This is a genomic window from Fibrisoma limi BUZ 3 (assembly GCF_000296815.2).
Classification (GTDB): domain Bacteria; phylum Bacteroidota; class Bacteroidia; order Cytophagales; family Spirosomataceae; genus Fibrisoma; species Fibrisoma limi.
Map to the genome: position 1 here is coordinate 57,672 of NZ_CAIT01000008.1, position 47,534 is coordinate 105,205.

Genomic DNA, 47,534 nt, shown 5'->3' on the forward strand with positions numbered 1-47,534 from the left:
AGCAGCCCCATCCGACATACTTACGACATAGTTGACTGCCAGGATTGCCCTGTCGGTAAGTTTATGGTAAGAAGCCACATCCAGTACGTAACGGCCAAAACGGTTAACTTGTCTATCAGTAACGGTTTTCCCTACGCTAAACTTTGACTCCCAGCTATTTATAAGATAGGCAAAATCAGCAACAACGCCTTTAGAAGGGTAGAAAATATTATCGCGGGTATCGAAAAAAAAACCGGCTCCAGCTCCCCACAACCGGCTCCCCAAACCACCGGGTACTTCACCGCTGCCTAACAAGCCACCGGCACTGGTCTGGGTTACGTCGTAATCTTCGTATTGAAAGCGGGCACCTGCATACAGATTTTTCCAGAACCCCTGGTCGGCCACCCGGCGAAAGGCGTTTACCCGAATGCGGGGAAATTTGACACTGTACAACTCGCGCGGTACCTCCCGCTGGCCCAGCCCGAAGAAATAATAGCTGTATGTGTAGTAGCCAACCTCCCCGTTGCTGTAATAGCGGTTCTGGTCGTAAAACACCTGAAACGGTACGTAGAAAAGCGTCTGTTTATTCTGCGTATAGGCAGCCCCAACCGTCACCTGCGACGGCCGAACGGTCGGTAGCGTATCGCGCCTGAACCGGAAGGTCATCGTGGCCGCAACGCCGTAGGCCAGCCGGGTTTCGGGCGTATAATAAATGAGCGGAAACGGAAAAATGCTGAAGCGTTTGGGTGTGGAGTCGGCCGGAGCCGTAAGCAGTAATGAGGAGAAGACAGCGAGCGCAGCAACCATAAAAAAAGGCGTTTCAGCATATACGCCGAAACGCCCCTGTTGGGTTTTGATACTTATCGATTCACATAACCATTCAACGCTGGTGCCTGCGTGCCGGTTTTTCCTGGCAAACCACGGGCAAAAAGCGTCAGCACCCGACCGTTCGCGGTACTGGTGAAGGTATAGACGGCTCCAATGTTCGTGGTTGTTCCGGCAGCCCGTAACACCAGTGATACATTGTTGCTGACATCGACTCCCACAAACGGCGATACGCTCTTATACGCAGCGCCCGACACCAATACCGTGCCTGTCGACAGAGCCAGATCGTACTTAACGTCATTAGGGATCAGATTGACGAACCGCACATAGAACTTGCTAGGGTCGTTTGCATTGCTGAAATCGTCGGTAACCAGCAATACGTCCGGCTTCTGACCGGCACCAGTCAGCAGCAAAGAATAGTATTTGTTATCCTCGAGCTGCGTTGTCTGCTCGTAAAGTACCGTAGCGCTGGTAGCAGTCGTCGTAGCCGGTGCCGAAATTTGCAGAGCCGCCTGGCCAACCGGAACCACCGCATAGCTGGCACCAGTGCCTGGAAACGTATTGTTGAAGCTGATTGGTACGGGCGTTCCCGGGCTGGTTGTAGACGCGTTGGCTGGGGTAAATGCACTCAGTTTGGTTCCGTTGACGAACAGGTCAACCCCCGGGGCTTCCAGTGCCGCATGTACCAGTTTAATCCGCGCTCCACTCGTAACAGGTTCATTAGGCAGGATCAGGGCGTTTTTCTCGCACGACCAGCCTATTAAAGCCGCCACCGATAACGCTATTACCGAAAAAAATCTGTATGTCATAAAACGAATTGTCAAGAAGTTAGCAATCAGGGTTGGGTAAACCACAGCGGTTTGGTATGGAAATCAAGCTCCAGACCGCCAATTTTGGCCAACGCATCGGCGTTCCATACGTACTCAGAGTTGTAACGTGGACGCAGGCGCTGCACGGGTTTGCCGTTGTTATTCTGGTAATACGTCGTTGGCAGGGTTAGGCTGGTAAATACGTTGGCATCGTAGTTATAGCGACGCAGATCGGTCCACTGCTCCAGAAAACCCCATCCCCACTGCGCAATATATTTCTGAAGCATAATCTGACTGAGTGTCAGATTGGCTGCCGACGCCGGCACAATGGCCGGATTGCTCAGATAAGCCGTCCGGTCGGCCGCTGGCACGTTCACGTACGGAGCCGTCAGGTGAGCTTCGATGCCTTTCCGATACGCGGCCAGGGCCGTCGCCTTATCGCCTTTGATGAACGCGGCTTCGGCTTTGATGAACTGCAATTGCGCATAGGTCATCAACGGGAATGGCCCCTTGTCGGTAAAGATGTATCGTCCCGTCGTCCCGGCCGGGGGGTTGATACCTAACTGCGTACCCCACGGACTAACCACCCGACCGTTCAGCGGAACGCTGGCGGCCGTTGACTGCCCCTGACCGAGCGTAATGCCCCGGTACTGTCCGTCGCCACTGGCTGCCAGCATCACCGGCAAACGCGGATCTTTCACACCGTTGAATACCGTACCATCGAGCAGGCGGAGCGTGAATGCCGACTGGCCGTATACCTGTAGGTTCTGGCGTAGCGGGCCGAAGAAACTGCCATCGGCTGTGCTCAGGCCATTGAACGTAAATTGCGCGTCGTCGGCATTGCTTGTCAATGCACTGTCCACATAAGCAATGACCTGATCGGGTTTGTACAGGCTTTTCTTATTCGACAGGTGGTGCGCGTTGATAGCCAGCAGGCCATACGCAAACTTTTTCCACTTCGTCCGGTCGCCCTTATAGATCACATCGCCCCGACTGAGCGACGCCTGCGATACGGCCCCATCGGCCCGGTTCAGGTTCTTGATAGCCTCGTTGGTCAGCTCAACCACTTTGGCGTACACGGCCTCCTGCGTATCGTAATTAAACGTGTTTTTGGTGGGATCGAGATCATACGCTTCTGACAGGATAATTTCGCCGTGCAAGTCGGTCAGCATCTGCCAGCCCCAGGCCTGCATCACCAGTCCCACGCCGAGGTAGTCCCATTTCTGGTTGGTGCGGGCATCGTCCATTAGGTTGAGCAAGTTTCGGCCACCTTTCCAGTATACGCTCCGCCACATTTCCCCACCAGCATCTGATGATGGTACGTAGCCCTGTAGGTCCCACGATACTCCAGAAAGGTAATTATGCCAGTTCTGATTGTATGAACCGATGTAGCGGGCGTCGAATTGAATACCCAGCGTGTACTGATTCTGAATGGGAGCCAGTAGCAGCGCAGCCTCAACCCGGTCCGGGTTGTTTGGGTTATTGTTGATGTCCAGATACTCGTTGCAACTGCTCAGCGTCAGGGCTAGTCCGGTCAGCAACAAGCCGGTTAATTTCTTATAATTCATGATGTTTGTTTTGTGGTTAGTGGTTTGTCGTTACTAGATGCCAGACAGCTTCAACGACAAACCACAATTACAACCTCAGTTAAAAGCCTACGTTAATGCCTACGTTGTACACTCGCGGCAGGGGCAGATTACCAAAATCGATGCCATAGCCGCCCGAACCACCCGTAGCCGTGTTGACACCATTAACACCCGGATCACCACCCGTGTAATTGGTCAGCAACAGCAGATCCGTTCCCGTAAAGAACACCCCTACTGATTTAAACACCCGCGACCGGGTCAGTAGTGAGCCTGGCAGATTATACCGCAGGGTAACTTCCTTTAACCGCAGCCAGTTGACATCACGCTCGATGAAGTTTTCATCCGCCAGCGCCGAGTAGTATGCATTGTTGTAGTACGGTACAACCTGGATGGTGTTGCGGGTCGGGTTATCGGTATTTTCCAGACCGTCTTTCAGCACACCCGTAAAGATGCGGGGCGTCTCGCGGTCTAGGGTTTTCATGCTCAGCCCCTGCCGGTACAGAAACGACTCCGTAGCGTTGTAAACATCACCTCCTTTCCGGATGTCGAGCAGGAAGTTCAGCGAAAAGTTCTTGTACGAAAAGCTGTTGAGGAAGCCCATCACAAAGTCAGGGTTCCGGTCGGCCACTACGTTCCAGGCAGTTTCGGTAAACGGCAGACCCGTGATGGGGCTAATCAGGATGTCACCTTTAGCGTTACGAACGTAGCTGTTGCCGGTCAGCGTCGTGAGCGGTCCGCCCAGACGTGATCCGTTGCGGACGTTACCATATAGCCACGTATCCGAGCTGTAGAATTCTGGCAATCCTGGTGCCAGCTCCACTAACTGGCTGTTGGTTTTAGTGAAATTGACAGTCGAGTTCCACGTAAAGTTTGCCGTACGAATGGGTTCGCCGGTCAGCGAGATTTCTACCCCATTGTTCCAGAGTTTACCACCGTTGATGGTTTTCAGGATAAACCCGGTCCCGTAGCTGATGCGCAGGTCGCGGATGATCTGCGACGTACTGGTTGTCTTGTAATAAGCCGCATCGATACCCAGCCGGCCGTTGAAGAATTTCAACTCGGTCCCAATTTCAAACGAGTTAACTTTCTCAGGTTTCAGGAATGGGTTCGGGGCTGTGAAGCCATAGGCAAAGCCACCGCCCGTTGTGGTCTGGCTTTCGTAAGCCTGCGAGGTCGAATACTCCGGCGCTTCCTTACCCACCTGTGCCAGCGATACCCGGAACTTACCGTACGACAATGCGTTGCGGAATGCCCCCTGAGGCACCAGGTCGGTGAAGACAAAGCCCAGTGATGCCGACGGGTAGAAGAACGAGCGGTTGGCCGGCGGGAAAGTCGATGACCAGTCGTTGCGTCCCGTTACGGTCAGGAACAGCAGGTTGTCGTACCCGAAGGTTGCATCGCCAAAAACCCCGATGAGCCGCCGTTGCCGCAGCGTTGTAAGCGATTTCTGCGTGAGCGGGTCCGTATTGTTGATCGATGTGAAGTTTGGATCAAGGAATTTTTCGCCCCGGGTTGCCAGCACCTCGTACCGATAATCATAGATGGCCTGCCCAACGCGCACCGACGTACTGAATTTACCAAAGTCGCGCTTGGCCGTGGCGAAATACTGAGCCGTCAAGGTCCGGTTGTTGTCCGATGCCTGGTCGAGCGCCCCACCGATAACGCCCCCCGCCCGGTTCGATTCGGGGTGGTACTTAATCAGGTACTGGGTCGAGAACACATCCAGCCCAACACGGGCCGTCAAGGTCAGCCAGTCGGTCGCGGCATAATTGGCCCCGATGTTCGTCACGGCGCGGTTGCCCCGGTCGCGCAGCAGATTCTTATTTACATCGAAGTATGGGTTCTCAATTTCTGAATTGGCTGTCGTTACGCGTCGGCGCGACCCGTCGGGGTTCAGGTAATTGCTCATATCATCATTCGCCGGCCAGACCAGCATACCCAGCAGGAAGCTGTTTGTCCCCTTGGATACCTTCCGGTTGTCGGTGTTGATGTACTGAATTGTTGATTCCAGCGACAGTTTATCGGTGATTTTCGCCGTTCCGCCCAGACTGATGTTCAGACGCTTGTAGTTGGTTGTCGGAATTACCCCCTGGGAGTTGGTGTAGCCGGCCGACAACCGGTACGTGTAGCGGTCGGTCCCCCCGTCGAACGATACGTTATGCCGCTGCCCGAAGCCAGTTTGCAGAAAGTTCTCAGCGTTGTTGTAGAATTGCACACCTTCAGGGTAACGCGGTCCGAAGGCATTATAACTAGTTGTCTGCGAAACCCCGTTGTTGCCCTGACCGTACACGCGCTGCGTTTCGGGCAACGATCCCGGCTCCTGCCAGGTGAAGCTGTTCTGGTAACTGATGCGACCCTGTCCGGCGCGCCCCTTCTTAGTTGTGATAACGATGGCTCCATTGGCCGCTTCCACGCCGTAGAGCGCAGCCGCTTCGGGGCCTTTCAGAATCGTAATGGTTTCAATGTCATTTGGGTTAATGTCCTGCGCCCGGTTGCTGAAATCGACGGTCCGGTTCTCGGTCGATTGCCCCGATGTACGCGATGATACAAAGCTGTTGCTGGCAATCGTATTGTTGCTGATCGGCATCCCGTCAATCACGTAGAGGGGCTGGTTGTTGCCGCTCAGCGAGTTAATCCCACGTATAATAACCGATGACGATGACCCCGGCATCCCACTCGATGCACCTACCTGTACCCCAGCTACACGGCCCTGAATGGCATTCAGGAAGTTGTCGCGCTGCGAATTAGCCAGATCCTGGCCGGCTACTTCCGTAACTGCGTAACCAAGCTGCCGTTTTTCGCGCTTGATCCCGAGCGCCGTCACAACGACCTCGTTCAGGGCGTTGGTTTCCTGTTTCAACAACACGTTTACGACGTCGCTGTTGCCAATTACGACGTCCTTGCTAGTGTTGCCAATGAAGCTAAACCGGAGCGTCTGACCGCTTTGGGCCTGGATGCGGAAGTTACCATTTGCATCAGTGGTTGTCCCCCGCGAGGTGCCGCGCACCACGACACTGGCTCCCGGAATGGGCGCACCATCATCGGCCGACGTAACCTTACCCGAAATAGTACGATCCTGGGCCAAAGCAGCAACGCCGGCCATCGTACTGATGAGCAGGAATAGGAATAATCGTACAAAAGACTGCATGAGCAGAGATTATTAGATGAATGAAATTGAAAATGACCCCAAAACTGCTGTAAAAATCACATATAACCAATAGTCTATGCCTATAATCTACCGGGTATTAGAGCTTTTGCACTTTAACAAGAAAATATTTCCATAAAACTTGTATAAAATTCTGTTATAATTGTACTTACTAAAATTAATTAGAGGTATATTAAAAATATTAGAAAATAATATTTGTTTTTTCATCACTACGCTTAATTTTGATGAATCAAATTTGAGTACAACAAAACGCAAGCTTCTCGCACTGTCTGTTTACTGGCCGCACTCGTAGGACAGATGGTACGGTACGTTAATCGATGATCACCGGCTTCGGGCGGGTGTTCGGTTAGGTACATACGTGATACGACTGCCCGATTCCAGATCGGCGCAATCGGCCCTTGTTAGCCAAACTTTTTTGTGTTACGTCTGCCAGTCCGCGGGGCTGGTCAGGGTAGTTGTGTTGCGCCCGGTTGGTTCGGGGCGGTACGGGCCGTGCGGCCAGTGCCCGATACCAACCTGCGCCACCGGGAGCACCCAGCTACTTAATTCTTAATCATAAACTATGCAAAAAGGACTACGTATCTGGCTTCTGTTTTGGTGTAGTGTGCTGTTGATTGGGGCTTCGGCTACCGTTCAGGCCCAAAATCGGGTAATAACCGGCATCGTCAGTTCGGCGGAAGAAGGCCCTTTACCGGGTGTTAACGTCGTACTGAAAGGTACTACGGTTGGTACGACCACCGATGCCTCAGGAAAATATTCTCTTTCAGTACCCGGCGATGCAGCCGTGGTTACGTTCAGTTCCATTGGTTTTCTGACGGAAGAAATTACGGTCGGCAATCGGTCGTCGTTCAACCTGACGCTGAAAGCCGACACCCGGCAGCTTCAGGAAGTAGTCATTACGGCACTGGGGGTTGCCAAAGAGAAAAAAGCCCTTGGCTATGGCGTCCAGGAACTGAAAGGGTCGGCCCTCACCGAGGCTCGGTCCAGCAACGTCGCCAACGCCCTGTCGGGTAAAATTGCCGGTCTGCGCATCAGCAGCAACGGCGGCCCGGGCAGTGGTTCGTCCATCCAGATTCGCGGAGCGTCGTCCGTATCGGGCAATAACCAGCCGCTGATCGTGGTTGATGGCGTACCGATTCAACAAACCTCCGAGAAACAATGGGGCGGTGGCCTATCGGAAGTTAACCCTGATAACATCAAAGAAATCAGCGTCCTGAAAGGACCCAACGCTGCGGCTCTGTACGGGTCCCGGGCGGCCAACGGGGTTATTCTGATCACGACGAAAAACGGTTCCGGTACGAAAGGAATTGGCGTAGAGGTCAATTCCAACGTAACGTTTGATGAGCCATGGATCAAGCCTCAGTTTCAGAATACCTACGGCGGGGGCAACGGCTATCGTACGTGGTACACCGACGGCTGGAGCGGTGCCATTACTGATCCGCTCGAAATTACGCAGTACCGGGCTGCCTATCCGAACGGCCCGCTGAGCGGCACGGAGGGTACCGACGAAAGCTGGGGCGCACCGATGGACGGCCGGCTCGTGCGGCACTGGTGGTCGGGCAAGGAGGTGGCTCCGCTGACGCCCATGCCCAACAACTGGAACGACTATTGGCAAACCGGCCGGACGTTCACCAATACGGTGGCGCTGTCGGGTGGCAACGACAAGGGCAGTTTCCGGCTGTCGGTTGGGCGGCTGTCGCAGGATGGTATCATGTATTTCAACGATTTCAAACGCTCCAACTTTAAGATCAATACGGCGTATAATTTCACGTCGAAGCTGAACGTCGCCGTATCGGGCGAGTACATCAAATCAGGTGGTAACCGGGGCTATCAGGAAGGCCAGCAGTTTATCTGGGCGCACCGCCAGACCGACTGGACCAAGATCCGTAACTGGCGCGATTATACGGCCGTGCATATTCAGCGGGCGCTGCCCGGCCGCCCCGCCGACACCGATCCACCCAACTGGCAGCACACGTACTTCACGAACCCGTATTACCTGACGGAACTGCTGCCCTACACCAACGACAAAGACCGGCTGGTGGGCAACATCGCCCTGAACTACCAGATCATGCCGTATCTGAGCCTGATGCTCCGCAGCGGTACTGACCTCTGGACGGATACGCGGATCAACATTGTGAACTTCGAGCGGGTTCGGAACGGCAACCGTACACCCGGCCGTTACTCGGAAGAGGTACTCCGCCAGCAGGAAACCAACCACGATTTCATTCTGACATTCAACAAGTCGCTGGCCAGCGACATCACCACCAATGTACAGGTAGGCGGGGTGCAGCGGACGAACTACTACAAACGTAATTACACCTACGTAGGCGAACTGGTGGTCGATGGCGTGTACAACCTTTCCAACTCGAACGTAAGCCAGAACGCCGTCGAAAGCGCCATTCAGAAGTCACAGATGAACAGCCTGTTCGGGTCGTTTGAGGTAGGCTGGCGAAATGCGCTGTTCCTGAACGCGACGGCCCGTAACGACTGGTCGTCGACCCTGCCGGCCGATGCCCGCAGCTACTTCTACCCGTCGGTATCGGCCAGCGCCGTCATCACCGATCTGCTGGGGATTCAGAGCAACATCCTATCGTTCGGAAAAGTACGGGCCAGTTGGGCGCAGGTGGGTAACACCACCGATCCGTATCAGCTCGCGCAGACATTCCGCTCGGGTGGCTCCTGGAATGGCTCGGTACCTGAGTTCTACGAAAACACCAAAATCTCGAACTCTACCCTCAAGCCTGAAATCACGACCGGTACGGAACTGGGTCTGGACCTGCGGTTCCTCAAAGGTCGGATTGGCTTGGACGTAACGTACTACGACCAGACATCGCGCAACCAGATTCTGGCGGTCGATATTTCCAAAGCCAGCGGCTATAACCAGCGGGTACTGAACGCCGGCGCTTTGACGAACAAAGGGATTGAAGTCGTGCTGACCGGCACACCCGTAAAACTGCCAAACGGATTTAGCTGGGAAACCACCGTCAACTTCGCCCGAAACCGCAATAAAGTAGTTGAACTAGCCGAGGGCCTGACTACTTATGTGCTGAACTCACGTCAGGGTATCAACTCAGAAGCCCGGGTTGGCCAGCCGTATGGTACGCTGTTCGGCATCGGCTTCGAACACGCTCCCGACGGGCAGATTATCTACAAGGACGGTTTGCCAGTCGTTTCAACGAACCCGCGCGTACTGGGCAACATTCAGCCCAAATGGACGGGTGGCTGGCTAAACTCATTCAGCTACAAGGGTATCGTGCTGTCAGTACTGATCGATACGAAGATGGGCGGTCAGTTCTACGACGAAGGGACGGCTAACGCCCGCTGGACAGGTCAATACGCCGAAACGGCCATCGGTCGTGAAGAAGGTATCATCGGCAAAGGTGTCGTCAACGTCGGATCTGCTGAAAATCCGCAGTACGTGCCGAATACGGTGATCGTTCCGGCCACGACGCTCTACGGCTACAACAACCCCCGTCGGTATCACGAAGCGGCCATTTTCGACGGCTCGTACGTCAAGCTACGTGAGGCATCGCTGGGTTACCAGATTCCAGCCAGCCTGCTCAGCCGCGTGAAAATTCGGTCGGCGAAACTATCGCTGGTCGGCCGGAACCTGCTGATGCTGTTCAGCAATCACCCGCACCTCGATCCGGAAGTTGACCGGTTCGGCGGCAATGCCCAGGGTTTTGCGTATGGCGAATTGCCCAGCTCACGTAGCCTGGGTCTGAACCTAAGTTTGTCATTTTAATCCTTGCGCCCTCTGCGAAGCCCTTACGGTCTTTGCGTTAAAGATTTTTTTAAACGCAAGGGTCGCAAAGTTTACGCAATGAACGCAACGTCAACTACGACTATGAAGAGATTACTCATTATATTTTTTACCCTGTTCATTGTCACCTCGTGTACGAAAGAGTTCGACGAGATGAATGTGGACCCCAACAACCCCACGGCACTGAGTCCGCAGTATCTTCTGCCGTATGCCATCGAGTACTCGATAGACCGCTCATGGGGGGGCCGGACGCGCTTCGAGCGGCTTAACCTCGACGGTGCCATGCTCTGGATGCAGTACCTGACCCGCAACATCTACTCAAACGAAGGTGATAACTACGGGCTATCGGTGGCGTTTTACAACAACAACTGGAAATCCCTCTTCAACGACGGTCTGGTCAACTTCCAGCGTATCGTTACCCTCTCGCAACCCGGTGGTAAGTTCCAGAATGCCAACTACGAGGGTATCGCACTGGTGATGCGGTCGTGGGTGTTCTCGCTGCTGACCGACCTCTATGGCCCCATTCCCTACTCGGAAGCGCTCAAAGGAACGGCCGATACCCCGGTCTACAGCCCGTCCTACGACTCGATGGACAAGGTATATGCCGGCCTGCTGGCCGATCTGAAAACGGCCAATGAAAAGCTGGATACCAAAGGTCCGGCCGTATCGGGCGATATTCTTTACAACGGCGACATCCTGAAGTGGAAGAAATTTGCCAACTCCCTCCGGCTCCGGCTGGCCAATCGGCAGGCCGCCAAGAAGTCGGCCGAGTCGAGAGCGATCATGGCCGAGATTCTGGCCGACCCCACCAAGTACCCGATTTTTACGAGCAACGCCGACAATGCGTCGCTGAAATGTACGGAGGTGCTGTCGAGCAACAATGAACTGTATCTGGTCATGATCAACGACAGCCGGACCGACTGGAACGTGAGTAAAACGCTGGTCGATAAGCTGACCGAACTGAGTGACCCGCGCCTGGCCGTGTACGCCCAGCCCAACAAGGACGGCAAGTACCTCGGCCACGCCAACGGGCTCCCCGACGCCGTAGCAACTACCTATCTCGGTGTCAGCTCCAACATCGGTACGTACTTTATTCAGAAAACTTCGCCGGAGGTAGTCATGACCTACGCCGAACTGAACCTGATCCTGGCCGAAGCCGCCCTCGACGGTGATATCAGCGGCTCGGCGCAGACGTATTTCGAAAAGGGCATGACGGCCTCGTTTGATCAATACGGTCTGAAAATGACAGACGCCTATCTGAAGACGGTCGGCGCTGTCACGAAGGAGAAACTTATGGAGCAGAAGTGGATTGCGCTGTTCGGGCAGGGACTGGAATCCTGGACGGAATACCGCCGGACGGGCCTTCCTGTGCTACCGGCCAAAGACCCCCGCGCTGTTTTCGAAAACGATGGTGTGTTGCCTACGCGCCTGCCCTACCCTACGTCGGAGGCATCGCTCAACGAAGCAAACTACCAAAAAGGCATTGAACTGGTCGGTGGAAAGAACGACACGAAATCGAAACTGTGGTGGGCAGAGAAGTAAAATCGATTGATTTTTAAAAGCGAACACACAATGAAACGATATAACGCACTATTTTTAGGTACGCTACTGACAATCATTGGTTTGACCGCCTGCGAAAAGGCCGAAGATCCGTTTGTTGACCGCGTAGCAGCTCCCGTGCTGGTCGTGATTGACAACGCATCGGGCGACGGGGGTGGCCTGACGGCCGAGCCGGTGGTCAATCAGAAAATCGGCGGTCCCGTCACGATGGCGGTCAAGATCTTTGAACTGGATAAAAGCGGTATTCTGGATTACAAAGTCGGTATCGATTCGATTCCGGTTGTTGGTCTGGCTCTGAAACTGACCAGGCGCGATGGCACAGCCGTGGGTGATCTGAAAACAGATGCCAGCGGACGGGCCGTTCTGACCAAAACCTGGGCTGAGCTGGGTGTTGCAGCTCCCAAAAAAGGGAACAGTGTTCAGCTAACCTGGTCTGGCGAACACAAAGGTCAGGCTTTCAGCCGGTTGTCGCGCATTCAGGCTGTAGAATAATAGTCGGTTTACGGTATTCGGTAGTGGCCATCGGCTGCGGTCAGGACTGTCCCAATCAGCTACCAGAACTAAAAAACGTAAACCGAATACCGTAAACCATAAATCTTAAACTGTAAAACCGAAAATCAATTACCCATGCAACTCAACCGTCGTGACTGGCTGCGGGCCGGTCTGCTTTCCGGCTTAGGCCTCGCTACTGCTCAGACCGGCTACTGTGAGCCGTGGCTCGATGAAGCCGCGGCTCCGGCATTTGTTCCTCCTAAAACAGGCGCGCTGAAGGCCCGGCTGTCGGCCAACGAAAACCCCTACGGTCCATCGCCCAAAGCCCTGAAGGTCATTAACGAAGCCGCGCAGGAGGGTTATCTGTATCCGTTCCAGTACGCTTCGCAGCTCCGCAAGATGATTGCCGAGCAGGAAGGCGTATCGGAAGAGCAGATCCTGCTGGCACCTGGCTCTGGCTCCCTGCTGATTGCGGCTGCCATGCACTATACCTACGCAAAGCCGGGGGGCAGCATCATTTCGGCCGACCCGACCTACGAGCAACTGATGCGGGCGGCTGTGCAACACGGCGCTAAATGGGAAAAAGTGCCCCTCACGGCCGGTGGGTACGATCATAACCTGGCCGAGATGGAAAAGCGTATTTCGGACAATACCAGCCTGGTGTATGTCAACAACCCCAACAACCCGACCGGCGTTACCATCGACCCGGTTGCCCTACGGGCCTTCGTCGACCGGGTATCGGCTAAAAAACCGGTGTTTGTCGATGAAGCGTACATTCACTACACCAGCGACCCGGCGAAGTTTTCGGTCATTGAGAATATCAAGAAAGGGCAGAACGTACTGGTAGCCCGTACCTTCTCGAAAATTTACGGTATGGCGGGTCTGCGGCTGGGCTATCTGGTTGGTCAGCCGGATACGCTCATGGCCATCAGCAAGTGGGGTGGCGGCCCGGGAGGCCTGACCATGACGACCATTCGGGCGGGTCTGGCCTGCTATAAAGACGAAGAATTTATCAAATACTCGTTGTCGAAAGGACTGGAAGCCCGCGAGTACCTGTACGAAACGCTGAAGAACAACGGCTACACGTATCTGCCGTCGGGTACCAACTTCGTGCTGTTCCCCATCCGCATGAAAGGCGATGATTTCATCGGCAAGATGATGGAGCAGGGCGTGAGCGTTCGTCAGTGGAAATTTGACGGCCAATACTGGTGCCGCGTCAGCCTCGGTACGATGCCACAGATGCAGGCCTTCGCCGACGCACTGAAAGTAGTGTCGTAAAAGGGAGAAGAGGAGGAAGGGGAGAAAAGGGAGGAGAGGGAAACTGCTGGTACCTTTCATCCCTTTTCTCCCCTTCCTCCCTCTCCTCCCCTTCCTCCTTTCCTCCCTTCTTGGTGATTGCTTACCTTTGCCGGTATGTCAACTGTCGCCATCGCCCCGCTCGCTGAGAGCCTGTCTTCATTTCTGCAAACGCTGGATCATTCGGCCATTGCCGTTCTTGTCGATAATCATACGCTCCGCCATTGTTATCCAACGCTGGAGCCCCTGCTGCCCAAACACACCCTGATCCGGATTAAAGCCGGCGAAGAACAGAAACACCTCGGTACCTGCGAAACCATCTGGGATGCGCTTACCCGCGCTAATTTTGACCGGCATGGGCTGGTGCTTAACCTCGGCGGGGGCGTTATCGGCGATATGGGCGGCTTCTGCGCAGCTACCTACAAACGGGGCATTTCATTCGCACAACTTCCTACTACGTTGCTCGCGCAGGTCGACGCGAGTGTCGGCGGCAAGCTGGGTATTGACTTCAAAGGGTACAAGAATCACATCGGCGTATTTCAACAGCCAGCGGCCGTCCTGATCGACCCGGCTTTTCTGCAAACCCTCCCCGAGCGTGAACTTCGGTCGGGCTTTGCCGAAGTTATCAAACACTGCCTTATTGCCGATGCGGCCATGTGGGACGAAGTTCGCCGGCGCGACCTGGACGAGCAGGACTGGCCCGCACTGGTGGCGCATTCGGTGGCCGTCAAGCAGCGGATTGTGGAGCAGGACCCGACCGAAAAAGGGCTTCGCAAGGTTCTCAACTTCGGTCATACGATCGGGCACGCGGTTGAAACGTACTTCCTGACCAAGCCGGGTCGGGCGCGGCTCCTGCACGGAGAAGCCATTGCCATAGGTATGGTCGCCGAAGCCTACATTGCCACTCAGAAGAAAATGATTGACGAAGTGTTATTGTCACAAATCGAAGAGTACGTATTTGCCGTATATGGCAAGGTGCGGTTGTCGGAAGCAGACATAGAACCTATCGTTACACTGACGGCTCAGGATAAGAAAAACCGGGGGCGTCAGGTGCGGATGGCCCTGCTGGATGGACCCGGAAAATGCGCCTTCGACATTGCGGTTACACCGGCAGAAATGCGTCGGTCCATTGCCTTTTATCGGGGGGTAACCGAAAATTAAAATTTTCTAATAGTTTATTGTTTGCCAAACATTTACGTTTATCTTTGAGTTCGACCCAAAGCACAGAATTCATAACCCCATTCCCATCTTAACTCAGTTAAACTCATATAAAAAACGTTTACGTAAGCGAGTATGAAAAAATGCATCGGTATCCTGTTTACACTGGCCGTTGTCAGTCTGGCGGGCTGTATGCCCGGGAAGTTGTTTGTGGAGCATGATTACAGCTACGAGGGCCACTTCAAAAACTACGAATCCTTCAATTTTTTAGAGTGTGAGTTTGTTGACTCCACCCTGCTTTGCTCAGACATTCAGGATGCGATCCGGCACCAGATGGAAGCCCGCGGCTACCGGGTTGCCAACCGCAATCCAAACCTGCTGATTTCGTACAATATCTTCCGCAGTGACCTGCGTTTCCGGGGCTACCAGCAGCCGGTGATCAAAGACTGGGTTGTGCGGGAGGATGACGATGCTACCTACAAACGTATTGATTACAACCTGGACGAAGGCACCCTGATGATCTCGCTCATCGATGCCGAAACGTATCAAGTCATCTGGAAAGGATATGCCTCCAAGATGATGCGCAATCCAAACTTTAAAAACAATTACTTCAAGGGTATTGTCCGGTCGATTTTCGATCAATATCCGCTGATGGCAACGAACCGGTAGCGCAGGCGGACACTCGCTTTATGTAATGCAAAGTCTTTATGGGCGGATTTCATCCGCCCTTTTTTTGTCCTCGAATCTGATCAGCGTCGTTCACGGTACGGTGACAATTCGTTCTGGGCAATCCGATGCTGTAGAAGCGGGTTTTACCCTGCCTTACCGGGTTAATTCTTTAAAAATACTTTCCAGCGAGTTTTCCTGCTGGCGCAGCCCCACCAGCGTCAATCCGTGGTCGGCAGCCAATCGGAAAATAGCGGCCCGCAGATCGGTTCCGGCCTGGGCCGTAATGCGGTACTGCCCCTGCCCTATCGATTCTACGCGTTGCACGCCGGCCAGCGACGACAGGACCGTTGCCTCACGTAGATCATTTTCAAATTCGGCTACCACCGTAACGCCTTCGCTGGTTTGCCCGCGCAACTGACTCAGCGATCCATCGACTACAATCTGCCCCCGGTTAATGATCACCACCCGGTCGCAGACGGCTTCTACCTCCTGCATGATGTGCGTCGAAAACAGCACCGTTTTATCACGGCCGGCTTCGCGAATTACCTGCCGGATTTCGGCTAACTGATTTGGGTCCAGGCCGGTGGTCGGCTCATCCAGAATCAGCACTGGCGGGTTGTGCAGCAGGGCCTGCGCCAACCCAACACGCTGACGATATCCTTTCGATAACTGAACGATTCGCTTGTGCTGCTCACGTCCCAGCCCCACCAGATCGATCATCTGGGTAATACGGCTGGTTAGCTCCGTACCCGTCATACCATGCAGCGACCCCGCAAATCGGAGATATTCCTTGACGTACAGGTCAAGGTACAGGGGATTATGCTCAGGCAGGTAGCCAACACTCCGGCGGACGTCCATCGGCTGCATCCGAACATCGAAGCCATTCACCTCAACGGTACCCTCGGTTGGCGGAAGGTAGCCCGTAGCAATCTTCATGGTCGTAGACTTACCCGCGCCGTTAGGCCCGAGAAATCCGACGATCTCGCCCGGCTGCACGGTTAGTGAGATATTATTGACGGCTTTCTGCCGGCCGTATTCTTTGGTCAGGTTCTGAACCCGGATCGACATGAGTAGGTGTTTTGCCTTATTAACGCGCAAAAAACCGGAAAGTATTTCTATTTTTAGCCTTTATACGTTGAAATTTGGACGCTGGCAACCGATTATCAGTCATTTGGCACCTAATTGTAGCGAAGGTCAATCTTCCGATCGAGTTCCAGCGTCAGTTCTGACCATCTATCGTACATGTCCATTTTTCGTAAAAAGTCGGTAACGCAGGCTGTCGGTGATTCGACGGAAGGAGAAGCTTCGCACCTGGTGAAAGTGCTGGGCGTACGCGACCTGACATCGCTGGGAATTGCTGCTATTATCGGAGCCGGTATTTTCAGTACCATCGGTCGGGCCAGCTTCAACGGCGGGCCGGCGGTCTCGCTGCTGTTTGTGTTTACGGCCATTGCCTGCGTGTTTACGGCCCTCAGCTACGCTCAGTTTGCCTCCACAGTACCCGTCAGCGGCAGTGCGTATACCTACGCCTACGTCTCGTTCGGGGAAATTTTTGCCTGGATTATCGGCTGGGCGCTCATTCTGGAATACGCGGTGTCGAACATGGTCGTCGCCATTTCGTGGTCAGAGTATTTTACATCCATGCTCAATGGATTCGGCATTCAATTTCCGGGCTATCTATCCAGCGACTACGGGTCGGCCCATCGCGCCTACGAACAGGTACAGGCCGCCCTGCGCACGGGCGAAGCCGTTCCGGCCAATGTGCAAGCCCTCGCCCGGGCCTACGAGGCTGCTCCAATGCTCGGTAGCCTGCGCTTGATCCTGGACCTCCCCGCGGGCATCATTACCATTCTGATTACGTATCTGGTCTACATCGGCATCAAAGAATCCCGCAATGCCAGCAACCTGCTGGTCATTCTGAAACTGGCCGTCATCGGGCTGGTCATTCTGGTCGGTGCATTTTATGTAAAGCCAGCCAACTGGTCGCCCTTTGCCCCGAATGGCGTGGGTGGCGTACTGAGTGGGGTTGCGTCGGTATTTTTTGCCTTCATCGGCTTCGACTCCATTTCTACCACGGCCGAGGAGTGCCGCAATCCACAGCGCGATCTTCCCAAAGCCATGATGTATTGCCTGATTATCTGTACCGTTCTCTACGTATTGATCACGCTGGTGCTAACCGGCATGGTGAATTACAAGGAGCTGGGCGTCGATGATCCCCTAGCGTATGTGTTTCAGAAAGTGAATCTGGATTTTGTGGCTGGCGTTATTTCGGTTAGCGCCGTAGTGGCCATCACAAGTGCCCTGCTGGTGTATCAGCTCGGACAGCCACGTATCTGGATGACCATGAGTCGCGATGGGCTGCTGTGGCCGAAGTTTGCGCAGATTCACCCGCGCTACCGGACGCCCTCCTTCGCCACGATCATTACGGGTGCGCTGGTTGCCATTCCATCGCTGTTCCTGGATATGCAGTTTTTCATCGACCTGACCAGTGTCGGTACGTTCTTTGCCTTCATTCTGGTTTGTGGGGGTATCCTGTACCTGGACGCGAAAGGCATTTCCAAAGAGTCGAAGTTTCGGGTTCCCTACGTCAACGGGAAGTTCATCATTGGTCTGGGATTCATTGCCACCCTCGGGTTTACGGTGTACACCGGCAACTTTTCAACCCATTTTGCGGAGAAGCCACTACTCATAATTTTCTGGCTGACCTGGGCCATTTTGTCGGTGCTTGCCTTTCAGCGCAATTTCTCGCTGCTGCCGGTCCTGGGCATTCTGACGAACCTGTACCTGATGACCGAACTTGGTGTTACCAACTGGGCCATTTTTGTGGTCTGGCTCGTGATCGGACTCGTCATTTATTTTTCGTACGGCTTCCGCAAAAGTAAGCTGGCGGGCAGGGAGTTAACTTCGGTTTAGATGTATGTGTTGTTGAGTAACCAGGTGACAAGCTAGGGAAGCCGTAGAAATAGCTTTCATATGGGCGAATGGTAAAGGAAATTCCCTATATCACGCTCACCCTGATTTGCCGTTTTCAAAGGCCACGGAGCTACCTACCCTAGCCTATAATGTATTGCCCTGGATTTCCCGTTTATCCGGGGCAATACACTATGAAGATTGAGTCAGCCTATGTACAACCAAGTTCCTAAAGGGGCAGTGCAGGTGCTCCTTCCCGCTGGTTGTTGCGCCGACTCGATACCATCAGTTGTGGGTCGCCTTTGATGCTCGGGGCCAATCGGATTGACTGCCAGGCGACGGTTACGGCCCAAACACAGTAGAGCACAACTAAGAGTCGGTTCGCCCACCCAACTAAGCCAATTGTGCCGGCAGGCAACACAGTTACGCTGGTAGACGATGCGTTTAGATCACCACCCGCCTGCGAGTAAGTTACCAGTAAAAGGACAAACGTACCAGCCGCGATGACCACACTCACCCAGGTCAAATTGGCTGTCCACAGCAGCATTTTCTTCGCCGGGTACCAGGCTGGCCTACGACTAAGCTGTATACAAATCAGCATAGCGGCAACCGGTAGGCAAGGAATTCCCAACCCGTCGGCCACGGTATGAAGCGGATGGGTAATGTCAAAGACGGCTGCCATTGCTTCGCCCATACCCGCCAGGATCAGGAACAGCAACCCAATTTTCCCCCAAGTGGTGGTTAACTGCGAGCGGATTGCAACGCCTAATGACCAAGAATTTACGGCCCAGGCACCAAACATTAGGGATAATACCCAACCGTGTCGTCCGTTGGCATACTCGCTGACCATACGCCAGGAGGGATCAAATTCGGGGTTTACCACGTGTAAGCCAGCCAGTAGCAAAAGAACGATGACGGCAGCGGTAATAGAAAGCCAGGCAGCTGATACCGATATGCTTGTTGGAGCTCCAGTATGTGTTTCGGAATTCATGTTAGTTGACGTTTAGATTCCGTTTAGTACTTCGTCGAGTTGATCAAAAATAGCCGTCAAGCCGCTGGCCATGCCACTTTCAATGATGGCATCCCGATCGGCCACGCTCATACATACGTCATGAATGGTCAATTTTGTTTGGTTGTCCGATATACGCTCAAAGTGCATCGCTTCCAGCACCACATGACCAGCCTGGGGCAAGCCTTCCATTTCCTGGGTTTGAATGATACGTTCAGGGCTTGTCACCTCGTGAATAACTCCGCTAAAGGCAGCTAAGGCATTCCCATTCGCATCACATTGCGTATAGCGGTATTTGCCGCCTGAACGAAAATCAGCAACATCAAATTTCACCGTCGTACCGGCCGGGGCAAAAAATTGCTCTAAAAGATCGGGGGTGCTAAAGGCCCTGAAGACCACTTCTGGTGGCGCATTGAACACCCTACTGATGAACAACTCTTGTTTGCCTGCCTGGGCAACAATCTGAGTTTTGCGGTTACTGCTCATGCTGGTTTGATTTTAGTTGATCTAATACACTATCTAATTGGTTAAAACGGTCTTCCCATAATTGGCGGAAGGGTTCTAACCAGTCGGCGACTTCCTTCATCGTTTCGGGGTTAAAATGATAATAGATTTCCCGGCCTGATTGTACCTGATTGACTAATTGACACTCGGTCAGAACTTTAATGTGTTTAGAAACCGCCTGTCGGCTGGAATTAAAGTGTTCGGACAGCGCATTAGGCGTCATGGCTTGCAAAGCGATCAAACTTAGAATGGCTCTTCGAGTCGGATCGGCAATGGCTTGAAAAACGTCACGTCTCATGGTTATCTTTGTTATTTGCTACCAATTGGTTGCAAATCTATATGCAACTATTCGGTTGCACAAATTATTTCTACATTTATTTTGGAAACCATGTATTAACCTTATTTACATTGTTCAAATGATGATCATATACAGATGTTACAATTTAAGAAGCTACCAAAACCAGTTCTTACTAGTTTTTGACTTGCACAAAACGGGCACTTACCGCTTTTGTGGGCCAACGTTCCAAATCTTCCCCAGACGGAGTATCAATTCCGTCTCAAATACTGTCAATCCTGGCTTAACTGATACATCCTGAGCCCTAAAACGGCGTTTTTCATACACCCTCCTCCCGGCTAGCTTCCCGATGGGTACGCTACGCCCATTGAGCGGTCAGCATTGCATGTACGGATGAATAGAATTGAGAAGGAAGCCGTCTCTTACTGGGTAGGTCTGTTGGTGTGATCATCGACTAGCACCAAAACAGCCTACAAAAAAGACTACGTGGTTAATCACACCATCGACTGAGAGCGGATTGGTGAAGGGCTGGGGCGATTGGCTGAGGAGTTAGGTTGAGTAGCTAGCTTCGGGGCAGGGTCCTGGCAGGGTAAACCACTCGTTGCTTCTTATAAGTTGAATAAGGCTATCCTAGCTTAAGGAGTGTCCATCTCACTAAATGCCTGTTTCAGAACACCTGAGTTTGTAAGACTAATTTTTCTTTCAAAGACGAATTCGCAGTTATATAATCAAGGTTATGCTGATAAGTCCTGCATCGTCAGAGCATACTAGTCGTTGACGGCTTACCGCAGAGCAAGCCAGCGTTCAAAGTAAGTTACTACCCTCAAGAAAGATAAGATCATCTAAGCTGAAAGAAGCGATTAGGCCACTAAGCTATTGGCTGGCCTGAGTCGGGTGGCTCCCGGTGCAATAATTGACAGCAATTATAACTACCGGCCGAAAAACATGACGTGCTGCTGCGGTAATCGGTCGTCGTTTTTGATTAGCTTCAGCCCGGCCGCTTTCATCTCCTTGGTTGCCTGCGCGACACTCAGCTTGTGCAGTTCCTTAATTGGCACGCTGGGGTCTTCGGCGCGGTACTCGACCAGCACCACCCGACCACCCGGCTTCAACGCCTTCACAATATTATCCATCATCTCGCGGGGATACGAAAACTCGTGGTAGGCATCGATCAGGATAGCCAGATCAACGCTGTTGGCGGGCAATTTTGGATTCGACTCAGTGCCCAGCACGGCCTCAACGTTTGATGCATTTCGCTTCCGCTTCCCCGCGTTGAGGTACTCAATCATCTCCGGCTGAATATCTACGGCCAGCACCTTACCCCGGGGCACTTCAGGAGCCATCAGGAACGTGAAATAGCCCGTCCCGGCCCCAATGTCGGCTACTACGTCGGTTGGTTTTAGATCCAGCGCGTCCAGCAGCAGGTCAGTACGTTCCTCCTGTTCACGTTCGGGTCGTTCAAGCCAGGCCGCCCCGAGGTGACCCATCACCTGTGCGATTTCCCGTCCCAGATAAACTTTGCCGATCCCATCGCGGGTAGCGCTGCGATATTGATAATTGCCCGAGCTGTCGACTTTGGCCTGACCGGTGGTTTGCTGGGACGTACTCTGCCCGCAGGAAAAGAACGTAGCCAGCAAAAAAATCAAAAGGCGGTACATGCTTGTTGTGGTTGATCCCATGAATAACCACAAATGCCGACGCATTGATTTAAAATACCGGCAGCTTACGAAATCAAACAAATTGTCTTTATAGTTTATAGAGTAAATAAACCAAACTCAACGAATATGGTAAGCTTAATAGGACCGGTACTGCTGTACACCGCCGTCATATACCTTATGGCCCGGTATCTGCCCCAAACTCAAGTAAAAGACGGAGGCATTGTCTTTGTGATCGCGGTGGTGATTGCGCTGCTGAACGTAGGCCTTAGCTTTGGCATGCGTTATACCATTGAGGATCTGATGACGTTTTTTACGATTACGTTCTTCGTACGGATGATCCTGACCGTTGTTGCGCTGATTCTACTGGCGCGTCTGTTCAATGGGTTTTCGCTGCGGGGATTCTGGTCGGCCGTGCTGATTGGCTTTGCCGTAACCATTACGGGTACCATCTACGACAGCCTGCGCCAGCACGATTACCCGACCGGTGACGAAAACCGGCCGTATTTCCAGGAAGGCGACGGACGAAGTAATTCGAGCCAATCGAGCCAATAGCCAAATAAGATGGTCGGCGTTTGAAGCTGGTACGGGTTAAACGGCTAACTTCGAACGTCGAACCATCAAACACCCAAGAATTTATGAACCTGATTTTACATTTGTTACTGGATGCTGCCGTAATTTTTGGGCTGGCGTACATCATGCCCCAGGTTGACGTTAAAAACTTCGGAACGGCCCTGTTGATTGCGGTGCTCCTGGGCCTGCTCAATTTCTTCGTCGGCTGGATTATCCGCTTTCCGCTGAATCTCATTACGTTTTTCCTGCTAACAGGTATTGTCCGCATCCTGGTTACAGCCCTCTTACTGAAACTCATTGACCGTATTCTCGACAGCTTCACTATTCATGGGTTCTGGCCGGCACTGGTCATTGCCCTCGCCGTGGCCGTAGCGGGTATGCTGATCGACCGGTCGGCCCCGTCGGAGCAGATGGTTGAGTCGGGATACGTGGTAAGTATCCTGCAATCACTACGTCTCGGCTAAGCGGCCTTACGGGTCTGCATTAAAATTTTAGCAATTAATCAGTAAAACATCCAACGGAGGGTACTATCTTTATCCATTACAGGTTATCGATGATACCCTTCCGATAGATGAAGCACCTTCTTTTTTCCCCAGCACGGCAGTTAGGCAGCCCCAAAGGAAGGGCTTACCAACTGTTGTGCTGGGGTTTCTTTGTATTTGTCAGCGTTGCTTTATCGGGTTGCTCGGAAACACCGCAGGAACCGGCCTATCGGATTGGATTTTCGCAGCGCACTACGGCGGATACCTGGCGTAAAACCATGCTGGAAGGCATGAACCGCGAGCTGTCGTTCTATCCCGGAGTTGATTTTATTGTTAAGGATGCTGGTGGACAAAGCGCCAAACAGGTTGAGCAAATCCAGGAGCTGATCGGCCAGCAGATTGATCTGCTGATCGTTTCGCCCAACTCGGCCCGCCCCATCACGCCCATCGTGGAGAAAGCCTACCAGCAGGGTATTCCCGTCATCGTACTCGACCGCCGGACCGCTTCGGATCAATACACCGCTTACGTAGGAGCCGACAACGTAGAAGTAGGCCGTACAGCCGGTATCTACGCCGGTGCTTTACTCGACGGCAAGGGAGACGTCATTGAAATTGGGGAATCGCCGGGCTCCTCGGCCGATATTGACCGGCACCGGGGCTTTGTAGAAGCTATCGGCCGACAACCCGGCATTCGGCTGGTGGGCAAGCTGGCAGGCGATTGGGATAAGCGCTCTTTCGCACCGGAGCTTACCCGCCTGCTAACAACCCGCCCAAGCATTCAACTCATTTTTGCCCAGAACGACCGCACCGCTCTGAAAGCGTACCGGGTTTGTCAGCAGTTGGGCTTAGATAAGCAGATCAGGATTATCGGGGTCGACGGGCTGCCCGGCAAAAACGAAGGCATTGACCTGGTAGACCGGGGCATTCTCAGCGCCACCGTTCTCTACCCGACCGGCGGCAAAGAAGCGATACGGACGGCCATGGCCATCCTGCAGAAACAGCCGTTTAAACGCGAGAATCGCCTGCCAATTACGCTGATCGATTCGACAAACGTTCAGATCATGAAGCTTCAGAACGATAAGGTGACTGAGCAGCAGATTGATATTGAACGGCAGCGCCAGCGGATCGACGACCTGAACCGGACCTACGCGTCGCAGCGAAACCGCCTGTACATTACCCTGGTCAGTCTGCTGATTGTAATCATTCTGGGGGCGTATGCGTGGTACCTGGCGCGGGCCAAACAAGCGGCCTATCAGCGACTGGCTCAGCAAAACGAAGAAATTCGCCAGCAGAAAGACCAGATTGAGGCCGTATCGAAACAGGCCCGGCAGGCAACGGAAGAGAAACTCCGGTTTTACTCCTACATCTCCCACGAGTTTAACACGCCCCTCAGCCTGATTCTGACCCCGACAGATGAGCTGCTGACCCGCAGGCACCTGGACACACGGGAGGTAAAAAACAGCTTGTCGCTGATTCAGAAGAACGCGCACCGGTTGCTGCGCCTGGTCGATCAGATGCTGGACCTCCGGAAAGCCGATGCCGGGAAGCTGCTGCTTCGGGCGCAGGAGGGCAACGTAGTGACATTTATTGAAGACATTGTGCAGGATTTCCGGGCGAAAGCCGACAAGCAACGCATCGACCTCCGGTTTGTGTCGACCCAGTCAATGATTCCCCTGTGGTTCGACCGCGAAAAGCTGGACAAAGTGCTGTTCAACCTGCTGTCCAACGCCTTTAAGTACACCCCAAGGGGCGGGTTCATCCACGTGCATCTAGCTATTGTCGACGAAGCGGTCCGGATTCAGGTACAGGACAACGGTGAAGGTATGACCCCGGAAGAGCAGAAGCGCATCTTCGACCTGTTCTACACCGGCTCGACCCAGTTTACGCTGGGTAACGGATTAGGCCTGGCCTTATCGCGGGAGTTTATGACCCTGCACCATGGCGAACTCCTGGTCCAGTCGGAAAAAGGGAAAGGCACAGTTTTTACCCTGCAACTACCCCTGGGAAACGCCCACCTGGACCCCAGCGAAATCGGCCCGATTCCCGATCCGCATCGAACCGATTCGACCGCCCTGCCGGTTGACGACGAGTGGCTGCTGGCTGCACCGGATGAGCAAGCGACTCAGTCGTCAAAAGTGGGTACAATACTCATCATCGAAGACCACGACGAACTGCGGCAGTACCTGGCATCCCGGCTCGGCGACCGGTATGACGTAGTGGCGGAACCATCGGCTGAGGGGGGCTGGGAACGCATCCTGGAAACCATACCGGATCTGATCATCAGCGACATCATGCTGCCCGGCGCTTTGGATGGCCTTGAGCTCACCCAGCGCGTGAAGAGCGATTTCCGGACGTCAACCATACCGGTTATCCTGCTGACGGCCAAAGGCCAGATGGAGGAACGTATCGAGGGCACCCGCGCTGGGGCCGATGCGTACATTGCCAAGCCGTTTCAAATGGCGTACCTGCTGGAAACGATCAACACAACGCTGGCCAATCGGGAAAAGTGGCAGAAGCGCTACACCGGCGATTACCTGGCGAAAACCGAAAACCGGCAGGAAAAGAAATTTTTGAACGAACTGACGACCCTGATCGAAAACCACCTGACCGATCCGTCGTTTGGTGTGGAGCAGCTAAGCCGTGAGATGGGCCTATCGCGGGTGCAGCTTTATCGCAAAGCGCAGGCGCTGCTGGGCAAAAACGTCAACGAATACTTCGTAGAAATCCGGCTCAAGAAAGCCAAAGCACTACTGGCCGAAACCGGTAAACCCATCGCCGAAATTGCCTACGAAACCGGCTTCAGCTCCCCGGCCTATTTCACTACGTTCTTCAAGCAGCACACGCAACGAACCCCGTCGGAGTTTCGGAAATCGCCGTCCGTGAGTGTGTAAATTTATGGTTTCTCATTCCTCTTCGATCAGTCTCCATCCTTGATACATGGCGGCATTTCCCCGCCGAAGATAAACCCAATCCTACCGGAGATAAACCGTCGGTTTTATAACGGACTAGTGATGACTACGTTTGATTCGTCCTACGGTTAATCAAATGCACGTCGAATTGTATGAAAGCTCGTTTACTGAAAACCATAATACCAACTATATTCAACCCGAAACTGTGTAGACATCTTTATTCGCATACGTATTGGCCTGTCCAAACACACGCATTTCGTTTTATGAAACCACCGTTTATCATACTGCTTATTTGTTTTCTGTACACTCATCTGGCCATAGGGCAGGCGACCCAGACCCTGCGCGGACGGGTGGTTGATAAAGAGTCCAAATTTCCGCTCGTTGGGGCCACTGTGCTGGTGACTACGGTTGATAAAGGTACCGTCGCCGATACGTCGGGGGCCTTCCGGCTGGCCGGTGTTCTGGTGGGACGACACACGGTGAAGGTCTCGCTGGTCGGCTACAAAGACGCCCTGCTGAACGACATCATTGTTGATGCCGGCCGGGAGCGAATTCTGGATATTGAACTGGAAGAAGAAATTCGGCAGCTTTCGTCCGTGACTGTTCAGGCGCAGCGCACCGGCGAGGCCCGCAACGAAATGGCGGTCGTATCGGCCCGGCAGTTTTCGGTCGACGAAACCAACCGCTACGCCGGCAGCCGGGGCGAACCGGCCCGCATGGCGTCCAACTTCGCCGGAGTGCAGGGGGCCGACGACTCCCGCAACGACATCGTGATCCGGGGTAACTCCCCGCAGGGCGTGCTGTGGCGGGTCGATGGCATCAGCATTCCTAACCCCAATCATTTTGCCATTGCCGGTACGTCGGGGGGGCCGGTCAGTATCATCAACAACCGATACCTGGCCAACTCCGACTTCTTCACAGGCGCATTTCCGGCCGAATTTGGCAACACCATTGCTGGTGCGTTTGATCTGAAGCTTCGCAACGGCAACAACGAACGCCACGAGAAAATGCTGCAATTCGGCTTTCTGGGTACGGAAGTGATGGTAGAGGGACCCCTATCAAAAAAATCGGGCGCGTCCTACCTGGCTACGTATCGGTACGCCAACCTATGGCTGTTCAACAAACTGGGCATTGACATTGGCACGCAGGCCGTACCCACCTACCAGGACGGCTTTTTTCGCCTGAATTTCCCGTTGAAGAAGCGGAACGGCGAATCGGGCGGCTCGCTAGCCATCTGGGCGCTCGGCGGCACGAGTACGATCGATATCCTGATCAGCCAGCAGGAGGTCAAAGATCGTAACATTTTCGGCCAGAACGACCGCGACCAATACTACACCTCCCGAATGGGCGTGGCTGGCCTGACATATACCCGGCCCCTAAACCGGCAGACGTTCTGGAAGGCGACGCTGGCCGTGTCGGGCAATGCGCAGGACGCCAATCACGATTATCTGTTTCTGCGCAAAGACGGCAACGGCAACCCACTGGTACAAAACAGCCGCTACGTTATCGATTCGCTGCGCCCGATTCTGGATTACCGTTTTTCGGAAGTTCGCTACTCACTGTCGACTTACATCAACCACAAGCTCAGCGCCCGGGCCACCATCAAGGCGGGGCTGAACACGGATCTGTATCATTTCAAAGCATTCGACAGCGTCCGGACATTCGTCGATGTTAACTCTACCCGCTTTACTCCCTGGCGTACGCGCTGGAACACCAACGAAGCTTTTGCGCTCCTGCAACCGTACGTGAGCTACCGCAACCGCCTGACCGACAACCTGACCCTGACGGCCGGTCTGAACGCGCTCTGGTTTACCCTCAACAACAAGAGCCTGTCGCCCATCGAACCGCGGCTGGGTCTGAGCTGGGACCTGCCGGGTCGCCAGAAGCTGAGTCTCGCTACGGGGCTTCACAGCCAGATTCAGCCGGTATACGCTTACTTCTACGCCGAAGACCTCAACAGCTCAACCGGCGCGGGGCAACTGGCCAACCGGAACATGGGCTTGACCAAAAGCTGGCATTACGTCGCCAGCTACCAGCGACTGCTGGGCCGCAACATCCGCGTGCTGCTGGAAACGTACTACCAGCGTTTGTTTAATATTCCCGTCGAGCGGGAGCGGTCGTCGTTTTCGCTGGTTAATTCAGGGGCTTCTTTCTCCCGGGTCTTCCCGGGTCCGGTGGTCAACACCGGTACGGGTCGCAACTACGGTGTGGAATTGACCGTCGAGAAGTTCTTCAGCAACCACTACTATTTCCTGCTGACTGGCTCGCTGTTCGATGCGAAATACAAAGGCTCGGACGGCGTCCTGCGTAATACCGATTTCAACGGTCGCTACGCGTTCAACGCCCTGTTCGCCCGCGAGTTTTCGTTCCGGCGGTCATCGCTCACGCTCGGCTTCAAGTACACCGCCACGGGCGGGCGCTGGTACGGCCCCGTCGATGAGCGGGCGTCGCGCCTGAATCAGGAAGTTATTTTTCAGAATGACGGACGCAACACCATTCAGTTTACACCGTATCGACGGTTCGATCTGAAGGCCGACTACAAAATCAACCGGGGCGCTGTCGGTCGCCGGGGCCTGACGCACACCGTTTCGGTCGATCTGGTTAACGTACTGGGCGTCCAGAACATCCTGTCGCTCAGCTACGCCCCACAACCCGACGGTAGCATTATCAAGCAGGAATACCAGTTAGGCTTCCTGCCGATCTTCCTGTACCGGATTGACTTCTGACGGGCGTGAGTTATGAATAGCAGACAAGCCCTTGTTGTCCCGTTTATTATAGCCCGCCATTTGTCATCCCTCCTGCGTCGTGATGACAGAAAAAGCATTGGATGTTACGGAGCTATCCATAACTCACATCAATTAGTGTTCGACAGCCAGGGTGGTGTCGGGTTCAGAACCCGACATTACCCACCAATACCGACCTATCGTTTCTACAACCTCCTCAGCACTCAGGTCCGCTGTTACAAAATCATAAATTCATGTAGCAAAATCATAACTCCTAATCTCTACCTTACCTTTAAATTATTAATAATCAGTGGTTTGTTTTAAAATACAAATTCATAAGTATCTGAACAGTATTCGTAAGCCCACCGGGAACGCTTAGCTTAGCTTTGACTCATCAATCGACATTTCACTGTCTGTCATGAGTCAACAACAACGCATTTTTTTCTGGTCGGTAACGGCCGCTCTGGGTGGCTTCCTCTTCGGGTTCGACACGGCCGTAATCTCCGGCGTCGAGCAGGCGCTGCAACCCCTCTGGAACCTGAGCGTGTGGGAACACGGCCTGACGGTCTCGATGGCCCTGATCGGCACCGTACTGGGTGCCATGCTCGGTGGCATCCCGGCCGATCGTCTGGGTCGCCGGAAAACGCTTTTCTGGATTGCGGTCCTGTATCTGGTGTCCTCGCTGGGTTCTGCGCTGGCTACGGACTGGAGCCTGTTTCTGCTGTTCCGGTTCATGGGTGGGCTGGGCGTAGGCGCGTCGTCGGTAGCGGCCCCGATGTACATTACCGAGATTTCGCCGGCCAGATCACGCGGGCGGCTCGTGGCCCTGTTCCAGTTTAACGTCGTACTGGGTATCCTGATCGCCTACCTGTCCAACTACGTGCTCCAGGACCTCGGCGATAATGCGTGGCGTTGGATGCTGGGCGTGCAGGCCGTTCCCTCCCTGCTGTTCCTGATCGCGGTGCTGAACATTCCGGAAAGTCCGCGCTGGCTATTGCTGAAACGCGGCAAAGTGGACGAAGCCCGCGAGGTACTTCGGATGATCGATAGTGAAAATTACCAGCAAACGCTGGATGCGCTCCGCTTCAGCGCCGAGCAGCAAACGCTCGCCCACAAACCCGCCCGGCTGTTCTCATCCCGTTACAAAACCCCGATCATGCTGGCCGTGCTGTTCGCCGTCTTCAACCAGGTATCGGGCATCAACGCCATCATTTACTACGCTCCCCGGATCTTTGAAATGACAGGCCTTGGCAAAAGCTCCGCCTTGTTGTCTTCAGCCGGGATTGGCGTAGTGAATCTCCTGTTCACGCTACTGGCCGTAAACCTGATCGACCGCTTTGGCCGCCGGACGCTGATGCTCATCGGTTCGGTGGGACTGATTGTCACGCTCGGCCTTGTAGCACGGGCCTTCTACGTGCAGGATTTCGGCGGCATGTCGGTGCCGATTCTCCTCTTCGTCTACATCGCCTTCTTTGCCTTCTCGCAGGGTGGAGTCATCTGGGTATTTATTTCCGAAATCTTCCCCAACGAAGTGCGAGCCGACGGGCAGGCCCTGGGCAGCTTCACCCACTGGCTGATGGCCGCCATCATTACGTTTACGTTCCCCTACTTCGCGGAGCAGCTCGGCGGTGCCTACACCTTCTCCTTCTTCTGCTTCATGATGGTGCTCCAGCTCGTGTTTGTCCTCCGGCTGATGCCCGAAACGAAAGGCACCAGCCTGGAACAGGTCGAAAAAACCTTCGTCGTGCATTAAGACGGTTTCCGGTATCCGTGCTTCGATTGACGCGATATGTGCTGGACGAAGCAACCGGAAACCAAGTACCCTACACCGAAAACAGCTAACTGTAATCCGATATGACACCAACCCTTGTCTGTTTTGGCGAAACCCTCTGGGACGTACTGCCCAGTGGCAAACAACCGGGCGGAGCCCCTATGAACGTAGCGGTGCACCTCCGCAATTTTGGTCTGGACTCACGCATGATCAGCCGGGTTGGCGACGACGATCTGGGCAAAGAACTTCTGGAATTCATTGCCGGGAAAGGGATTCCAACCGATACGATCCAGCGCGGCCATACGCACCTGACCGGCGTAGTGAAAGCCAACGTAAGCGACTGCAACGAGGTAACGTACAAGATCGTCCAGCCCGTCGCCTGGGACTACATTCAATACGATGAGTCGCTGGCTCAACTACTAAAGCAGGCCGACGTATTCATTTACGGCAGTCTGGCCGCCCGCAGCCAGCCGTCGCGCGATACGCTCTACCAACTGCTGGAAACAGCCCCTCTGAAGGTATTTGACGTCAACATTCGGCCTCCACACTACAGCCGCGAGGTTATCGAGTACCTGCTGGCTAAGGCCAACATCGTCAAGATGAACCATCATGAGCTGGCCGAAATCGCGGCCTGGTACGGTACGCAGACGGGCGAAGCGGCCGCCATGCAGCACCTCATGGACCGGTACTCGCTACAGTCACTCTGCGTTACCCGGGGTGAAAAGGGGGCCGTTCTCCTTCATCAGGACGGCTTCGTACAGCAGGCCGGTTTCCCGGTAACGGTGGCCGACACCATCGGCAGCGGTGATGCCTTTCTGGCCGCCTTTCTCTACAAAACCTTACAAGGTGAATCGGCACAGAAAACCCTGGAATTTGCCTGCGCCACCGGCGCGTACGTAGCCACGCAGCGGGGTGCCACGCCCGCTTTCTCTGAGCAAACGATCATCGGCGCAACGCAGTTGGCCACCCCCTGATCCTTTTCGCAATGCACTAACGTAAACCATTTCCTTCCATGAAAACGTATCTATTTACAGTCATCATCCTGCTCATGACGGTGCAACTGGCCTTGGCCCAGCGTACCATTACGGGTAGCGTTGTCGACGCCAGAACCCAGGAGCCATTGATTGGTGCCAGCATCATCATTCCCGGTACAACCACCGGTACGGTAGCTGACCCCAACGGAAAATTCGCCATCTCCCTGCCAGCCAGCGCCACCAGCATCACGGTATCATTCATCGGCTACACTACCCAGGAAGTTCCGGTGCAGGGCCGCGACAACATAACCGTTGCCTTATCCGAAGGGGGGCAACTGGCCGAGGTCGTCGTTCTGGGTTATACTACGTCCCGGCGGCAGGATCTGACGGGTGCCGTGGCCATCATTGAACCGGCCGTCACCAAGAACACCAGTTCGGGTAATCCACTCCAGGCCCTACAGGGACGTACCCCCGGTCTGTACATTGAAAAGACCGGAACTCCTTCCGGTGAAGCCAGCCGCATTCTGATCCGGGGCGCTAACACATTGGGCAACAACGACCCGCTGTTTATCATCGACGGCGTACCCACCAAACGTCCGCAGGTATTTCAAAGCCTCAACCCGTCGGCTATCCAATCCGTACAAGTGCTGAAAGATGCCTCTTCGGCCTCAATTTATGGTTCCCGGGCGTCAAACGGCGTCATCATTGTCACAACGAAAAATGGGGCGAACGCTGACGGCAAACTGAACGTCCAGTTCAACTCCAGTATTACGGCCCAATCCGAAAAGCCCGAGCGCTTCCGGATGCTGAACGCCGTCGACCGGGGCCGGGCGCTCTGGCAGGCATCCGTCAACGATGGCGTTGATCCGGCGTCGGCCTACGGCGAAATCTACACGTTCAACTGGAACAGGGATTTCCGGAATCCGCAACTGACCAGCGTAGCGGTAAATCCGTTTGTCGGGGGTGATCAGAACGTACCGGTCGGCGATACCGACTGGCAGAAGGAGCTTTACAAAACCGCTTACGTCACGAACAATGACCTCACTATTTCAGGGGGCACGCAGAACTCATCCATCCTGGTCAACCTCAGTTATTTCAACAATACGGGATTGGTAAAGTACACCGGCTACGATCGCCTGACGGGGCGTCTGAACGGCCTTACCAGCAAATTTGACGGACGCTTTAAGCTGGGCGTTAATCTTCAGATGACTACCTCGCGGGAAACACCGGTAACGACCGATTTAGGTGGAGCGCCAACGCCCGGCCTGGCCGTTACGCTCGCGCCGACGATTCCGGTTTATACGAAAACGGGCGACTTCGCCGGTCCGATTGGCTCGGGCTACTCCGACCGGAACAACCCGGTGTTCATGCAGTACATTAACCGCTGGGACAAGATCAACCGGACGTTCGTGTTCGGCAATGTATACACCGAGATTGAGCCAATTCGGGGGCTGATCTTCCGGTCGTCGCTGGGTATGGACAACGCCCGGTTTGCCAACAAAAACATCGAACAGTCGTTCAAAAACGGCTTCATCGCCCGCTCGCTCAACAGCCTGACTCTGAATACTAACCGGTTTCTGAGCCTGACCTGGACGAACACCCTACGCTATAGCTTTGGCGTTGGCGACCACCGGTTCAACGTACTGGGCGGTATTGAAGCCATCCGGGACAACCTGGACGACGTGATTTCGTACCGCGAGAATTTTGCGGTGCAGACCGAAGATTTCTTTGTCCTCAGTGCCGCGTCGGGCAACGCCAGCAGCACCGGTACGTCGACCGGCAGCCGGTTGCTTTCGCAGTTTGCCCGCGTCGACTACAACTTCTCGGATCGGTACCTGGCTGCCCTGACGCTACGTCGGGATGGTTCCTCTCGCTTCGGTGCCCAGAACCGCTATGGTTTCTTTCCAGCCGCGTCCGTGGGCTGGCGGATTGACAAAGAAGCGTTCATGCAGAACGTAAAAATCATCAGCAGTCTGAAGCTGCGGGCGGGTGCGGGTCGCATCGGGAACCAGGACATCGGGGACCTGGCTCGCTTTGGCCTGTTCGAGCCGCGCTACGGCACGCTGGCGTCCCAGGTACCGAACGGCCACAACAGCTTCTTCGACCAGTTCTGGAACGTCGGAACGGCCTACGACCTGAACGGCGTCAATTCCGGTACGTTGCCGTCCGGTTTCGTGCAAACCCAGGGCGAAAACACGGCCTTAAAGTGGGAAACGACTGACGAACTAAACGTAGGACTTGACTTCTCGTTCCTGAATGGAAGCCTGGCCGGATCGTTCGACTACTTTACGCGCCAGACCCGCGACATCCTCATCAAACCGCCCGTCGCTGCGGCTGTCGGCGAGGGCCAGCTCAAATTCGTCAATGGAGCGACCAAAACGAACAAAGGCTTCGAGCTGTCGTTGGGTTACTACGGCAAACCCATCGGCGACTTTACCTACAACGTATCGGCTAACTTCGCCCGCTTCCGCGACCGGATCACGGTGCTGCCTGAAGAAGTACGCTCAGCCTTTGCCGGTAACGCCGTAACAACCATCATTGGCCGGTCGCAGTTTGATCTGTTTGGGTACCGCACCGACGGTATTTTCCAGAGCCAGGAAGAGGTAAATAACCATGCCGCCCAGGTAGGTGCAGCACCGGGCCGCATCCGTTACCGTGACCTCAACGGCGACAATAAGATCGACGCGCTGGACCAGGAGTTCTTCGGCACTACGCTCCCCGCGCTGGAATACGGCACGCAGGTTCAGCTTGGCTACCGAAATTTTGATTTTTCGATTTTCGGGTCGGGCGTAGCCGGTCGGACGGGCTTCGATCCGTACACGTTCTACAACAACTTCATCCGGGGCCGCGACAACGTAGGACCGGGCGTATTCGACGCCTGGACACCGCAGAATACCTCCTCGTCTATTCCGGCCCTGACCCTCTCGGACGGCAATAACGAAACCCGTACGTCCGACTATTTCAACGTCAACACGTCGTACTACAAAATCCGCAACGTACAGCTTGGCTACACATTCCCGAAGGAGATCATCGGCAAAGTAAGACTGACCAGCCTGCGGCTCTACGGCATGGCCGAAAACCTGATCTGGTTTAAGAGCAGAAGTTTCCTCGGCCCTGACCCCGAGCGCGTTGACGTCAACACGGTTCCCGTTCCGCGCACGTTCACATTTGGTTTAAACGTCTCCTTTTAATCCTTCGACCTCACGATCATGAAAACTAAACTGTTGCTTTCGAGCCTGCTCGTGGTGGGAGGCAGTCTTTTCTCTTCCTGCACCGATTTTCTGGAATACCAGCCGCAGGGTACGCTTTCGTCTGATAACATCAAGAGCGCCGATAACGCCGACGCACTCGTTACGGCCGCCTATGCCTCGCTGGGCAACGGCGAGATGATTGGCCCCGTCGCCAGCCTTTGGGTATACGGCAGCGTCCGCGCCGACGACGCCCATAAGGGCGGTGGTGGCGTAGCTGACCTCGAGGATATCAACTTCTACGAGCAGCACAACCTGACGCAGCCGCAGCAGGGTGGCGGCTTTTTCCACCCCTACACCTGGGAAAACTACTACAAAGCCATCTCCCGGGCCAACGTAGCCATCCGGTCAATCAACGCCTTGAGTGAAAGTGCATTTCCGCTGAAGAAAGCCCGGCTGGGGGAGCTGCGTTTTCTACGGGGTCACGCGCATTTTATGCTCAAGATGCTGTTCAAGTACGTGCCTTACGTGGACGAAACACTGACGAACGACCAGATTCTGACGACCTCGAACCGGCAGTACACCAACGATGAACTCTGGAACAAGATTGGTGAGGATTTTCAATTTGCCGTCGACAACCTGCCGGTCGCCCAGCCCGAGCGGGCCCGGGCCAACAAGTACTCGGCTGCCGCTTACCTCGCTAAACTGCGGTTGTTCCAGGCTTACGAACAGGACGAAAACCACAAGGTTGTCAACATCAATAAAGCCCGCTTGCAGGAAGTGGTAAAGCTTACGGACATGGTCATCAGTTCGGGAAAGTACAGCCTGCAGCCGGATTACGCCGAGAACTTCCTGCCGGAGTTTGACAATGGCGTTGAATCAGTGTTTGCGGTACAATACTCGATCAACGACGGCACCACACTGGGGCGGCTTAACTTCGAAACGGGTCTGAACTACCCGCACGGAGCGCCCCAGTACGGTTGCTGCGGTTTTCACCAGCCGACGCAGAATCTGGCGAATGCGTTTGGCACGGACGCCAACGGGCTGCCCAAATTCGATACGTACAACAACGGGACCATTGATTTTAAAACCGCTACGGTCGATCCACGGGTCGATCATACCATCGGCATCGACGGGCACCCGTATAAGTACAACGCGGCCCTGCCGTTCAGCAACAGCTGGGTACGCGATCCGGGGGTGTATGGTTTCTTTCAGAGCATGAAAGAGCAGCAACTGGCCACCAGTTCGTCCTACAAGAAGCAGGGGCCGTTCATCGGATCGTCGAAGAACATCGACATCATCCGGTATGCCGACGTCCTGCTCTGGCAGGCCGAAGCCTACATCGAGCTGGGTCAGCAGGCGCAGGCTTTGCCGCTGATCAACCAGGTTCGGGAGCGGGCGGCCAAAAGCACCGGCCGTCTGAAAAAAGCCGACGGCACCGATCCATCGAAATACCTGATCCGGCCCTATGACGCAACCGGCTGGACGCAGTCGTACGCACGTCGGGCGTTGCAGTGGGAGCGTCGGCTCGAATTTGCGACGGAAGGCCCGCGCTTCTTCGACCTGGTCCGCTGGGGCATCGCCGAATCCACGCTGAATGCGTACCTGACCGTCGAGAAAACCCGGCGTTCGTTCCTGACCGGTGCTAAGTTCACCGCAGGCCGCGACGAATATTTACCAATTCCACAACGGGAGATCAACTTCACTAAAGGCTTATATAAGCAGAATCCGGGTTACTAAAACCAGACCCAGTTTAAACCGCACGACCCGCTGGTTTGAACTGGGTACTGTTACCAGATACTCAGTATGAAAAAAACACTCATAACCTTGTCGCTGCTGGCGTCGCTGCCTTATTACTCGACTGGCCAGGCAACGCAGTCCGGCCAAAAAGTAGAAGCACATCGACCGCAATACCATTTTTCACCGAAAGCCCACTGGATGAACGACCCAAACGGCATGGTCTATCATAAAGGGACGTATCATCTGTTTTTTCAGTACTATCCGGATGGTACTACCTGGGGGCCCATGCACTGGGGTCATGCCACCAGTAAGGACATGCTCCATTGGCAGGAGCAGCCCATTGCCCTTTATCCGGACAGTCTGGGGTGGATTTTTTCGGGGAGCGCTGTCGTCGACGTAAACAATACCAGCGGGTTCGGGAAAAACGGACAGACTCCCCTGGTCGCCATTTTTACGCACCACAACTCCCCGCTGGAAAAATCGAAGAAATCAGACAAATATCAGTATCAAAGCATTGCCTACAGCCTCGACGAGGGCAAAACCTGGACCAAATACGCGGGGAATCCGGTATTGCCGAATCCGGGTATTGTCGACTTCCGCGATCCGAAGGTACGCTGGTACGAGCCGCAGAAAAAGTGGATCATGACCCTGGCGACCAAGGACCGCGTTACGTTCTACTCATCGACGAACCTGAAAAACTGGACAAAGGAAAGCGAATTTGGTAAAGAGGTGGGTGCTCACGGGGGCGTATGGGAATGCCCCGACCTGTTTCCGTTGAACTATAATGGCAAGAAAGCCTGGGTCCTGCTGGTCAGCATCAACCCCGGTGGTCCGAATGGCGGTTCGGCTACGCAGTACTTTGTCGGTGATTTTGACGGTAAGACCTTCAGGCCGTATTCGACGCAGACCAAATGGATGGATTACGGCACCGACAATTACGCCGGGGTTACGTTTTCCAATACGGGCGATCGGGTCGTACTGATGGGCTGGATGAGCAACTGGCAATACGCGAACGTGGTGCCTACCGCTACGTGGCGCAGCGCAAACACGGTGCCGCGCGAGCTGGGTTTACAGGAGGTCAACAACGAGCTGTACCTGACGTCAAATCCTGTGAAAGAACTCAACGCCCTGAGCGAAAAGACCAAGACCTTGACCAACGTGGCCGTTAACGGCCAATACGACCTGACGGCCAAGACGGGCGGCAAAGCGGATTTGTTCAAACTAACGCTGTCGGCTCCGGCTACCAGCAATTTCTCCATTGTGCTCGCGAATGAGCAGGGCAACGAACTCCTGATTGGGTACGATAAAGCGGCTAATTCGTACTACATCGACCGGACAAAGTCGGGGAAGACAGATTTTGAGAAGGGTTTTGCCAAACGACATTCCGCCCCCCGTTTGTCGACGGCCAGCCCGATTTCGCTTACGCTGCTGGCCGACGTAGCCTCCGTTGAACTGTTCGCGGATAATGGCCTGACGGTGCTGACCGACATCTTCTTTCCGGAAACGAACATGAGCAAGGTATTTATCAAATCGGCGTCGGGCATTACCCTCCCTACCCTTACGTACACACCGATAACGCCATCTGTCGAATCAGGTTTATAAGGTCAACCAACACTACCAGTTAACTTCTAACAAAAACGCCCCGCTCGATCATCGAGCGGGGCGTTCGGGTATATCACTCAGCTCAGGTTAGTCGCTACGGCGACCACCTGATAGAATGCTGAGGTAATAGAGCAGCGTAGCCAGCGAACCCAGAGCCGCAACCACGTAGGTCATGGCAGCCCACCACAGGGCATCTTTGGCGTACCCATATTCGCGCTCATTAACGATACCCCGGTTCTGTACCCAGGCCAGAGCCCGCTTGCTGGCGTCGAACTCAACCGGTAGCGTGATGAAGCTAAACAGCGTCGTAACGGCAAACAGCCCCACCCCGATCGTCAGCGGTATGGGTGTCGTCTGAAGCAGGAAAATCCCGATCAGGATAATCCACTGCATGTACTGCGACGCAATGCTCACGAACGGCACAATGGCCGACCGGAACTTCAGGGGCGCATAGGCCACCTTATGCTGTACGGCGTGACCACATTCGTGAGCCGCCACCGCAGCGGCCGCTACGCTTCGTCCGTAATATACGTCGGCACTCAGGTTCACCGTTTTTTCCTGCGGGTTATAGTGGTCGGTGAGCATTCCTTCGACCGAAACGACGCGCACATCGTAGATACCGTTTTCGTTCAGCATCTTCTGCGCAATTTCGGCTCCACTCAATCCATTGCTTAGCCCGACTTGTGAATACTCATTAAACTTACTCCGTAACCGCCAGCTCACAAACGCACTGAGGCCGAAGATCACGATCATTAATATCCAGGGTGAAATCATTGTTCGTTGTTAGGTTACTTGTTAGGGTGTCCTTTTGCGGCATCCAACTTAATGGCCTACCGATAATAAAACAAGAAATCTAACCAAAGTGTCCCGAAAATCTTGCCGTTTATCCTGAAAATAGGACGCTGAACAACCTGCGTCAGGCAACAGCCATAACCAGCAAAGCCGCTAACCGGGTGGGATCAGCGGCTTCGATACAGTCACTCCAGGCGTTGCACTCAGAAAAACCGCGTGTTGGTAACGTAGTCAAACAACTGCTGGCTCTGAAACAGCTTATTCTGCAGGTTGATCCGGTTGAGCTGTGCCTGCTGATACGTCCGGATTTTGTCCAGATAATCCAGTAATCCGATCACCCGATTGTTGTAACTACGGGTAGCCTCAATCGAAATAGTCTGTACGCGAGACTGGTAATCGGCGGATAGACCAGCCTGCTGTTCGTAGGCCGTATTGAGCTTATCGTACGCATTGAGCACGTCGCTTTCGATGACCGTCTGCTGGTTCTCTACCGCTTTCTTCGACGCGTCCACCTGGATCTCAGCAATTTTGATATTCCCCTGGTTTCGGTTCCGAACCGGAAGGTCAATGCTCGTGTAGAGGCCTGTGAAGTTATTGAACGCATTACCATACTTGTCGAAGATAAAACCGGCCGTCATATCCGGCGTCCGGCGGGCGCGTTCGAGCGTCAGGCTGCGCTGGGCATTGTTGACCTGCTCCTGGGCCAGCCCTGCGTCGGGGCGGTTGCTCTGGGCCGAGTCGAGTGCAGCCGCGATGGGCGGCAGTGGCCTGGCGACAATCGGCAGTTCCGTCGGCAGAATGAAACGGGGCTGATCCGGCCGAAGCAGAACCCGCAATGTAGCCTCTTCGTCGGCAATCTGGCTGCGGTAGTCGGCGATGCTGGCCTGCAGATCGCGAAGTGCTACCTCAAGCCTGGTTACTTCGTAGGGAGCTACTCCACCCGTAGTAACCAGCGATCGGTACGAAGTGACCAGGCCTTGCTGACGCGTTTCTTCGGCCCGCAGGATGCTCAGCGCCTGGAGGTTGAAGTACAGATTGGCATACGTACTATACAACTGGTAATGCAGGTTTCGCAGTACGTCGCGGAACGCCAGCGTTTGCAGATTCCGGTTGCTCTCGGCCAGTTGGACCAGTTTGCTTCGTTTGCCCGCCAGTTGAATCAACTGCTGAACCTGGACGGTCATTCCCCCCTTGTTGAACTGGCTGGCCGCCAGATCAGCCGCGGAGTTATGGCCATACTGAAAAAACTTGCCGGTTTGCGGATTAAAAAAATTCGTTTGAAAAAATACGTTCGGATTCGGCTTCAACCCGGCCTGCTGAACGGCCGCTGTGCTGATGTCGATCTGGTACCGCTGGGCCAGTAACTGGAAATTACGGTCCAGAAACTGCTGTTCGGCCTGCGGTAAACTTAACCGCAGTGTATCAGTGCTCTGGGCGTGTACTGTGGTCGCCAGGCCAAGTACCCACCCTACCCCTATGAGAAAAGAACGATTCAGTAACGTCATGGCGCTCTATGAATTAACGATACAAATGACGACGACAACCCTGCCGACGGCGTTAAATCGAGCTTATTTTTTAGCCTGATTCAAATTAAAATGTGATGAAAAATGGAGCCTTCACGTCCCCCGACCGGTATCATTTTATCTGTAAAAATTTTTCACTTTCCGAGGGATAAAAACCGCGACTTCTTTCTTCAGAAGGTAGACAACGTTTACAGCCCGCATGGAACAGCCCTACCACCAATTCACGGTCCGGGACTTTGTACTGGACGATGCTTTCCGACGCTGGATTCTTCAGCCCGACGAGGAGAACATGACGTTCTGGCACACGTTTATGCTCCGACATCCGGAGCAGCAGACGGCTATTGACGAAGCCGCGTCGATCGTACTTCATCTCCGGGCCAGCCACGATGACCTGACCGACAGTAGTCTGCTGCGCATACGGCAGGTGCTCGAACAGGCGTTCGACGACCAGCAATCGCTCCAGACTACGGTACGCCCGCTGCCGATCTGGCGACGACCGCGCTTCATGTGGCAGATTGCCGCGTCGCTGACCGGTCTGTTGCTGCTGGCCGGAGGAGCGTTCTGGTACGTTCGTCAGCCCCGCCAGGAACGCGTTCATACGGCTTACGGCGAAAATCGCACCGTTACCCTGCCAGACGGCAGTACAGTCCTGCTGAATGGTAATACAACTCTGACATTTGCTACCAACTGGCAGGAAGACAAGCCTCGTGAAGTCTGGATCGACGGCGAAGGATATTTCAACATCACGAAAAAATACAGTTCGCAACCCACCGGAAAGACTCGCGTAGCATTTGTTACGCACACGCCAAACCTGGACATTACGGTGCTTGGCACGCAGTTTAACGTTAGCAGCCGACGCGGCCACACCGACGTTACGCTCGTGGAGGGGCGCGTTCAGCTCGCCAAACCGGGCCAGCCAGCCAACAAGGGAATTGAACTGAAGCCCGGCCAGGTAGCGTCGGCCCGACCCAGCCTCGAAACGGTAGCCGTTCGCAGCGAACAACCGCGGTTACGTACCTCCTGGATACAACATCAGTTTGTGTTCGATAACACGGCCCTGAGCGACATCGCCCAGCAACTGAAAGATACGTACGGACTGGAACTGGTATTTGAAAACAGTGATTTATCAGCCCGCCGATTTACCGGCAATCTGTCCAACGAAGACATCGAAACCCTGGTAGCGACCCTCGCAGCCACGTTCAATCTGACAACCGACCGATCGGGTAACCAGATTGTGCTCCGACAGGCCAAATAACCCCAACCAGAGCATGAGGTGGCCCTTTCCTAACAATTATAACAAGCAGTACCGACAACACTTAACTCAACATCCATGACTTCACAGACCTCAGCTTATGAAACCTTAGTTTCTATTAACTACAGTGGTAATTAATCCCGTTATGAAAAACCAATCTACAACCATTCCGCTGCTTCTCGGCCTCAGCCTATGCACCTGGCCGACTTTAGCGGACGCCCAGTTCCTTACCCGGGCCGAACCGTCCATTTCACAGCAAACCACGTCAGCAGGCCGGGCAACGCGTACCCGATCGCTCAAGAAAGCACTATCGGACCTCGAACGGCGGTTCGGTGTCAGTTTTGCGTACGATGATCAGTTGATTGCCAGCCGCCAGACCGGTGTACTGGCGGAAGGGACTTCGCTGGAGGAAGCGTTGCTCCAGTTGCTGTCTCCACAGGGGCTTCGCTTTACGAAAATCAAGGATAAGCTGTTCGTAATTCAGCCGACCGAAACGCCGGCATCGAATGCGTCGCGCGACACAAAAAACGACATGGCCGGGACCATACCCTCGGCCGGCGTCCTCACTGAATCGGCTTTGGCTGCTGTTGCCCCGCAGGTGAAGCGCATCAGCGGCCAGGTGACGGATGAAACAGGACAGGGCTTGCCCGGTGCCAACGTCATCGAAAAAGGAACGACCAACGGCACCAACACCGACGCTAACGGCAACTTCGTTCTGAACGTCAGCGACCAGGCCACTACGCTCACCATTTCGAGCGTGGGCTACGTTTCGCAGGACGTAGCCATCGGCAACCAGACCACCATCAATGTGCAGTTGGTGCCGGATAACCGGACGCTGGAAGAGGTCGTGGTGATTGGGTATCAGGCTGTGCGGAAGCGCGACGTAACGGGGGCCAATGACGTTATCAACCCAACCGAAGCGAACCGCGTTACGGCTCAGTCGCTGCCCGAATCGATTCAAGGGCTATCGCCGGGGGTTACCGTACGTAACACGGGGGTGCCGGGTCAGCAGGCATCAATTCAGATCCGGGGGGTGGCCAGCTTTCTGAATACGGAACCCCTCTACGTTATCGACGGCATGATTGCCGATGCCAACCCGACAATCAACTCCGACGACATCGAGTCGATTCAGATTCTGAAAGATGCCTCAGCGGCTGCCATCTACGGCTCCCGGGCGGCAAACGGCGTGGTCATTATCACCACCAAGCAGGGGAAAGAAGGCCCTGCCCGGGTTTCGTTCTCCGGGAAATACGGAATCCAGCAAGCCTACAAACGCTGGGATGTCATGAATGCGTCGGAGTTTGCGGCCCTGCAGCGTACCCAGTATCAGAACTCGGGGCAAACCCCACCCGCCAGCGTTGCGGAAGCAACGTTTAACCCGAACATCAACACCAACTGGCAGGATCAGGTGCTACGGACCGGCAGTTTACAGGATTATAACCTGACGCTGTCGGGCGGTACCAAGACGGGCCGGTACTTACTGTCCGGCAGTTATTTCAACAATACGGGCTACGTCATCGGCAGCAACTTCAATCGGGCCAGTTTGCGGATCAACACCCGTAGCGAGTTTGGCCGGTTCACCTTCGGCGAGAATGTCGTACTGACGAACTCCAACGTACAGAATCAACCAGTAGGGACTAACCCGATCTACGACATGGCGTACAACCTGCCCGTCATTCCGGTTCAGGACCCCAGCTACGTCAGTCCGACGAACCCGGAAGGTTACGGCATCGGTTCGATCAACAGCATTTCGTACGCTTATAACCCCGTGGCCGCCCGAAACCTGTCCAGCAACCGGAGCAACTTCGCCCGGCTGGTCGGCAACGCCTTCCTGGAGTTCAAGTTTGCCGACTGGCTAACGTACCGCTTCAACGCCGGTCTGGACGCCAGCTTCGACTACACGCAGAATCTCCGACGGGTGGGGGTTTATCAGTACAATGCAGCCCCCGTTCCCAGCTCAATCAATGAAGACCGTTCACGGTTCACGAGCCTGCTGTTCGAACACACACTGAACTTTAACCGGACGTTCGGTCTGCACAACATAAACGGTGTAGTCGGGATCAGCCAGCAGAACACCCGGCGCGACGTAACATCGGGCGGGCGCACGAACCTGGCGTTTGCCGGTGGTCAGTACCTGCCCACCATCGGGGCTGCTTCGGGCATCGCTACGTCGGCCGGCGGTACGCCCGAATATTACCGCATTCTGGGGTATCTCGGCCGGATCAACTATACCTACAACGACCGCTACCTGCTGACCCTGACCGGGCGCGTCGATCAGGATTCGCGCTTCGGCCCGAATAACCGGACGGGCTTCTTCCCATCCATAGCGGGGGCCTGGCGTATCAGTGAGGAAAAGTTTTTCGACGTAGACTGGATCTCCGACCTGAAGCTGAGTGCTTCGTATGGTAAGCTGGGGATTGTGGTGCCGACGCTGGGCTCCTTCCCGTATACGGCCTTCATCAACAACAATCCCCGAGCCATTTTCGGCGACGGACAGAGCCCGAACGTCGGTGCGTACCAGGCGCAGTTGGCCAACCCCAACCTGCGCTGGGAAGAGCGGATTCAGCAGAACTACGGTTTGACGGCCAGTTTCCTGAACAACCGCATCACGGCCGAATTCAACGTGTATAACTCTCTGTCGTCCGATGCCATCCTGAACCTGACCGTACCGGGCTATCTGGGCAACCTGCGGGGTAACCCCTACGTTAATACGGCATCCATCCGCAACCGGGGGGTTGAGTTCTCGGCGACGTACCGCAACAACGAGAACCCCTTCAAGTGGGACGTATCGGCCAACTTTACAACTATTCGTAACCGGGTCGAAAACGTCGGCAACCAGGGGCAGGACATCAACTACATCGTCAGCGGCAACACGCGTTCGCAGGTGGGCAATCCCGTGGGGCAGTGGTTTGTGCTGAAAACGAACGGCCTCTTCCAGACCCAGGAGGAGATCAACAATTACCGGGGATCCGACGGTTCGCTGATCCAGCCGAATGCCAAACCGGGGGATATCCGCTACGAGGATGCCAACAACGACGGCCGCATCGACGTCAATGACCGGCAGTTCGTTACGTCGCCCTGGCCGTCGCTGCAAACCGGTGCGCAATTCAACGGATCGTACAAGAACTTCAACCTGAATGTGCAGTTGATCGGCATTTTCGGCTACACCGTGTACAACGACGTTCGGCGGATTCTGGACAGCTACCAGAACACCAACTTCCGCCGGGACATCAGCCCGTGGACGCCTAACAACACCGACACCAGCGATCCGCGACTGGGCCTGGAAGCGAACGATCAGGGAATCATCTCGAACAATCTGTCCTACAGCGACCGCTGGCTCGAAAACGCGTCCTACGTCCGCGTTCGGAACATCGAGCTTGGGTATAACCTGCCCAAAAACCTGGTCAACCGGCTCAAGGTACGGGGGGCACGGGTGTACGTCAGTGGGCAGAACCTGTTCACCATCACGCAGTACTCAGGACTTGACCCGGACGTAACGGGGGCCAACATCCAGGAACGGGGTGTCGACAATGGGCACTGGCCAACTCCGCGCGTCATATCACTCGGTATCAACTGCGATTTCTGATGACCCTCTTTAGACTCAGCTAACCATGAAAAATAGATTCATATACCTGGCACTAGCCGCGACGATAACGCTGGCCGGCTGCGACCGGAACTTAGACATTGTAAACCCGAATCAGGTAACGACCCAGGTGTTCTGGCGGACGGCCGATGATGCCCTGGTGGGGGTAAACGCGATTTACAGCACAACCCACCGGGGGGGCATCTCGCGGTGGATGCCGTTCTACTACATCATCCGCTCCGATATAGGCTGGAGCCAGAGCCCCGACCCCGGTATCCTGAACAACATGGACCGGTTTCTGATCAGCGATTACAACTACGGCAATGCGTATAGCGTCTGGAACGACAATTTTATCGGTATCAACCGGGCTAACCAGGTGATCGCCAATGTTCCCAACATCCAGATGGACGAGACCCTGAAGCAGCGCTACATCGGCGAAGCCAAGTTCCTGCGGGCCATGTATTACTTCCATCTGGTGACCCTGTTTGGTAACGTACCGTTGATTCTGACGCCCTCTACGGTGGGCGACCGGCCCAGTTCGGCAACCATTCCGCAGGTCTGGGCGCAGATTGAGCAGGATTTAACCGAGGCTATTCCGGCGCTCCCCACTACCTATGGCGGGGCTGACTTAGGTCGGGCTACCAAAGGGGCGGCTTACGCCCTGCTGGCCCGCACTTATTTTCAGCAGCGCAAGTATACCGAGTCGATTACGCCCCTTCAGTGGCTCGTGGAAGGCGACGGCCGAACGATTTACGATCTGGTACCCAATTACCGCGACAATTTTCTGATCACGACGGAAAACAACCGCGAGTCGGTGTTTGAATGGCAGTTCGCTGAGAACCCGGCAGAATATACGGACGATGATACCGAAACGCCGAACCACAACTACGGTACGTCCATCGCCCAGTTTTTCGGTCCGCAGTCCATTGGCTGGTCAGACGGGGAATGCCGGCGCTGGGTCGTTCGTGAGTTCTACGAGCCAACCACCACCGGTGCTCGTGACCCGCGGGTAGAGGCCTCGTTTCTGTTCGATTCGACCGACGTACGCGGCCCGGCCTTTACGCAGATTTACGGCCGGACCTTCCTGGAGCGCTACGGCGCCAACAACCAGCGGGTGTGGTTCCGGAAATTTCAGAACGATCACTGGAAAAACGAAGAAGGCTACCGGTCGCCGAACAACTGGCGCTACATTCGCTACGCCGATGTGCTGCTGATGTACGCCGAAGCCCTGAACGCTACGGGCCGGACAACCCAGGCTTATCCTTTCGTTGACCGGGTGCGGCAGCGGGCCGGGCTGGCTCCGCTCTCGACGGTACGGCCAGGCTTAAACCAGGAACAGTTCCTGAATCAGCTCAAGCACGAACGCGTCACCGAACTGTCGGGCGAAGGCTGGCGGTGGAATGACCTGGGCCGCTGGGGCGATCTGGGCCCTCAGTTGGCCGTCCGTGACCCGGGATTTGCGAACTTCCAGCGGGGTCAGGACGAACTCCTGCCTATTCCGCAAACCGACCGCGACCTCAATCCAAATCTCATTCAGAACCCGAACTATTAAGTCGACATAAGTAGAACAGTGCTGGTTATCCTGGTGATAATCGGCACTGTTTTCGTTTTGTCCATAAACCTACACTGATGACCAATCGACGCTTTCAATTACCAACGGCGAGTGGCCTGTTCCTGCTGATCAGTCTGCTGGTATTTACCCATTGCCGGAAGACCCCGGGTACGTCTACCTCAACGCCCTCCCCCAATCCTACCGTCGATACAACGGGTAAATTCCGGAATCCGCTGCTGACATCCGGCCCCGACCCCTGGACAATTTACCGCGATGGCTACTACTACGTCACGCACACCACCGGCAATAACCTGGTGCTATACAAGACTCAATCGATGAGCCGATTAGGTTCAGCTCCGCGGACGGTTGTCTGGACACCGCCAGCAGCGGGGCCCAACTCGCGAAACATATGGGCACCGGAGCTGCATTACGTCAACAACCGCTGGTATATCTACTACGCAGCCGACGACGGCCGGAACGAAAACCACCGCATGTGGGTCCTGGAAAACGAGTCGGCGGACCCAACGCAGGGTACCTGGGTGTCGAAAGGCGAACTGGAACTGCCCGAAGACAAGTGGGCGATTGACGGAACCTTATTGCAGCACAACGGCCAGCTTTATTTTGCCTGGTCGGGCTGGCCGAACTTTTCGGATGGGCAGCAGGACCTGTATGTCTGCAAGCTCACCAACCCCTGGACGGCTCAAGGTCCCCGGGTACGTATCTCCGCGCCAGAATTCAACTGGGAAAAGGAAGGCAGCCCGGATGTGAACGAAGGACCCGAGTTTCTGCTGCGCAATGATAAAATCTTCCTGGTGTATTCGGCGAGTCATTGCAGCACCGATGCCTACGCGCTGGGTATGCTCACGGCCAACGCCACCGCCGACCTGCTCAACCCGGCCTCCTGGACAAAAACACCACAACCCGTATTTGGCCCCTACGCCCGCGATGGTGCCTACGGCGTTGGTCACAACAGCTTTTTTACCAGCCCCGACGGCACTGAAAACTGGTTGCTGTACCACGCCAACCCTACCATCAATACGGGGTGTAGTAACCTTCGCTCACCGCGCATTCAGCAATTTACGTGGAAAGCCGACGGTACCCCTGACTTCGGCACACCGGTGCCATTGAGTGAATGGCTTAAACGACCCAGCGGAGAATAACAAAAAAGCGACGACGACGTACGCGTCCGCGTTT

The 47,534-nt window shown here is 54.7% G+C and carries 31 protein-coding genes (1 of these 31 only partly in view); 20 read left to right on the forward strand and 11 right to left on the reverse strand.

Going from position 1 to position 47,534, the window contains the following annotated elements:
- From BN8_RS19355 to BN8_RS19370, 4 genes are all read right to left on the reverse strand, one after another.
- Nucleotides 1-786, reverse strand: partial view of a BamA/TamA family outer membrane protein gene (locus BN8_RS19355; RefSeq protein ID WP_009283622.1) — the 5' portion only. 318 nt of this gene lie to the left of the window's left edge; 786 of the gene's 1,104 nt are visible here — the first part of the coding sequence; the start codon lies at nucleotides 784-786; its stop codon lies off the left edge, out of view.
- Between the two features lie 53 nt (nucleotides 787-839).
- A complete protein-coding gene (locus BN8_RS19360; RefSeq protein ID WP_009283623.1) occupies nucleotides 840-1,613 on the reverse strand; it encodes a DUF4397 domain-containing protein in 774 nt (257 codons plus the stop codon).
- A 26-nt stretch (nucleotides 1,614-1,639) separates the two neighbouring features.
- Nucleotides 1,640-3,181 (reverse strand): SusD/RagB family nutrient-binding outer membrane lipoprotein, encoded by a 1,542-nt coding sequence (locus BN8_RS19365; protein WP_009283624.1) that lies wholly within the window; start codon nucleotides 3,179-3,181, stop codon nucleotides 1,640-1,642.
- Between the two features lie 79 nt (nucleotides 3,182-3,260).
- Nucleotides 3,261-6,347: a SusC/RagA family TonB-linked outer membrane protein gene (locus BN8_RS19370; protein WP_009283625.1), complete on the reverse strand. Its 3,087-nt coding sequence runs from the start codon at nucleotides 6,345-6,347 to the stop codon at nucleotides 3,261-3,263.
- A 580-nt stretch (nucleotides 6,348-6,927) separates the two neighbouring features.
- On the opposite strand from BN8_RS19370, the gene BN8_RS19375 reads away from it, so the two are divergent.
- The 6 genes from BN8_RS19375 to BN8_RS19400 all read left to right on the forward strand — a co-directional run bounded on the left by BN8_RS19375 (nucleotide 6,928) and on the right by BN8_RS19400 (nucleotide 15,303).
- Nucleotides 6,928-10,110 (forward strand): SusC/RagA family TonB-linked outer membrane protein, encoded by a 3,183-nt coding sequence (locus BN8_RS19375; protein ID WP_009283626.1) that lies wholly within the window; start codon nucleotides 6,928-6,930, stop codon nucleotides 10,108-10,110.
- 102 nt (nucleotides 10,111-10,212) lie between these two features.
- Complete coding sequence (locus BN8_RS19380; RefSeq protein WP_040006363.1) at nucleotides 10,213-11,670, forward strand: SusD/RagB family nutrient-binding outer membrane lipoprotein; 1,458 nt, start codon at nucleotides 10,213-10,215, stop codon at nucleotides 11,668-11,670.
- A gap of 30 nt (nucleotides 11,671-11,700) precedes the next feature.
- Nucleotides 11,701-12,180 (forward strand): hypothetical protein, encoded by a 480-nt coding sequence (locus tag BN8_RS19385; protein ID WP_009283628.1) that lies wholly within the window; start codon nucleotides 11,701-11,703, stop codon nucleotides 12,178-12,180.
- A gap of 135 nt (nucleotides 12,181-12,315) precedes the next feature.
- Entirely contained in the window at nucleotides 12,316-13,458 is a 1,143-nt protein-coding gene (locus BN8_RS19390; protein WP_009283629.1) for a pyridoxal phosphate-dependent aminotransferase, read from the forward strand.
- Nucleotides 13,459-13,593: 135 nt separating this feature from the next.
- Nucleotides 13,594-14,637 carry a 3-dehydroquinate synthase gene (gene aroB / locus BN8_RS19395; RefSeq protein ID WP_009283630.1) on the forward strand — a complete coding sequence of 348 codons (1,044 nt, stop codon included), beginning with the start codon at nucleotides 13,594-13,596 and terminating at the stop codon, nucleotides 14,635-14,637.
- A 132-nt stretch (nucleotides 14,638-14,769) separates the two neighbouring features.
- Nucleotides 14,770-15,303, forward strand: coding sequence for a DUF4136 domain-containing protein (locus tag BN8_RS19400; RefSeq protein WP_009283631.1), 534 nt, complete (start codon nucleotides 14,770-14,772; stop codon nucleotides 15,301-15,303).
- A 153-nt stretch (nucleotides 15,304-15,456) separates the two neighbouring features.
- On the opposite strand, the gene gldA is transcribed toward BN8_RS19400, so the two are convergent.
- The gene (gldA, locus tag BN8_RS19405) at nucleotides 15,457-16,371 is read right to left on the reverse strand and encodes a gliding motility-associated ABC transporter ATP-binding subunit GldA (RefSeq protein ID WP_009283632.1); all 915 of its coding nucleotides are present in this window, start codon (nucleotides 16,369-16,371) and stop codon (nucleotides 15,457-15,459) included.
- Nucleotides 16,372-16,545: 174 nt separating this feature from the next.
- Between gldA and BN8_RS19410 the strand changes: the two genes are divergently transcribed.
- Entirely contained in the window at nucleotides 16,546-18,216 is a 1,671-nt protein-coding gene (locus tag BN8_RS19410; protein WP_009283633.1) for an amino acid permease, read from the forward strand.
- A 226-nt stretch (nucleotides 18,217-18,442) separates the two neighbouring features.
- Here the strand turns inward: BN8_RS19410 and BN8_RS19415 are convergent, their stop codons facing one another.
- From BN8_RS19415 to BN8_RS19430, 4 genes are all read right to left on the reverse strand, one after another.
- Nucleotides 18,443-19,204 carry a DUF998 domain-containing protein gene (locus BN8_RS19415; protein WP_040006353.1) on the reverse strand — a complete coding sequence of 254 codons (762 nt, stop codon included), beginning with the start codon at nucleotides 19,202-19,204 and terminating at the stop codon, nucleotides 18,443-18,445.
- A 12-nt stretch (nucleotides 19,205-19,216) separates the two neighbouring features.
- Entirely contained in the window at nucleotides 19,217-19,708 is a 492-nt protein-coding gene (locus BN8_RS19420) for an SRPBCC family protein (protein WP_009283635.1), read from the reverse strand.
- A complete protein-coding gene (locus BN8_RS19425) occupies nucleotides 19,698-20,024 on the reverse strand; it encodes an ArsR/SmtB family transcription factor (RefSeq protein WP_009283636.1) in 327 nt (108 codons plus the stop codon). The genes BN8_RS19420 and BN8_RS19425 overlap by 11 nt, the downstream gene beginning before the upstream one ends.
- Before the next feature lie 926 nt (nucleotides 20,025-20,950).
- Complete coding sequence (locus tag BN8_RS19430; RefSeq protein WP_040006354.1) at nucleotides 20,951-21,679, reverse strand: class I SAM-dependent methyltransferase; 729 nt, start codon at nucleotides 21,677-21,679, stop codon at nucleotides 20,951-20,953.
- 126 nt (nucleotides 21,680-21,805) lie between these two features.
- On the opposite strand from BN8_RS19430, the gene BN8_RS19435 reads away from it, so the two are divergent.
- The 9 genes from BN8_RS19435 (at nucleotide 21,806) to BN8_RS19475 (ending at nucleotide 37,638) form a co-directional block, all read left to right on the forward strand.
- Entirely contained in the window at nucleotides 21,806-22,231 is a 426-nt protein-coding gene (locus BN8_RS19435) for a phage holin family protein (protein WP_009283638.1), read from the forward strand.
- A gap of 83 nt (nucleotides 22,232-22,314) precedes the next feature.
- On the forward strand, nucleotides 22,315-22,713 hold the full coding sequence (locus BN8_RS19440; RefSeq protein WP_009283639.1) for a phage holin family protein: 399 nt from the start codon (nucleotides 22,315-22,317) through the stop codon (nucleotides 22,711-22,713).
- Nucleotides 22,714-22,820: 107 nt separating this feature from the next.
- Nucleotides 22,821-25,622 (forward strand): hybrid sensor histidine kinase/response regulator transcription factor, encoded by a 2,802-nt coding sequence (locus BN8_RS19445; RefSeq protein ID WP_009283640.1) that lies wholly within the window; start codon nucleotides 22,821-22,823, stop codon nucleotides 25,620-25,622.
- Between the two features lie 281 nt (nucleotides 25,623-25,903).
- The gene (locus BN8_RS19450; protein WP_040006355.1) at nucleotides 25,904-28,366 is read left to right on the forward strand and encodes a TonB-dependent receptor; all 2,463 of its coding nucleotides are present in this window, start codon (nucleotides 25,904-25,906) and stop codon (nucleotides 28,364-28,366) included.
- A 415-nt stretch (nucleotides 28,367-28,781) separates the two neighbouring features.
- Entirely contained in the window at nucleotides 28,782-30,116 is a 1,335-nt protein-coding gene (locus BN8_RS19455; protein ID WP_009283643.1) for a sugar porter family MFS transporter, read from the forward strand.
- Nucleotides 30,117-30,217: 101 nt separating this feature from the next.
- Complete coding sequence (locus BN8_RS19460) at nucleotides 30,218-31,108, forward strand: carbohydrate kinase family protein (protein ID WP_009283644.1); 891 nt, start codon at nucleotides 30,218-30,220, stop codon at nucleotides 31,106-31,108.
- A gap of 38 nt (nucleotides 31,109-31,146) precedes the next feature.
- Entirely contained in the window at nucleotides 31,147-34,299 is a 3,153-nt protein-coding gene (locus BN8_RS19465) for a SusC/RagA family TonB-linked outer membrane protein (protein WP_009283645.1), read from the forward strand.
- An 18-nt stretch (nucleotides 34,300-34,317) separates the two neighbouring features.
- Nucleotides 34,318-36,036, forward strand: a complete 1,719-nt coding sequence (locus tag BN8_RS19470; RefSeq protein ID WP_009283646.1) for a RagB/SusD family nutrient uptake outer membrane protein — start codon at nucleotides 34,318-34,320, stop codon at nucleotides 36,034-36,036.
- 66 nt (nucleotides 36,037-36,102) lie between these two features.
- Nucleotides 36,103-37,638 (forward strand): glycoside hydrolase family 32 protein, encoded by a 1,536-nt coding sequence (locus tag BN8_RS19475; protein ID WP_009283647.1) that lies wholly within the window; start codon nucleotides 36,103-36,105, stop codon nucleotides 37,636-37,638.
- A gap of 87 nt (nucleotides 37,639-37,725) precedes the next feature.
- On the opposite strand, the gene BN8_RS19480 is transcribed toward BN8_RS19475, so the two are convergent.
- Together BN8_RS19480 and BN8_RS19485 are read right to left on the reverse strand one after the other, a co-directional pair.
- Complete coding sequence (locus BN8_RS19480; protein ID WP_040006356.1) at nucleotides 37,726-38,391, reverse strand: zinc metallopeptidase; 666 nt, start codon at nucleotides 38,389-38,391, stop codon at nucleotides 37,726-37,728.
- Nucleotides 38,392-38,633: 242 nt separating this feature from the next.
- The gene (locus BN8_RS19485) at nucleotides 38,634-39,935 is read right to left on the reverse strand and encodes a TolC family protein (protein WP_009283649.1); all 1,302 of its coding nucleotides are present in this window, start codon (nucleotides 39,933-39,935) and stop codon (nucleotides 38,634-38,636) included.
- A gap of 217 nt (nucleotides 39,936-40,152) precedes the next feature.
- Here BN8_RS19485 and BN8_RS19490 point away from each other — a divergent pair, with 217 nt between their 5' ends.
- The 4 genes from BN8_RS19490 (at nucleotide 40,153) to BN8_RS19505 (ending at nucleotide 47,500) form a co-directional block, all read left to right on the forward strand.
- Entirely contained in the window at nucleotides 40,153-41,208 is a 1,056-nt protein-coding gene (locus BN8_RS19490; protein WP_009283650.1) for a FecR family protein, read from the forward strand.
- A 142-nt stretch (nucleotides 41,209-41,350) separates the two neighbouring features.
- Complete coding sequence (locus tag BN8_RS19495; protein WP_009283651.1) at nucleotides 41,351-44,791, forward strand: SusC/RagA family TonB-linked outer membrane protein; 3,441 nt, start codon at nucleotides 41,351-41,353, stop codon at nucleotides 44,789-44,791.
- Nucleotides 44,792-44,816: 25 nt separating this feature from the next.
- Nucleotides 44,817-46,340 carry a RagB/SusD family nutrient uptake outer membrane protein gene (locus tag BN8_RS19500; protein ID WP_009283652.1) on the forward strand — a complete coding sequence of 508 codons (1,524 nt, stop codon included), beginning with the start codon at nucleotides 44,817-44,819 and terminating at the stop codon, nucleotides 46,338-46,340.
- A 77-nt stretch (nucleotides 46,341-46,417) separates the two neighbouring features.
- Nucleotides 46,418-47,500 carry a glycoside hydrolase family 43 protein gene (locus BN8_RS19505; protein ID WP_009283653.1) on the forward strand — a complete coding sequence of 361 codons (1,083 nt, stop codon included), beginning with the start codon at nucleotides 46,418-46,420 and terminating at the stop codon, nucleotides 47,498-47,500.
- Nucleotides 47,501-47,534 lie beyond the last annotated feature (34 nt).

Coding starts and splice junctions, on each gene's coding strand:
- BN8_RS19360 (WP_009283623.1), bottom strand. CDS start 1,613: ATGACATACAGATTTTTTTCGGTAATAGCGTTATCGGTGGCGGCTTTA.
- BN8_RS19365 (WP_009283624.1), bottom strand. CDS start 3,181: ATGAATTATAAGAAATTAACCGGCTTGTTGCTGACCGGACTAGCCCTG.
- BN8_RS19370 (WP_009283625.1), bottom strand. CDS start 6,347: ATGCAGTCTTTTGTACGATTATTCCTATTCCTGCTCATCAGTACGATG.
- BN8_RS19375 (WP_009283626.1), top strand. CDS start 6,928: ATGCAAAAAGGACTACGTATCTGGCTTCTGTTTTGGTGTAGTGTGCTG.
- BN8_RS19380 (WP_040006363.1), top strand. CDS start 10,213: ATGAAGAGATTACTCATTATATTTTTTACCCTGTTCATTGTCACCTCG.
- BN8_RS19385 (WP_009283628.1), top strand. CDS start 11,701: ATGAAACGATATAACGCACTATTTTTAGGTACGCTACTGACAATCATT.
- BN8_RS19390 (WP_009283629.1), top strand. CDS start 12,316: ATGCAACTCAACCGTCGTGACTGGCTGCGGGCCGGTCTGCTTTCCGGC.
- aroB (WP_009283630.1), top strand. CDS start 13,594: ATGTCAACTGTCGCCATCGCCCCGCTCGCTGAGAGCCTGTCTTCATTT.
- BN8_RS19400 (WP_009283631.1), top strand. CDS start 14,770: ATGAAAAAATGCATCGGTATCCTGTTTACACTGGCCGTTGTCAGTCTG.
- gldA (WP_009283632.1), bottom strand. CDS start 16,371: ATGTCGATCCGGGTTCAGAACCTGACCAAAGAATACGGCCGGCAGAAA.
- BN8_RS19410 (WP_009283633.1), top strand. CDS start 16,546: ATGTCCATTTTTCGTAAAAAGTCGGTAACGCAGGCTGTCGGTGATTCG.
- BN8_RS19415 (WP_040006353.1), bottom strand. CDS start 19,204: ATGAATTCCGAAACACATACTGGAGCTCCAACAAGCATATCGGTATCA.
- BN8_RS19420 (WP_009283635.1), bottom strand. CDS start 19,708: ATGAGCAGTAACCGCAAAACTCAGATTGTTGCCCAGGCAGGCAAACAA.
- BN8_RS19425 (WP_009283636.1), bottom strand. CDS start 20,024: ATGAGACGTGACGTTTTTCAAGCCATTGCCGATCCGACTCGAAGAGCC.
- BN8_RS19430 (WP_040006354.1), bottom strand. CDS start 21,679: ATGTACCGCCTTTTGATTTTTTTGCTGGCTACGTTCTTTTCCTGCGGG.
- BN8_RS19435 (WP_009283638.1), top strand. CDS start 21,806: ATGGTAAGCTTAATAGGACCGGTACTGCTGTACACCGCCGTCATATAC.
- BN8_RS19440 (WP_009283639.1), top strand. CDS start 22,315: ATGAACCTGATTTTACATTTGTTACTGGATGCTGCCGTAATTTTTGGG.
- BN8_RS19445 (WP_009283640.1), top strand. CDS start 22,821: ATGAAGCACCTTCTTTTTTCCCCAGCACGGCAGTTAGGCAGCCCCAAA.
- BN8_RS19450 (WP_040006355.1), top strand. CDS start 25,904: ATGAAACCACCGTTTATCATACTGCTTATTTGTTTTCTGTACACTCAT.
- BN8_RS19455 (WP_009283643.1), top strand. CDS start 28,782: ATGAGTCAACAACAACGCATTTTTTTCTGGTCGGTAACGGCCGCTCTG.
- BN8_RS19460 (WP_009283644.1), top strand. CDS start 30,218: ATGACACCAACCCTTGTCTGTTTTGGCGAAACCCTCTGGGACGTACTG.
- BN8_RS19465 (WP_009283645.1), top strand. CDS start 31,147: ATGAAAACGTATCTATTTACAGTCATCATCCTGCTCATGACGGTGCAA.
- BN8_RS19470 (WP_009283646.1), top strand. CDS start 34,318: ATGAAAACTAAACTGTTGCTTTCGAGCCTGCTCGTGGTGGGAGGCAGT.
- BN8_RS19475 (WP_009283647.1), top strand. CDS start 36,103: ATGAAAAAAACACTCATAACCTTGTCGCTGCTGGCGTCGCTGCCTTAT.
- BN8_RS19480 (WP_040006356.1), bottom strand. CDS start 38,391: ATGATCGTGATCTTCGGCCTCAGTGCGTTTGTGAGCTGGCGGTTACGG.
- BN8_RS19485 (WP_009283649.1), bottom strand. CDS start 39,935: ATGACGTTACTGAATCGTTCTTTTCTCATAGGGGTAGGGTGGGTACTT.
- BN8_RS19490 (WP_009283650.1), top strand. CDS start 40,153: ATGGAACAGCCCTACCACCAATTCACGGTCCGGGACTTTGTACTGGAC.
- BN8_RS19495 (WP_009283651.1), top strand. CDS start 41,351: ATGAAAAACCAATCTACAACCATTCCGCTGCTTCTCGGCCTCAGCCTA.
- BN8_RS19500 (WP_009283652.1), top strand. CDS start 44,817: ATGAAAAATAGATTCATATACCTGGCACTAGCCGCGACGATAACGCTG.
- BN8_RS19505 (WP_009283653.1), top strand. CDS start 46,418: ATGACCAATCGACGCTTTCAATTACCAACGGCGAGTGGCCTGTTCCTG.